The 55483-nt window shown below is 64.3% G+C and carries 56 protein-coding genes, 3 tRNA genes and 2 pseudogenes (1 of these 61 cut by a window edge); 35 read left to right on the top strand and 26 right to left on the bottom strand.

What is annotated here, in order from left to right:
* The 5 genes from rsmG to C6Y53_RS09190 all read right to left on the bottom strand — a co-directional run.
* Positions 1-386, bottom strand: partial view of a 16S rRNA (guanine(527)-N(7))-methyltransferase RsmG gene (gene rsmG, locus C6Y53_RS09210; protein WP_244614981.1) — the 5' portion only. The gene continues 232 nt to the left of window position 1, outside the view; 386 of the gene's 618 nt are visible here — the first part of the coding sequence; the start codon lies at positions 384-386; the stop codon falls past the left edge of the window.
* The gene (gene mnmG / locus C6Y53_RS09205) at positions 379-2247 is read right to left on the bottom strand and encodes a tRNA uridine-5-carboxymethylaminomethyl(34) synthesis enzyme MnmG (RefSeq protein WP_106474026.1); all 1869 of its coding nucleotides are present in this window, start codon (positions 2245-2247) and stop codon (positions 379-381) included. Before mnmG ends, rsmG begins: the two co-directional genes overlap by 8 nt.
* Positions 2248-2259: 12 nt before the next feature.
* Positions 2260-3546 carry a tRNA uridine-5-carboxymethylaminomethyl(34) synthesis GTPase MnmE gene (mnmE, locus tag C6Y53_RS09200; protein WP_106472163.1) on the bottom strand — a complete coding sequence of 429 codons (1287 nt, stop codon included), beginning with the start codon at positions 3544-3546 and terminating at the stop codon, positions 2260-2262.
* A 24-nt stretch (positions 3547-3570) separates the two neighbouring features.
* Positions 3571-4842: a transcription termination factor Rho gene (gene rho / locus C6Y53_RS09195; protein WP_106474025.1), complete on the bottom strand. Its 1272-nt coding sequence runs from the start codon at positions 4840-4842 to the stop codon at positions 3571-3573.
* 125 nt (positions 4843-4967) lie between these two features.
* Positions 4968-5417, bottom strand: a complete 450-nt coding sequence (locus C6Y53_RS09190) for a CopD family protein (protein ID WP_106472162.1) — start codon at positions 5415-5417, stop codon at positions 4968-4970.
* Positions 5418-5823: 406 nt separating this feature from the next.
* On the opposite strand from C6Y53_RS09190, the gene C6Y53_RS09185 reads away from it, so the two are divergent.
* Genes C6Y53_RS09185 through dnaQ form a run of 4 tightly spaced genes read left to right on the top strand, consistent with a single transcriptional unit; the run spans position 5824 to position 8519 of the window.
* Positions 5824-6423: a Maf family protein gene (locus tag C6Y53_RS09185; protein WP_106472161.1), complete on the top strand. Its 600-nt coding sequence runs from the start codon at positions 5824-5826 to the stop codon at positions 6421-6423.
* The gene (locus C6Y53_RS09180; protein ID WP_106472160.1) at positions 6420-7250 is read left to right on the top strand and encodes a shikimate dehydrogenase; all 831 of its coding nucleotides are present in this window, start codon (positions 6420-6422) and stop codon (positions 7248-7250) included. The genes C6Y53_RS09185 and C6Y53_RS09180 overlap by 4 nt, the downstream gene beginning before the upstream one ends.
* Positions 7247-7840, top strand: a complete 594-nt coding sequence (coaE, locus tag C6Y53_RS09175) for a dephospho-CoA kinase (RefSeq protein WP_106472159.1) — start codon at positions 7247-7249, stop codon at positions 7838-7840. Before C6Y53_RS09180 ends, coaE begins: the two co-directional genes overlap by 4 nt.
* The gene (gene dnaQ, locus C6Y53_RS09170) at positions 7833-8519 is read left to right on the top strand and encodes a DNA polymerase III subunit epsilon (RefSeq protein WP_106472158.1); all 687 of its coding nucleotides are present in this window, start codon (positions 7833-7835) and stop codon (positions 8517-8519) included. The genes coaE and dnaQ overlap by 8 nt, the downstream gene beginning before the upstream one ends.
* A 50-nt stretch (positions 8520-8569) precedes the next feature.
* Here dnaQ and secB read toward each other — a convergent pair whose 3' ends face one another.
* The gene (secB, locus tag C6Y53_RS09165) at positions 8570-9070 is read right to left on the bottom strand and encodes a protein-export chaperone SecB (RefSeq protein ID WP_106472157.1); all 501 of its coding nucleotides are present in this window, start codon (positions 9068-9070) and stop codon (positions 8570-8572) included.
* A gap of 67 nt (positions 9071-9137) precedes the next feature.
* Complete coding sequence (locus C6Y53_RS09160; protein WP_106472156.1) at positions 9138-9641, bottom strand: FxsA family protein; 504 nt, start codon at positions 9639-9641, stop codon at positions 9138-9140.
* Between the two features lie 109 nt (positions 9642-9750).
* Between C6Y53_RS09160 and C6Y53_RS09155 the strand changes: the two genes are divergently transcribed.
* The gene (locus C6Y53_RS09155; RefSeq protein ID WP_106472155.1) at positions 9751-10407 is read left to right on the top strand and encodes a Tim44/TimA family putative adaptor protein; all 657 of its coding nucleotides are present in this window, start codon (positions 9751-9753) and stop codon (positions 10405-10407) included.
* Positions 10408-10444: 37 nt separating this feature from the next.
* Positions 10445-11056, top strand: coding sequence for a Smr/MutS family protein (locus C6Y53_RS09150; RefSeq protein ID WP_106472154.1), 612 nt, complete (start codon positions 10445-10447; stop codon positions 11054-11056).
* A gap of 21 nt (positions 11057-11077) precedes the next feature.
* Here C6Y53_RS09150 and leuB read toward each other — a convergent pair whose 3' ends face one another.
* From leuB to leuC, 5 genes are all read right to left on the bottom strand, one after another.
* Entirely contained in the window at positions 11078-12187 is a 1110-nt protein-coding gene (gene leuB / locus C6Y53_RS09145) for a 3-isopropylmalate dehydrogenase (protein ID WP_106474024.1), read from the bottom strand.
* 105 nt (positions 12188-12292) lie between these two features.
* Positions 12293-13360 carry an endonuclease/exonuclease/phosphatase family protein gene (locus C6Y53_RS09140; RefSeq protein ID WP_244614980.1) on the bottom strand — a complete coding sequence of 356 codons (1068 nt, stop codon included), beginning with the start codon at positions 13358-13360 and terminating at the stop codon, positions 12293-12295.
* A gap of 1 nt (position 13361) precedes the next feature.
* Complete coding sequence (gene leuD / locus C6Y53_RS09135) at positions 13362-13967, bottom strand: 3-isopropylmalate dehydratase small subunit (RefSeq protein ID WP_106472153.1); 606 nt, start codon at positions 13965-13967, stop codon at positions 13362-13364.
* Positions 13968-14000: 33 nt separating this feature from the next.
* Positions 14001-14534 carry an HdeD family acid-resistance protein gene (locus C6Y53_RS09130; protein WP_106472152.1) on the bottom strand — a complete coding sequence of 178 codons (534 nt, stop codon included), beginning with the start codon at positions 14532-14534 and terminating at the stop codon, positions 14001-14003.
* Between the two features lie 40 nt (positions 14535-14574).
* Entirely contained in the window at positions 14575-15978 is a 1404-nt protein-coding gene (leuC, locus tag C6Y53_RS09125) for a 3-isopropylmalate dehydratase large subunit (protein ID WP_106472151.1), read from the bottom strand.
* A gap of 271 nt (positions 15979-16249) precedes the next feature.
* On the opposite strand from leuC, the gene C6Y53_RS09115 reads away from it, so the two are divergent.
* The 3 genes from C6Y53_RS09115 to rlmH all read left to right on the top strand — a co-directional run bounded on the left by C6Y53_RS09115 (position 16250) and on the right by rlmH (position 18574).
* Positions 16250-17575, top strand: a complete 1326-nt coding sequence (locus C6Y53_RS09115; RefSeq protein WP_106472149.1) for a mechanosensitive ion channel family protein — start codon at positions 16250-16252, stop codon at positions 17573-17575.
* Positions 17576-17731: 156 nt separating this feature from the next.
* Positions 17732-18094: a ribosome silencing factor gene (gene rsfS / locus C6Y53_RS09110; protein WP_106472148.1), complete on the top strand. Its 363-nt coding sequence runs from the start codon at positions 17732-17734 to the stop codon at positions 18092-18094.
* Between the two features lie 9 nt (positions 18095-18103).
* The gene (gene rlmH, locus C6Y53_RS09105) at positions 18104-18574 is read left to right on the top strand and encodes a 23S rRNA (pseudouridine(1915)-N(3))-methyltransferase RlmH (RefSeq protein ID WP_106472147.1); all 471 of its coding nucleotides are present in this window, start codon (positions 18104-18106) and stop codon (positions 18572-18574) included.
* A gap of 26 nt (positions 18575-18600) precedes the next feature.
* On the opposite strand, the gene C6Y53_RS09100 is transcribed toward rlmH, so the two are convergent.
* Positions 18601-18969: a hypothetical protein gene (locus C6Y53_RS09100; protein WP_106472146.1), complete on the bottom strand. Its 369-nt coding sequence runs from the start codon at positions 18967-18969 to the stop codon at positions 18601-18603.
* Positions 18970-19048: 79 nt separating this feature from the next.
* Between C6Y53_RS09100 and C6Y53_RS09095 the strand changes: the two genes are divergently transcribed.
* From C6Y53_RS09095 to C6Y53_RS09075, 5 genes are all read left to right on the top strand, one after another.
* Positions 19049-20509 carry an FAD-linked oxidase C-terminal domain-containing protein gene (locus C6Y53_RS09095; protein WP_106472145.1) on the top strand — a complete coding sequence of 487 codons (1461 nt, stop codon included), beginning with the start codon at positions 19049-19051 and terminating at the stop codon, positions 20507-20509.
* Between the two features lie 68 nt (positions 20510-20577).
* Positions 20578-21735 carry an FAD-binding protein gene (locus C6Y53_RS09090; RefSeq protein ID WP_106472144.1) on the top strand — a complete coding sequence of 386 codons (1158 nt, stop codon included), beginning with the start codon at positions 20578-20580 and terminating at the stop codon, positions 21733-21735.
* 11 nt (positions 21736-21746) lie between these two features.
* Positions 21747-23069 (top strand): glycolate oxidase subunit GlcF, encoded by a 1323-nt coding sequence (gene glcF / locus C6Y53_RS09085; RefSeq protein WP_106472143.1) that lies wholly within the window; start codon positions 21747-21749, stop codon positions 23067-23069.
* A gap of 78 nt (positions 23070-23147) precedes the next feature.
* A complete protein-coding gene (locus C6Y53_RS09080) occupies positions 23148-23957 on the top strand; it encodes a trypsin-like serine peptidase (RefSeq protein WP_106472142.1) in 810 nt (269 codons plus the stop codon).
* A gap of 132 nt (positions 23958-24089) precedes the next feature.
* Complete coding sequence (locus C6Y53_RS09075) at positions 24090-24554, top strand: Hsp20 family protein (RefSeq protein ID WP_106472141.1); 465 nt, start codon at positions 24090-24092, stop codon at positions 24552-24554.
* Between the two features lie 61 nt (positions 24555-24615).
* On the opposite strand, the gene C6Y53_RS09070 is transcribed toward C6Y53_RS09075, so the two are convergent.
* Positions 24616-25338, bottom strand: a complete 723-nt coding sequence (locus C6Y53_RS09070; RefSeq protein ID WP_106472140.1) for a sulfotransferase-like domain-containing protein — start codon at positions 25336-25338, stop codon at positions 24616-24618.
* Between the two features lie 153 nt (positions 25339-25491).
* Here C6Y53_RS09070 and msrA point away from each other — a divergent pair, with 153 nt between their 5' ends.
* Positions 25492-26154: a peptide-methionine (S)-S-oxide reductase MsrA gene (gene msrA / locus C6Y53_RS09065; protein WP_106472139.1), complete on the top strand. Its 663-nt coding sequence runs from the start codon at positions 25492-25494 to the stop codon at positions 26152-26154.
* 136 nt (positions 26155-26290) lie between these two features.
* A tRNA-Gly gene (locus C6Y53_RS09060) sits at positions 26291-26364 on the top strand.
* 38 nt (positions 26365-26402) lie between these two features.
* Here C6Y53_RS09060 and C6Y53_RS09055 read toward each other — a convergent pair.
* Positions 26403-27878: an NAD-dependent succinate-semialdehyde dehydrogenase gene (locus tag C6Y53_RS09055; protein WP_106472138.1), complete on the bottom strand. Its 1476-nt coding sequence runs from the start codon at positions 27876-27878 to the stop codon at positions 26403-26405.
* Between the two features lie 83 nt (positions 27879-27961).
* On the opposite strand from C6Y53_RS09055, the gene C6Y53_RS09050 reads away from it, so the two are divergent.
* The 4 genes from C6Y53_RS09050 (at position 27962) to C6Y53_RS09035 (ending at position 31096) form a co-directional block, all read left to right on the top strand.
* Positions 27962-28747: an alpha/beta hydrolase gene (locus C6Y53_RS09050; protein ID WP_106472137.1), complete on the top strand. Its 786-nt coding sequence runs from the start codon at positions 27962-27964 to the stop codon at positions 28745-28747.
* A gap of 116 nt (positions 28748-28863) precedes the next feature.
* On the top strand, positions 28864-30084 hold the full coding sequence (locus C6Y53_RS09045) for an aminopeptidase P family protein (protein ID WP_106472136.1): 1221 nt from the start codon (positions 28864-28866) through the stop codon (positions 30082-30084).
* A gap of 88 nt (positions 30085-30172) precedes the next feature.
* The gene (locus C6Y53_RS09040) at positions 30173-30439 is read left to right on the top strand and encodes a hypothetical protein (protein WP_106472135.1); all 267 of its coding nucleotides are present in this window, start codon (positions 30173-30175) and stop codon (positions 30437-30439) included.
* Between the two features lie 12 nt (positions 30440-30451).
* Positions 30452-31096, top strand: a complete 645-nt coding sequence (locus tag C6Y53_RS09035) for a DUF1523 family protein (protein ID WP_106472134.1) — start codon at positions 30452-30454, stop codon at positions 31094-31096.
* 5 nt (positions 31097-31101) lie between these two features.
* Here the strand turns inward: C6Y53_RS09035 and C6Y53_RS09030 are convergent, their stop codons facing one another.
* The gene (locus C6Y53_RS09030; RefSeq protein ID WP_106472133.1) at positions 31102-32679 is read right to left on the bottom strand and encodes a DUF5928 domain-containing protein; all 1578 of its coding nucleotides are present in this window, start codon (positions 32677-32679) and stop codon (positions 31102-31104) included.
* 126 nt (positions 32680-32805) lie between these two features.
* Here C6Y53_RS09030 and C6Y53_RS09025 point away from each other — a divergent pair, with 126 nt between their 5' ends.
* The 6 genes from C6Y53_RS09025 to C6Y53_RS09000 all read left to right on the top strand — a co-directional run bounded on the left by C6Y53_RS09025 (position 32806) and on the right by C6Y53_RS09000 (position 39720).
* A complete protein-coding gene (locus tag C6Y53_RS09025; RefSeq protein ID WP_106472132.1) occupies positions 32806-33624 on the top strand; it encodes a sulfotransferase family protein in 819 nt (272 codons plus the stop codon).
* Positions 33625-33825: 201 nt separating this feature from the next.
* A complete protein-coding gene (locus tag C6Y53_RS09020) occupies positions 33826-35460 on the top strand; it encodes an AMP-binding protein (protein ID WP_106472131.1) in 1635 nt (544 codons plus the stop codon).
* A gap of 21 nt (positions 35461-35481) precedes the next feature.
* Positions 35482-35949, top strand: coding sequence for a MaoC family dehydratase (locus C6Y53_RS09015; RefSeq protein WP_106472130.1), 468 nt, complete (start codon positions 35482-35484; stop codon positions 35947-35949).
* A 21-nt stretch (positions 35950-35970) separates the two neighbouring features.
* On the top strand, positions 35971-37638 hold the full coding sequence (locus tag C6Y53_RS09010) for a PHA/PHB synthase family protein (RefSeq protein WP_106472129.1): 1668 nt from the start codon (positions 35971-35973) through the stop codon (positions 37636-37638).
* A 3-nt stretch (positions 37639-37641) separates the two neighbouring features.
* Positions 37642-38451, top strand: coding sequence for a poly(3-hydroxyalkanoate) depolymerase (gene phaZ, locus C6Y53_RS09005; protein WP_106472128.1), 810 nt, complete (start codon positions 37642-37644; stop codon positions 38449-38451).
* 33 nt (positions 38452-38484) lie between these two features.
* Positions 38485-39720, top strand: coding sequence for a DUF445 domain-containing protein (locus tag C6Y53_RS09000; RefSeq protein ID WP_106472127.1), 1236 nt, complete (start codon positions 38485-38487; stop codon positions 39718-39720).
* A 128-nt stretch (positions 39721-39848) separates the two neighbouring features.
* On the opposite strand, the gene C6Y53_RS08995 is transcribed toward C6Y53_RS09000, so the two are convergent.
* The 7 genes from C6Y53_RS08995 to C6Y53_RS08965 form a co-directional block, all read right to left on the bottom strand.
* Positions 39849-40199, bottom strand: coding sequence for a phasin family protein (locus tag C6Y53_RS08995; protein ID WP_106472126.1), 351 nt, complete (start codon positions 40197-40199; stop codon positions 39849-39851).
* A gap of 131 nt (positions 40200-40330) precedes the next feature.
* Complete coding sequence (locus C6Y53_RS08990) at positions 40331-41146, bottom strand: metallophosphoesterase family protein (protein WP_211299500.1); 816 nt, start codon at positions 41144-41146, stop codon at positions 40331-40333.
* Positions 41147-41250: 104 nt separating this feature from the next.
* On the bottom strand, positions 41251-42030 hold the full coding sequence (locus C6Y53_RS08985; protein ID WP_106472124.1) for an ATP-binding cassette domain-containing protein: 780 nt from the start codon (positions 42028-42030) through the stop codon (positions 41251-41253).
* A complete protein-coding gene (locus C6Y53_RS08980; RefSeq protein ID WP_106472123.1) occupies positions 42027-42986 on the bottom strand; it encodes an ABC transporter ATP-binding protein in 960 nt (319 codons plus the stop codon). The genes C6Y53_RS08985 and C6Y53_RS08980 overlap by 4 nt, the downstream gene beginning before the upstream one ends.
* Positions 42983-43807, bottom strand: coding sequence for an ABC transporter permease (locus C6Y53_RS08975; RefSeq protein WP_106472122.1), 825 nt, complete (start codon positions 43805-43807; stop codon positions 42983-42985). Before C6Y53_RS08975 ends, C6Y53_RS08980 begins: the two co-directional genes overlap by 4 nt.
* Positions 43804-44751 carry an ABC transporter permease gene (locus C6Y53_RS08970; RefSeq protein WP_106472121.1) on the bottom strand — a complete coding sequence of 316 codons (948 nt, stop codon included), beginning with the start codon at positions 44749-44751 and terminating at the stop codon, positions 43804-43806. Before C6Y53_RS08970 ends, C6Y53_RS08975 begins: the two co-directional genes overlap by 4 nt.
* Positions 44752-44817: 66 nt before the next feature.
* Entirely contained in the window at positions 44818-46311 is a 1494-nt protein-coding gene (locus tag C6Y53_RS08965; RefSeq protein ID WP_106472120.1) for an ABC transporter substrate-binding protein, read from the bottom strand.
* A 309-nt stretch (positions 46312-46620) separates the two neighbouring features.
* Between C6Y53_RS08965 and C6Y53_RS08960 the strand changes: the two genes are divergently transcribed.
* The 4 genes from C6Y53_RS08960 to C6Y53_RS08945 all read left to right on the top strand — a co-directional run bounded on the left by C6Y53_RS08960 (position 46621) and on the right by C6Y53_RS08945 (position 50622).
* Entirely contained in the window at positions 46621-47316 is a 696-nt protein-coding gene (locus C6Y53_RS08960; protein WP_106472119.1) for a fumarylacetoacetate hydrolase family protein, read from the top strand.
* A 110-nt stretch (positions 47317-47426) separates the two neighbouring features.
* On the top strand, positions 47427-48473 hold the full coding sequence (locus tag C6Y53_RS08955; RefSeq protein ID WP_106472118.1) for a TRAP transporter substrate-binding protein: 1047 nt from the start codon (positions 47427-47429) through the stop codon (positions 48471-48473).
* Positions 48474-48541: 68 nt separating this feature from the next.
* A complete protein-coding gene (locus C6Y53_RS08950; RefSeq protein WP_106472117.1) occupies positions 48542-49126 on the top strand; it encodes a TRAP transporter small permease in 585 nt (194 codons plus the stop codon).
* Complete coding sequence (locus tag C6Y53_RS08945; protein WP_106472116.1) at positions 49123-50622, top strand: TRAP transporter large permease; 1500 nt, start codon at positions 49123-49125, stop codon at positions 50620-50622. The genes C6Y53_RS08950 and C6Y53_RS08945 overlap by 4 nt, the downstream gene beginning before the upstream one ends.
* On the opposite strand, the gene C6Y53_RS08940 is transcribed toward C6Y53_RS08945, so the two are convergent.
* Together C6Y53_RS08940 and C6Y53_RS08935 are read right to left on the bottom strand one after the other, a co-directional pair.
* Positions 50597-51826 carry a winged helix-turn-helix domain-containing protein gene (locus tag C6Y53_RS08940; RefSeq protein WP_106472115.1) on the bottom strand — a complete coding sequence of 410 codons (1230 nt, stop codon included), beginning with the start codon at positions 51824-51826 and terminating at the stop codon, positions 50597-50599. The two genes, C6Y53_RS08945 and C6Y53_RS08940, sit on opposite strands and share 26 nt — an antisense overlap.
* Positions 51823-52848, bottom strand: a complete 1026-nt coding sequence (locus tag C6Y53_RS08935) for a LacI family DNA-binding transcriptional regulator (RefSeq protein WP_106472114.1) — start codon at positions 52846-52848, stop codon at positions 51823-51825. Before C6Y53_RS08935 ends, C6Y53_RS08940 begins: the two co-directional genes overlap by 4 nt.
* Positions 52849-52975: 127 nt before the next feature.
* Between C6Y53_RS08935 and C6Y53_RS08930 the strand changes: the two genes are divergently transcribed.
* From C6Y53_RS08930 to C6Y53_RS08900, 5 genes and pseudogenes are all read left to right on the top strand, one after another.
* Positions 52976-53052, top strand: a tRNA-Arg gene (locus C6Y53_RS08930).
* A gap of 155 nt (positions 53053-53207) precedes the next feature.
* Positions 53208-53696: pseudogene (locus C6Y53_RS21215) on the top strand (transposase); the annotation flags it as partial.
* Positions 53689-54111 (top strand): hypothetical protein, encoded by a 423-nt coding sequence (locus tag C6Y53_RS08915; RefSeq protein WP_211299547.1) that lies wholly within the window; start codon positions 53689-53691, stop codon positions 54109-54111. The pseudogene C6Y53_RS21215 and the gene C6Y53_RS08915, both read left to right, overlap by 8 nt.
* 300 nt (positions 54112-54411) lie before the next feature.
* Positions 54412-54636 carry a hypothetical protein gene (locus C6Y53_RS08910; protein WP_149615503.1) on the top strand — a complete coding sequence of 75 codons (225 nt, stop codon included), beginning with the start codon at positions 54412-54414 and terminating at the stop codon, positions 54634-54636.
* Positions 54637-55046: 410 nt separating this feature from the next.
* Positions 55047-55223, top strand: a pseudogene (locus C6Y53_RS08900) (transposase); the annotation flags it as partial.
* 104 nt (positions 55224-55327) lie between these two features.
* Here C6Y53_RS08900 and C6Y53_RS08895 read toward each other — a convergent pair.
* Positions 55328-55414: transfer RNA gene (locus C6Y53_RS08895), tRNA-Leu, on the bottom strand.
* Positions 55415-55483 lie beyond the last annotated feature (69 nt).

The raw sequence follows: 55483 nt of genomic DNA, 5'->3' as shown, positions 1-55483 counted from the left end.
GGCTCCGCCGCTTCGATCCGCTGGCTGATGACAGTGCAACGTGCATCGCATTCCCGCACCACCGACCGCAGGAAGGCCGCTTTGCGTTGGTCGCTCTCGACCAGTGTTGTCCTGCCTTGATTTTCACGCAGAATGGCCACGACCATGCCAGGGAAGCCGCCGCCGCTACCCAGGTCACCCCAGTGCAAACAGTCGGCACCCATATGAAATATCTGTGCAGAATCAACGATATGCCGCATCCAGACCTGATCGAGGCTGGATTTAGAGACCAGGTTGATCTTTGGGGTCCAGCGCCGAAGCAAGTCGACATAGACCTCGAGCTTCCGGATTGTTTCACGTGAAACATCGAAGGAATACAAAAGATCCAGAGCCTCGGAATCAGGCACGTTTTCGCCTCTGTTCTTTCTTCAACCGCGACAAAATCAACACCAGGGCCGCCGGCGTCATGCCATCGATTCGCGATGCCTGCGCCAGATTTTCAGGTCGAACCCGTTCGAGCTTCTGCTTGAGCTCGTTCGAAAGACCCTCGATCGCACCGAAACTGAACCCGGCGGGGATTTTCTGCCCCTCCTCGCGCTTCAGCGCCTCGGTATCCATCTTCTGCCGACGGATATAGTTCGCATATTGCGCTTCGCGTTCGATCTGGCGCCGCGTATCACCATCGACATCCGACAGATTGTCGATCAATGGCGACAGTTCTTCGAACGACACGCCGGGAAAGGCAAGAACATCCAGACCACTCCGTTTCTTGCCGTCCTGGTTTACCTCGATACCGGCTTTGACCAGTTGCGTTGGAGAATACATGCCTTGCGTAAGCAATTCCCTCGCCTTGTCGAGCTTCTCAAGCTTTTCTTCGAAGCTCAGTCGCCGCCCTTCGCCAACACAACCCAATTCGATACCGAGCGTCGTCAATCTCTGGTCCGCATTGTCAGCGCGCAGGCTGAGCCTATACTCGGCCCGTGACGTGAACATCCGATAGGGCTCTGATACTCCGCGCGTTGTGAGATCGTCGATCATCACCCCGATATAGCTGTCGGCACGGCTGAAAATCGCCGGTTCCTTGCCCTGAACAGCCAATGCCGCATTCAGGCCAGCGACCAGGCCCTGCGCCGCCGCCTCTTCATATCCCGTTGTCCCGTTGATCTGACCCGCCAGATACAAACCCGGCACACGATCCAGAGCCAGCTGCGACGTCAACACGCGCGGATCGACAAAGTCATATTCTATCGCATAACCCGGTTGCAGAATATCCGCACTCTCCATCCCCTTGATACTGCGGACATAATCCAGCTGTATATCCTCAGGCAAAGACGTCGAAATTCCGTTCGGATAGACGGTTTCGCTGTCCATTCCTTCCGGCTCCAGAAAGACCTGATGCGAGGTCTTGTCGGAAAATCTTACGATCTTGTCCTCGATCGACGGGCAATAGCGTGGCCCGATCCCGTCGATATGGCCGCCATACATCGCGGACTTGTCGAGATTTTTCTGAATGATCTCGTGTGTTTGTTCGTTTGTGTGCGTGATCCCGCATTCAATCTGACGGCAGGCGGGTGCTTTTGTCATGAAAGAAAAGAACGTCGGATAATCGTCTCCGGGCTGCATCTCAAGAACAGCCCAGTCGATGCTGTCGCGCGCTATCCGTGGCGGCGTTCCGGTTTTCAGCCGACCCAACGGCAATTCATAACTCGTGAGCCGCTCCGCCAACCGGATCGAGGGCTTGTCCCCCATGCGGCCACCGCTCCAGCTCTTGTCGCCGATATGGATGACACCTCGAAGGAATGTACCGGTGGTCAGGATGACGGCCTTGGCGCTAATCTCGGAATCGTCGTTGAGCCTTACGCCAGAGATCCGACCATCCTTCATGATGAAATCGGTTACTTCCCCCTCGACAATCGTTAAATTGTCTCGCTTTTCAATCTCTTGCAGCATTGCCGACCGATAAATGGTGCGATCAGCCTGTGCTCTGGGGCCTTGAACAGCTGGCCCTTTACGCCTGTTGAGCAACCGAAACTGAATTCCCGAACGGTCCGCGACACGCCCCATGACGCCGTCCATTGCGTCGATTTCTCGAACCAGATGCCCTTTCCCGAGTCCCCCGATCGCCGGGTTGCAGGACATGACCCCGATCCCATCGCGTGACAGGGTCACCAGCGCCGTATCCGCACCCATTCGCGCAGCGGCATGGGCCGCCTCGCATCCCGCATGGCCGCCACCGATGACAACGACATCAAAGCCCGAATGTTTCACGTGAAACACTCCTTATTTGCCGATACAGAAACTCGAGAATATTTCATCCAGGAGGTTCTCCACGTCCACACGACCGACCAGCGACTCTAGCGCACGAATCCCTCTGCGCAATTCATCGGCAGCTATATCATAGCTGTCAGGTCCGTGCGCCAGAAGATCCCGCGTGACTACAAGCGATTCCCTTGTGTTCGTCATCGCGACCCGATGGCGTTCGCGCGTTGCAAGCCCCGAACCCGCCGCCCTGTTGCCGAGAGTGTCTGCGACACGCTGGACAAGTTCATCGACGCCCGCGCCTGTCAGCCCCGAAACCGCGTTCCTTCCGCCCTTTCGCAAATCAGCCTTGGGCAATACGCGGATATCATCGTCCAACAGGTCCAGACCGGCGGCCTGTTCATCTTCTCCAAGGAATATCCGCAGATCCGCGGACCGGGCGCGTTTGCGAGCCAGGGCAATCCCGATACCCTCGACATGATCCTCTGTTTCTCGCAATCCGGCCGTGTCGAGCAAGGTAACCGGCAATCCACCGAGATCCATACGGACCTCGATCACATCGCGTGTCGTGCCGGCATATTCGGAGGTAATAGCCGCATCACGACCAGCTAAAGCATTGAGAAGGGTAGATTTTCCTGAATTCGGCGGCCCTATGATCGCGACCTCGAACCCGGTTCGGATGCGTTCGGATACATGCAATCCGGCAATTTCTCGTTCCAGACCGGCCATGACGGCGGAAACCAGCGCGGTCACCTCGGGCGTCACGTCGACGGGCACGTCTTCGTCGGCGAAATCAATGGTTGCCTCGATCAGCGCGGCGGCACGCACCAATTGGCTACGCCATGCCGATGCCAGATCGCCGAGCTTGCCCGAAAACAGGTTGTTGGCCTGCCGTCGTTGCGATTCCGTTTCCGCATCGATCAGATCGGCCAGCCCCTCGACCTGGGCGAGGTCGAGTTTGCCGTTTTCCATCGCCCGCCGGGTAAATTCGCCGGCCTCGGCCGGTCGCAGGTTTTCCAGTTCCGAAAGTGCATTCAGGATCGCGGCAACACCGGCTGTGCTGCCATGAACCTGCAGTTCGACCACGTCCTCGCCGGTAAAGCTGCCCGGTGCCCTGAAACTCAGGACCAGCGCGTCGTCCAGACGTTCGCCTTGGCTGTCCCGCAGGACACGCAGAACCATGCCCCGCGCAGCCAGACCCGGACCGGCCAGTTTTTCTGCCGCGCGATGCGCGTCAGGCCCAGAAATGCGGATAACGGCAACGCCGGCCCGGCCCGGCGCGCTGGCAAGAGCATAGATCGTATCCATGAGGCAGCCTCCCGGCCTCCCCGATCAGGTGTTCATCGAATCGAAGAAATCGCCGTTGGACTTGGTCTGCTTGAGCTTGGACAACAGGAACTCGATCGCGTCCGTGGTCCCCATCGGATTGAGAATCCGGCGCAGAACGAAGGTCTTGGCCAGGTCGCCCTTATCGACCAGAAGGTCTTCCTTCCGGGTGCCGGATTTGAGGATGTCGATGGCCGGGAACACGCGCTTGTCCGCGATCTTGCGGTCCAGTACGATCTCCGAGTTGCCGGTTCCCTTGAATTCCTCGAAAATCACTTCGTCCATGCGGCTGCCGGTATCGATCAGCGCGGTGGCGATGATGGTCAGCGACCCGCCTTCCTCGATATTGCGCGCGGCACCAAAGAACCTTTTCGGCCGTTGCAATGCGTTGGCATCGACACCACCGGTCAGAACCTTGCCTGATGACGGGACCACGGTGTTGAATGCCCTACCAAGTCTTGTGATCGAATCCAGAAGGATCACAACATCTCGTTTGTGTTCAACCAGACGCTTGGCTTTCTCGATGACCATTTCCGACACGGCGACGTGGCGGCTGGCCGGTTCGTCGAAGGTCGAGGAAACCACTTCGCCCTTGACCGACCTCTGCATGTCGGTGACTTCCTCGGGCCGTTCGTCGATCAGCAGGACGATCAGGTAGCATTCCGGGTGATTGCGTTCGATCGAATGGGCGATGTTCTGCAGAATCACCGTCTTGCCGGTGCGCGGCGGCGCCACGATCAGAGACCGCTGGCCCTTGCCGATCGGCGCCACCAGGTCGATCACCCGCGCGGACTTGTCCTTGATCGTGGGATCCTCGATCTCCATCTTCAGCCGCTCATCGGGATAGAGCGGCGTCAGGTTGTCAAAGGCGATCTTGTGACGCGCCTTTTCCGGTTCCTCAAAATTGATCTTGGTAACATCGGTCAGCGCGAAATAGCGTTCGCTGTCATCGGGCGCCTTGATCACACCTTCGATCGTGTCGCCGGTCCGCAGCGAATGCTGGCGGATCATGTCGGGTGACACATAGATATCGTCCGGGCCGGGCAGATAGTTCGCCTCGGGTGACCGCAGGAACCCGAACCCGTCCTGCAGGACCTCGAGCACGCCATCGCCGGAGATTTCCCAGCCATCATCCGCGCGTTCACGCAGGATCTGGAACATCATCTCGCCCTTGCGCATGGTCGAGGCGTTCTCGATCTCCAGTTCTTCTGCTACCGCGAGCAGGTCCTTGGGGCTTTTGGCCTTGAGCGAAGCGAGGGTGAGGGATTCTTGGGTCATAGTCATATGGCTTTCCAATCCCGGCATCTGCCGGAGATCCATGAGTCATAACGGGAAGAGCCGGTTCCCGGACGGGATGGCCGAAAGACTACCTAGGCAAAGACCGGACCGGAGTCAAACGGCGATTAGAACTTTATCACCACCGACAATACGATCACCACCATCAGGACCGTCGGAACCTCATTCATCATCCTGTAGTGTTTTCCGGACAACGTATTGGAACTATTAATGAAATCCTTGCGCCTCCAGGCCAGCCAGTGATGGAACCAGGTCATCGTCAGAACCGCCGCGGCCTTGGTCCAGGGCCAGACCATACCCCAATCGACGATACCCGGCGTGAACACCAGCATGAGACCGAACACCCAGACCGCTGTCATGGCCGGATTCATGATCGCCCGCAGCAGCCTCCGCTCCATTGTCTGGAACACGGGATCAATTTCGCCGCCGGGCCCCGCCTTGTCGACGTGATAGACGAACAGGCGGGGAAGATAGAACAGCCCCGCCATCCAGGCGATCACGGACATGATGTGAAATGCCTTGGTCCACGGGTATAGCGAGGCGAGCAGGTCGGTCATCTTTGGTTTTCCCAGCAATCTGACCTCAAATAAGAAAAATTAAGAAAGAAAGAAATGATGATTTTGTAGTCTGCGGCGTTTCTGTGGGTCAAACCTTCATCCCGGATTCTGTCCTCATGGGGATGAGGGCATGAACAAACCTGTTGGTAAGACTGGATATCGAAAATAAGACGTTATTTATCAATATTTTAAATATTCTTAAAACCGAAACCAAATAGGGGATAACCTGTGGAAAACCACCGATATTCCCGGTTCTGAACAGCGATACGTTTATCCCCGTCCCAAGTGCGGGAATCGCTGAACCGATCGGCGGTTTCCGCGTCAAGCCGGGCGAACTTGCAACCGGGCGAAAAAACTTCCAGAACTGTCCGGTGTTTCCGGGTTGGTTCTCCAGCGGGTTGTCCACATGGTTGTTCAGATCGTGCTTGCGTCGGGATCGGCGGTCCGGGCCCGGATGCTGGAAGCGGCGGCGGTTCCCTTTGACGTGATCGTGCCCCGCGTGGACGAAGACATGATACGCCGGTCGATGATTGCCGACGGCGCGGGGCCACGCGATGTGGCCGATGGGCTGGCCGAGGCCAAGGCCCGCAAGATCAGCGCGCGTTTCCCCGGTGCGATGGTCATAGGCTGCGACCAGGTGGCTGAATTCCAAGGGGAAATCCTGTCCAAACCGGTATCGCCGGATGATGCGATCGGCCAGCTGCGCCGGATGCGCGGTGATCGGCACAGGTTGTTTTCGGCCGCGGTTGTCTATGAGGCTGGGGCGCCTGTCTGGCGGCATGTCGGGGTGGTGAGGCTGGTGATGCGTGCGTTTTCGGACGCCTATCTGCAGGGCTATGTCGACCGGAACTGGGACAGCATCCGCCACTCCGTCGGCGCCTACAAGCTCGAGGAAGAAGGCGTGCGCCTGTTTTCCCGCATCGAAGGCGACCACTTTCATGTTCTCGGCCTGCCGCTGCTCGAACTTCTGGGCTATCTGCATCTGAAAGGGGTCATCGACTCATGACCGACCGTATTCCGCTTGCCGGGGTGATCGGCTCACCCATTGCGCATTCGCGATCGCCCGTGATGCACATGCACTGGCTGGCGACGCTGGGGCTCGCCGGTCACTACATCCCGATGGATGTGGCACAGCAAGACCTGGAACGGGTTCTGCAGACCTTGCCCCGGATGGGCTTTGTCGGTGTCAACGTCACGGTGCCGCACAAGGAAACGGTCCTGCAATTTGCAGACCAGGTCACCGACCGGGCCGGGCTGATCGGTGCCGCCAACACGCTGACCTTCCGGGCCGGCGGCGGGATCGTGGCCGACAACACGGATGGCTATGGGTTCATCGAGAACCTGCGGCGCGGCGCCCCGAACTGGGATGCCGCCGCCGGTCCCGCCGTCGTGGTCGGGGCCGGCGGCGCATCGCGGGCGGTTGTCGCATCCCTGATCGAAGCGGGCGTGCCCGAAATCATGGTGTCGAACCGGACCCGGATCCGGGCCGAGCGGCTGCGCGAGGATCTCGGTCGCCGGGTGCGCGTCGTTGACTGGTCCCAGGTCCGAAACGTGCTGGGCGATGCCGGGCTTCTGGTGAATACGACCTCGCTGGGCATGACCGGAAATCCGCCGCTTCGCCTGTCGCTCGACGGGTTGCGGCCGGATGCGGTGGTCACGGATCTCGTCTATGCGCCGCTGCGGACCGAACTGTTGCAGGTCGCCGAGGCAAGGGGCTGCGTGACCGTGGACGGGCTGGGGATGCTGCTCTACCAGGGCGTGCCGGGTTTTGAACGTTGGTTCGGCCAGCGCCCGACGGTGGACGAGGCAACGCGCCGGGCGGTGCTGGGATGAGCTTTGCGCTGGGTTTGACCGGGTCCATCGGCATGGGCAAGAGCACCACCGCGCGGCTTTTCGCCGAAGAAGGCTGCGCGGTCTGGGATGCGGATGCCGCCGTCCACCGGCTCTATGCGCCGGGCGGCGCGGCCGTGGAGCCGATGCGGGCGGCGTTTCCGCAGGCCATTGCCGATGGCGCCGTCAGCCGCGACCGGCTCAAGGCGATCATCGCCGCGGACCCGGCGGCGCTGGACGCCATCGAGGCCATTGTCCATCCGCTGGTCGCAGCCGACCGCGAATTGTTCCGGCAGCAGGCGACGGCGGATATCATCGTGTTCGACATCCCGCTGCTGTTCGAAACCGGTGGCGACAGCCGGATGGACGCGGTGGCCTGCGTGTCGGTATCTCCGCAGCTGCAGGAAGACCGGGTCATGGCCCGCGGCACGATGAGCCGCGAGCAGTTTCACCGGATACGGGACAAGCAGATGCCCGATGCCGAGAAACGCGCGCGGTCCGATTATGTCATCATCACCGACACGTTGGAAAATGCCCGCGCCCAGGTCCGGGATGTGCTAGGCAGGATCAGGACAGGGCTGGCAGATGCGTGAAATCGTTCTCGATACGGAAACGACGGGGCTCGACCCTGAAACCGGCGACCGGATCGTCGAGATCGGCGGCGTCGAACTGCTGAACCATGTCGCCACCGGGCGAACCTACCACCAGTATATCAACCCGGAACGCACCATGCCGCAGGAGGCCTTCGAGGTGCATGGCCTGGGCGATGATTTCCTGCGCGACAAGCCGAAATTTGCACAGATCGGAAAGGGTTTCGTCGATTTCATCGGCGATGCGGTGCTGGTCATTCACAATGCCAGTTTCGACATGAAATTCCTGAATGCAGAACTGCGCTGGATGGGTCTGGCGCAACTGCCGATGGATCGCGCGATCGACACGCTGGCGATTGCCCGCACCAAGTTTCCCGGTGCCCAGAATTCGCTGGATGCCCTGTGCCGCCGCTTTGGCATCGACAATTCCGCGCGCACCCTTCACGGCGCGTTGCTCGACAGTGAAATCCTGGCCGAGGTCTATCTCGAGCTGATCGGTGGCCGGCAGCCGGATTTCGGCCTGGGCGTTGCCAGTTCCGATACCGGAGACAGCGCGGGTGACACCTGGCGTCCCGGTCCCCGCCCGGTCGCGCTGCCATCGCGGCTGACGGATGACGAACGCGCCGCTCATGCCGAATTCATCGCGAAACTGGGCGATGCGTCGCTCTGGCCCGACCCGTGAACGAAAAGGGCCGCGCATTGGCGCGGCCCCTGACGGCATGAACCCGGATCTTACTGCGTCGGCTGGGCCGCGGCCTGACGCCGGGCCAGTTCGTTGCGATAGATCTGGACGAAATCCATGTTGTCGAGATTGAGCGCCGGGAAACCGCCATCGCGCGTCACGTCGCTGACGATACGGCGCAGGAACGGGAACAGCATCCGCGGGCACTCGATCATCAGGAACGGGTGCATCTGGTCCTCGGGAACGCCCTGGACATGGAAGATCCCGACATATTCAAGCTCGAGGGCGAACAGCGCGTCGCCGCTGTCCTTGGACTTGTTGTCGATGTTCAGCTTGATCAGCACCTCGTATTGATGGTCCTGCGCGCGCTTCTTGGCGTCCAGGCTGACCTGAACGCTGATATTCGGCGTCACTTCGCCGGTGACACCGCGCTGGGCCATCAGGTTTTCAAAGGACAGGTCGCGGACGAACTGGCCGAGGACATTCATCTGAACCTGTGGCGCTTGTTGCGGCGCGGCCTGTTCGTCGGTGCCGGAACCGTTTTCGGACATGGGAAAACTCCTGAATTCACGTTGACCCGCACTTAGCAGGTGGCAGGAGGCTTCTCAATGGCGCGTCTCAGTCGCGGGTCCAGCCCGATGGGGGCCGGTTCGGATCGCGCTGTGTCTGCACCTCCTCGAACTCGCCGTCGATCACATCTCCACGCGGCGGCATCCCGGTATCATGCCGGGACATCCCCGCCCCGCGCGGCGCGGTCCCTATCTGGAACGTGGTCGCGGTCATGCGGGTGCGGGCGTGGCGCATCACCGCCAGCCGGACCGGCGGCATCAGCAGGGCGAACCCGAGCGCATCGGTGAAAAACCCGGGCGTCAACAGCAGGACACCGGCGACAAGGATCATGGCTCCGTGGGCCAGCGGCTCGGTCGGATCGTCAAGCTCGTTGAACGACCGGCGCAGGTCGAACATGGTCTGCCGTCCCTGCCCGCGCACCAGCGCGGTGCCCAGCACGGCGGTCAGGATCACGACCGCGAGCGTCGGCCAGAGCCCGATCAGCCCGCCGACCTGTATGAACAGCGCAATCTCGACAAGCGGCACCAGCAGGAAGGCCAGGAAAAGATACATCGCAAGAACGGGTCCTGTTTGGGGTTGAGCGGTGGACTTGCCCCCGCGCGTCACCTACATAGTGCCTTGGGCCCGATATACAAAGACCGCAGCCTGAAACGAGGTAGGAATGAACTCTCCCCTGATCCAGCTTCTGGTGCTGGCCGGTATCGCCGTGTTCCTGATCCTGCGCCTGAAAAGCGTGCTCGGAACGCGCGAGGGATTCGAAAAGCCGCCGGCCCCGAGCCAGCCGGAGAAATCCGACCGCAAGGGGTTCGAGGTGATCGAGGGCGGGCCCGACCGCGACATCACCGATCATGTCGACGCCGACAGCGACCAGGCGGGGGAACTGGCCGCGATGAAACGGGTCGAGCCGGCCTTTTCCGTTTCCGATTTTCTGCAGGGTGCCCGCGGCGCCTATGAAATGATCGTGATGGGGTTCGAGCGCGGGGACCTGGACGCGATCCAGCCCTACCTGTCCGAAGACGTGTTCGAAACCTTCGTCAGCGTCGTTTCCGCGCGCGAGGACCAGGGATTGCAGATCGAAGCCGAGTTCATCGGCGTGCGGGAAACCACGATCCAGGACGTTCAGTTCGACAAGGACACCAACCGCGCCGAGCTGACGATGCGTTTCGTGGGCGAACTGACCTCGGTCGTGCGCGACCGTGACGGGCAGGTCATCGAAGGCAGCCCGACCCAGGTGAAGCGTCAGAAGGATGTCTGGACATTCGCGCGGGAAATGGGCGCGGACGATCCGAACTGGATCCTGGTCGCGACCGAATCCTGATCCGGGCGCCCGCCGATCCGACCGCAAAGGCCGAGCCATGACCCGGCGCCGCCGACTGACCCCGGAAGAACATGACCTGTGGCGCAAGGTGGCGCGGCAGGCCGAACCGCTGGCAAAACCCGCGCGCACCGCGTCACCGGCCCCTCCTCCGCGAAAGCCCGACCCGTCCCCGGAACCGGTTACGCCCGCGCCGCCCGCGATCCCGGACGGTTTCACGCTGGGGGCGCGGGCCGGCAGCCAGCCATTTTCCAACGATCTTGACCGTGAACTGTCCGACCGGCTACGCGTTGCCCCGCTGCGCATGGATGCCAAGACCCATCGCCGGATGAAACGCGGAGCGATGAAGCCCGAGGCCCGCATCGACCTGCACGGAATGACGCTGGCGCAGGCCCATCCGGCGCTGATCTGGTTTATCACCTCGTCCCGCGCGGCCGGCAAGCGGCTGGTGCTGGTCATTACCGGCAAGGGCAAACCGGCGCGCCACGATGACGATCCGATCCCGTCGCCGCGCGGCGTGTTGCGTCGGCAGGTGCCGCACTGGCTGACCGCCGCGCCGCTGTCGCAGGCCGTGCAGCAGGTGCGCCCCGCCCATGTCAGCCACGGCGGTGACGGCGCGTTCTATGTCTACCTGCGCAAACCGGGGCGCTGAGACGCCGCCGGTTTCCGATGCTCAGGCGAGGCTCGCGTCGAGCGCGGCGACGATGGCATCGCCCATTCCCGAGGTCGAAACCGGCGTCGCGCCCTCTTCGCCCAGCAGGTCGGCGGTGCGCAGCCCGTCGGCCAGCACCTGTTCGACCGCGGCTTCCAGCCGGTCGGCCTCTGCGCCCTGATCGAAGCTGTAGCGCAGCGCCATCGCAAAACTCAGGATGCAGGCGATCGGGTTGGCCTTGCCCTGTCCCGCGATGTCCGGCGCGGACCCGTGCACCGGTTCATAGAGCGCCTTGGGCCGGCCGTTCGCCATCGGTGCGCCGAGGCTGGCCGAGGGCAGCATCCCCAGTGACCCGGTCAGCATCGCGGCGCAGTCCGACAGGATGTCGCCAAAGAGGTTGTCGGTCACGATCACGTCGAACTGTTTGGGCGCGCGCACCAGCTGCATCGCCCCGTTGTCGGCATACATGTGGCTCAGCTCGACATCCGGATAGTCCTCGTCATGGACCTTCTGCACGATCTCGCGCCACAGGATGCCCGATTCCATCACATTGGCCTTTTCCATCGAGCAGACCTTGTTGCGGCGCTTGCGGGCCAGTTCGAATGCCGAACGCGCGGCACGGTCGATCTCGGATTCGGTGTAGCGCTGGGTGTTGATGCCGACCCGCTCGTTGCCGTCCTCGATGATCCCACGCGGTTCGCCGAAATAGATGCCGCTGGTCAATTCGCGCACGATCATGATGTCGAGCCCGGCCACCACGTCGCGTTTCAGCGACGAGAAATCGGCCAGCGCGTCGAAACACTGCGCCGGGCGCAGGTTGGCGAACAGGTCCATTTCCTTGCGCAGCCGCAGCAGGCCGCGTTCCGGTTTCACGCTGAAATCGAGATCGTCGTATTTCGGGCCGCCCACGGCGCCCAGCAGGACGGCGTCCACCTCCTGCGCGCGGGTCATGGTGTCGTCATGCAGCGGCGTGCCATGCGCGTCATAGGCGGCACCGCCCACCAGATCCTCGCTGACGTCAAAGACCAGGTCGCGCTTGGCGCCGTACCAGCCGATCACCTTGCGAACCTCGGCCATGACCTCCGGGCCGATCCCGTCGCCGGACAGGATGAGAAGCGAGGGGTTGGGCATGACGATCTCCTTGCATTGCTTGGCCACCGCCCTAGCGCGGCCCAACCAGAGGGTCAAGAACGCCCCGGCGCGGCCCGCCGGGCCACCCGTGGCGCTCGCCGGTCATCATGGCGCGAGATCGACCCAGACCAGCCGGTGACGGCTGGCGGTGATCGCGTCGTCATGGCCGGGTTCGCCCACGGCGGGCCAGAATATACCCGACCCGACCACCTCCCAGTCGGTCGATGGCAGGACATAATCCACCCGCAGCCGGCCCGGTCCCGGCGCGGGCCAGTCCACCGTATCCCCGGCACCGGGTCCGGCCGCGCCGGTCCTGCGCGGCTGCGGGTCGGTCAGCTGCGGATCGCTCAGCAGCGCGCGGATCGCCTCGCGCCGGCCATCGCTGTCTTGGGAGTCCAGATTGGCATCGCCGGCGATGACGAACCTTGCCTTCGGGGCGGGCCCGAAGGCGCCGTCCAGATACAGGCGCCAGAACGCGATTTCATCGTGGTTGCGCCGCCCGTTCCGGTCTTCGGGCCCGTCGAAAACGGGTGGCGATGCGTGAAAGGTCATCAGGTGAACCCGCCCGGCGCCGGGCGTGTCGATCGGCACCACCCAATGCGCGTTCGTGGACAGCCGCTGCACGTCCAACGCCCCGGCGGAGGGAAAGGGACCGCCCTCTGCGTTTTCGGGCAAGATCGCGCCGGGCAGATCGCGCCACAGCAGGGCGGTGAAATCCCGTATCCCGTCGCTGGCTATGGGAAACCGCGACAGAACGGCCATGCCGCCCTGCCCGGCAAACTCGCCATATCCCTGCGCGTCGCCCGCGCCGCCCCGCCGTCCGTCCCCATCCAGGTCCATATCCGTGGCCAGCCCGCTATTGGGCCGTTCGGCGAACCGGTGCGGATAGTCGGCGCCCTCCTCCGCCAGGAGCCCGGCAAAGGCCGCCAAGGCCACCCCGTCATGGTCCCAGTCGAAACCCTGCAGCGCCAGGATATCGGGATTCGTTGCCGCGATGACGCGTGCGGCCGCCATCACCTGATCGTCCCTGCGCTCGATATCGCGCAGAAGCAATCCGGGCCCGGTCCGGGACAGTTCGGCGTTGAAGGTGGCAATCCGCAGGTTTTCCGCCCCCGCGGCGCAGGCGTGAACCGCGGCCCAGACAAGGGCCGCGATCAGGACATATGGGCGCAAGTCAGACCCAGGGCCGCTGGGTGGCCGCCTGTGCCTCGAAGGCCTCGATGGCCGGGGCCTTTTCCATCGTCAGGCCGATATCGTCGAGCCCTTCCAGCAGGCAGTGTTTCTTGAACGCGTCCACCTCGAAGCTGAACACCTCGCCATCCGACGTGGTGATGGTCTGCGCCTCGAGATCGACGGTCATGCGGGCGTTGGCGCCCTTTTCGGCGTCCTTCATCAGCACGTCAACCACCTCTTGCGGCAGCGCGATCGGCAGGATCCCGTTCTTGAAACAGTTGTTGAAGAAGATATCGGCAAAGCTGGGCGCGATCACGCAGCGGATGCCGAAATCCTTGATCGCCCAGGGCGCGTGTTCACGCGACGATCCGCAGCCGAAATTGTCACCGGCAACGAGGATCTCCGCATCGCGGTATTGCGGCTTGTTCAGAACGAAATCCGCGATCTCCTGTCCGTCATCGTCATAGCGCATCTCGTCGAACAGGTTGACCCCCAGCCCCGACCGCTTGATCGTCTTGAGGAACTGTTTGGGTATGATCATGTCGGTATCGACATTGATCTGGGGCATCGGTGCCGCGATGCCCTGAACGGTGGTGAATTTGTCCATGTCAGTCTCCGGCGGGGCAGGTCCCCGCGATTGTCAGGTGTCGGTTTTTTCCCCGCCGCCACGGCGGAGAAAGAAGGCCAGCACGATCAGGCCCGATCCGTTGAACAGGAGCTCGATGCCCAGAAGGACGCCCAGGAGCTGCGGCGCGGCCGTGGCGAAATTGGCCCAGATATAGCCCGCGAGCAGGATCGACAGCGCGCCCGAGATCAGCATCGGCCAGAAGAACGGGGTTTCCCGCATCCGCCATGCCAGCACCACGCGCACGATCCCGCCGGCCGCGAGCAGGATCAGCACCAGCATCGCCAGCGAAATCGCCCCCTGCAACGGGTGGAACATGAAAGAGATGCCGAGGAAGATCATCAGGATGCCCAGCAATATGCCGAACAGCTTGCTGCCGATGCCTTCGGCGGTGAACCCGGCATAGGCCTGCAACCCGCCCGAGATCAGGAACATTGCCCCGGTCACGGTGGCCACGGCCAGCGAGAAAAGCACCGAATTGCCCAGCGCGATGATCCCGAAGATCAGCGAGGCAACGCCGAGCAGCAACCACTTCTGCCATTCCTTCATCAGTCCGGTCCTTCCAATATGATGTTGCGATTACCAGAGCTTACATCAGGTCGCGCACATCTGTCAGCTTTCCCGTGACCGCAGCGGCCGCCGCCATTGCCGGGCTCAGCAGATGCGTGCGCCCGCCGCGTCCCTGGCGGCCTTCGAAGTTGCGGTTCGACGTGGCCGCGCAGCGTTCGCCGGGCGACAGCTGGTCGGGGTTCATCGCAAGGCACATCGAACATCCGGCAAGGCGCCATTCGAAACCGGCCTGGGTGAAGATCTCGGCAAGGCCTTCTTCCTCGGCCTGGGCACGGACCAGCCCCGAGCCGGGCACGACCATCGCGCGCAGCCCGTCCTTGATCTTCTTGCCCTTCAGCACTTCGGCGGCGGCGCGCAAATCCTCGATCCGGCCATTGGTGCAGGACCCGATGAAAACGGTGTCGATCTCGATCTCCGACAGCGGCGTGCCAGGTTCGAGCCCCATGTATTCCAGCGACCGCGCGGCCGCGTCCACCTTGCCGCCTTCGAAATCCGACGGGCTCGGCACGGATGCGGTGATCGGCAGCACGTCCTCGGGCGAGGTGCCCCAGGTGACGACCGGCGCGATGTCTTCGCCCTTGATGGTCACGATCTTGTCCCAATGGGCATCGTCATCGGAATAGAGTGTTTTCCACCAGGTCAGGGCGGCCTCCCACTGGGCACCCTTGGGGGCGTGCGGGCGACCCATGACATAGTCGTATGTCTTTTCGTCGGGCGCGATCAGGCCGGCGCGCGCGCCACCCTCGATCGCCATGTTGCAGACGGTCATCCGGCCTTCCATCGACAGGTCGCGGATCGCTTCGCCGCAATATTCGATCACATAGCCGGTGCCGCCGGCGGTGCCGGTCTTGCCGATCACCGACAGGGTGATGTCCTTGGCGGTCACGCCCGGGCGCAGCTTGCCGGTGATCTCGACCTTCATGTTCCTGGATTTCTTCTGGATCAGGGTCTGGGTGGCCAGCACATGTTCGACCTCTGACGTGCCGATCCCGTGCGCCAGCGCGCCAAAGGCGCCGTGGGTCGCGGTGTGGCTGTCGCCGCAGACCACGGTCATGCCGGGCAGGGTCCAGCCCTGTTCCGGTCCGACGATATGCACGATGCCCTGGCGGATATCGTTCACCGGGTAATAGTTGATGCCGAAATCGCGGGCGTTCTTGTCCAGCGCCTCGACCTGGATGCGGCTTTCCTCGTTGTCGATGCCGTTGACGCGGTCCGGCGTGGTGGGGACGTTGTGATCGGGCACCGCGATGGTCTTGTCGGGCGCGTGCACCGACCGCCCGGCCATGCGCAGCCCCTCGAAGGCCTGCGGGCTGGTCACCTCGTGCACGAGGTGGCGGTCGATATAGAGAAGGCAGGTGCCATCCTCGGCTTCGTGGGCCACATGGGCGTCCCAGATCTTGTCATAGAGTGTCTTGGGGGACATCGGTCCTCTCCCGTTCTGTATGCGAATGTGCAGGTTCGAAACTCTCAGCCGGCGAATAGCCGGGCCTGCGCCGAACGCATCGCCCCGAAGAACCGTTCGCGCAGGCGCGCGCGGTCCTGAAGATCGATCCTCGGGGCGTGTGTATGCATCATGCGTGTCAGATACAGCCGAGCGCGGCGCGGTTCAAGCGTCCCGAGCGTCCCTTATCGGCAGCACCCGTGTCGCTGGACAGGCACGCGACCGCGTGCAAGCATCGGCGAACGGAGCAGCAATGACGGAATTTCTCGACCAACTCATCGCCTTTGTGACCCTGCTCTGGGACCTGTTGCAGAGCCGGGTGTCGACATTCCTGGTGCCGGGCTGGCGGCAGAACCAGCTTTTCATCCTGCTGGCGATCCTGGCGCTGGCCTTTCTGGCGCGAACCGTCGCGCGGCCCCGCCTTCAGGTCTGGGCGCGCGCGCGGGTCGGTTGGCAGAAATGGCAGCTGCGGCTGCTGGTGCAGATCCGGCAGCGGCTGGCGCTGGTGTTCTTCGTGATCTTCGCCTGGACCGTCTACCTGGTGATGCAGCAGATCACCTGGCCATCGCGTAGCTACCTGATCGGGTTTGCGGCCACGCTGGCCTCGGTCTGGCTGGGCGTCGCGCTGGTGGCGCGGATGGTGCCGAACCGCAGCCTGCGGCTGATCCTGGCCTGGTCGGTATGGATCTACATGACGATCTATTACCTCGGGCTGGCGGACGAGTTTTCCGCGTTTCTCGAAAGCCTGGCGATCAACATAGGCAGCCTGCACCTGTCGATGCTGACCATTCTCACCGCGCTGGTGCTGTTCGCGGTGCTCCTGACCGGCGCGCGCCTGGGGTCCCAGACCGCATCGCGCATGATCCGGCGCAATTCCGACATATCGCCGTCGATGCAGGTGCTCAGCGTCAAGGTGGTGCAGGTTCTGTTGTATGGCGCCGTGTTCCTGCTGGGGTTCCGCGCCATCGGGTTCGACCTGACCGGGTTCGCGCTGCTGTCGGGCGCGGTCGGTGTCGGCATCGGTTTCGGCCTGCAAAAGGTGGTGTCGAACCTGATTTCCGGCGTCATCATCCTGCTCGACAAGTCGATCAAGCCCGGCGACGTGATCTCGCTCGGCGACACGTTCGGCTGGATCAACGAACTGGGCGCGCGCTATGTGTCGGTGGTCACCCGCGACGGGCGTGAACACCTGATCCCGAACGAAGACCTGATCACCAGCCAGGTGGTCAACTGGTCCCATTCCGACCAGTTCGTGCGTCTCGATATCTTCTTCGGGACGGCTTATGGCGATGACCCGCATCTGGTGCGCAGGGTAGCGATCGAGGCGGCGGCGGGCGTGCCGCGTGTCCTGAGCGGAACCCGGGCGCCGGTCTGCCACATCACCGGTTTCGGGGACAGTTCGGTCGACTATGTCCTGCGGTTCTGGATCACCGATCCGACCGGGGGGCTGACCAATATCAAGGGCCGGGTCTACCTGGCGCTGTGGGACGCGTTCCATGCGCAGGGCATCTCGTTCCCGTTCCCGCAACGCGAGGTGCGCCTGCTCGGCGGCGAAGGTGCCACAATGGCGGACGACTGAACGCCCGGTGTTCGCGATTTCATTGAAAAGTTACGTTGGCGTTGCTAGATTTGAGACATCCCCAGCGCCGGGGGACCGGCGGCGCGTCAAAAGGAGGACGATGTCCTGTTACTCCACGCAGAGTCGGCGGTTGCCGCCGATGCCCGGGCAGATGCCATGACCGCCCGGACCCAGCCTGACAGCGAAACGCTGCTGGCGCGCATTCTTTCCTCGCTGACCGATGACAAGGCCGAAGACATCGTGCAGATCGATCTGCGCGGCAAGACCTCGTTCGGGGATTACATGGTGATCGCGTCGGGGCGTTCGACACGCCAGGTCGCGGCCATTTCGGAAAAGCTCACCGACCGGCTCAAGCAGGAGTTTGGCCTGGTCTGCAAGGTCGAGGGCAAGGACGCCGGCGACTGGGTCCTGATCGACACCGGCGACGTGATCGTCCACATCTTCCGCCCGGAAGTCCGGGAATTCTACCAGCTCGAAAAGATGTGGCTGCCGGCGGGCGGCGTGGCTTCGGCCAACTGATCCGCCGCGATGCGGGTGCATCTTTGCGTGGTCGGCCGCCTGCGGGCGGGGCCCGAGAAATCCCTGATCGACGACTACCTGACGCGGTTCGACCGGACCGGGCGGGCGCTGGGTCTCGGGCCCGCGCACGTGGTCGAGGTCGAGGACCGCAAGGGCGGCGGCATGGCGTCCGAGGCGTCGCTGCTGCGCAGGGCGATCCCGTCCGGTGCGGTGATCTGTGCGCTGGACGAGCGCGGCAAGACCCTGTCCTCGCCGGATTTCGCGGGCAGGCTGGCGGATTGGCGCGATGGCGGGCGCGGTGACCTGGCGCTGGTGATCGGAGGCGCCGACGGTATCGACCCGGCCTTGCGGGCCGAGGCGGACCTGTCGATCAGCTTCGGGCGCATGGTCTGGCCGCATATGCTGGTCCGCGTGATGCTGGCCGAGCAGCTCTATCGCGCCGCCACGATCCTTGCCGGGGGCCCCTATCACCGCGAATAGCCGGTTGCGGGTCCGGCCAAACCGGCTCAGCGCAGATCGACCGCCACCGGCGGTTCGGCCCAGCCATCGACGCTGCAACGGGCCTGAACCTGCACGCGGGTGACGCCCCGGGGCAGGACAACGCCATCCAGCGACCGGGTGAAGGGCTGTTCCGTTTCATGCGGGTGGTGCAGCACCCGCATCCCCAGTTCGACGCCGTTGATGTCCAGCACGCGCCAGCCGTCGGCATAGTGTTCCCAGCCGGTATCGGGGTGGCGCAGGGTCACGTCGAAACGCCAGCCGCCGCCGCGCTCGCGGACCTGTGCCTTTTCCACCACTGGCGGATCGGCGGCGGCGGAAAGGGCGGGCAGGGCGGCGGCGAGACAGGCGGGCAGCAGGTGGCGATACCGGGTCATGCGGTTACGATAGGGATCGCGTGTGCCGCTTGCCAGTCCGGAAAATTGGTAATATATTTTTACCAAAAGGAGCCAGCCGATGGAAATGCCGATACCCGATCCGGCGGTGGTCGCCCGCAAGGCGCGTCTGGTGGAGCGCCTGGCGGCGGTGTTGCCCGCCGATGCGGTGATCCATGACGACGCCGAAACGCGGGCCTATGAATGCGATGCGCTGACCGCCTATCGGTGCCCGCCGCTTGTGGTGGTGCTGCCCGCATCGACGCGCGAAGTGTCAGAGGTGCTGCGCATCTGCCATGACGAGGGCGTGCCGGTGGTGCCGCGCGGGTCGGGCACGTCGCTGGCCGGTGGTGCGCTGCCCACCGCCGATTGCGTTCTGCTCGGCGTGGCGCGGATGACCGGGGTGCTGGAGGTCGATTATCCCAACCGGTTCGTGCGGGTGCAGGCCGGTCGGACCAACCTGAGCGTTTCCGGTGCGGTCGAGGAGGAAGATTTCTTTTACGCGCCCGATCCGTCGAGCCAGCTCGCCTGTGCCATCGCGGGCAACGTGGCGATGAATTCGGGCGGCGCGCATTGCCTGAAATACGGGGTGACCACCAACAACCTGCTGGGCGTGACCATGGTGCTGATGGATGGCACGGTGGTCGAACTAGGCGGGGCGCATCTGGATGCGGGCGGGCTGGACCTGCTGGGCGTGGTCTGCGGCTCCGAGGGCCAGCTCGGCGTCGTCACCGAGGCGACGCTGCGGATCCTGCGCAAACCCGAGGGCGCCCGCCCGGTCCTGATGGGGTTCGACAGCAACGAGGTGGCCGGGGCCTGTGTCGCCGACATCATCCGCGCCGGGATCCTGCCGGTGGCGATCGAATTCATGGACCGCCCCTGCATCCGCGCCTGCGAAGCCTTTGCCGGGGCCGGGTATCCCGATTGCGAGGCGCTGCTGATTGTCGAGGTTCAGGGCAGCGATGCCGAGATCGACGCGCAGCTTGCCCGGATCATGGCGATCGCGCGGACCCATGACCCGGTCGAACTGCGCGAAAGCGAATCCGAGGAGGAAAGCGCCCGGATCTGGCTGGGGCGCAAATCGGCCTTCGGGGCGATGGGGCAGATCAACGACTACATGTGTCTCGACGGGACGATCCCGGTCTCGTCTCTGCCCTTCGTGCTGAAACGTATCGGTGAAATGTCGGCGGAATACGGCCTCGATGTGGCCAACGTGTTCCATGCCGGGGACGGCAACATGCATCCGCTGATCCTGTTCGACGCCAACCGGCCCGGCGACCTGGAAACCTGCGAAGCCTTTGGCGCGGAGATCCTCAAGCTTTGCGTCGAGGTCGGCGGCTGTCTGACCGGGGAACATGGGGTCGGGATCGAGAAACGCGATCTGATGCTGCACCAGTATGCGGGCGCGGATCTCGAGGCGCAGATGGCGGTGAAGGACGTATTCGACCCCGACTGGCTGCTGAACCCGGCCAAGGTGTTCCCGCTTTCGGTATCCGATACGCGGCGCACGGGACGGCGCACGGGACGGCAGACGGCGGCCTAGGGGGCGCTGCCCCCCCTGTCGCCCGTTCCGGGCGACACCCCCGGGATATTTCTGGCAAGAGGAAGAACATGGAACCGCGAAGCGAAGCAGAGCTGGCCGAGGCGGTGGCGGGGGCGGCGGGGCCGCTGCGGGTCGTCGGTGGCGGAACCCGGCCCATCGGCGCGCCGGTCGCGGGAGATCCGCTTCCGGTTGCCGGACTGGCCGGGGTGTCGCTCTACGAACCCGGCGCCCTGACGCTGGTGGCGGCGGCGGGAACGCCGCTGGCCGAGGTGGAACAAACACTGGCGGTCGAAGGCCAGCGGCTGGGGTTCGAGCCCATGGATCACCGACCGCTGCTGGGCCGCGCGGGCGTTCCGACCATTGGCGGGGTGGCGGCGGCGAATGTCTCGGGGCCGCGCCGGATTCAGGCCGGGGCCTGCCGTGACAGCCTGTTGGGCGTGCGGTTTGTCGATGGGCGCGGCGCGGTTCTGAAGAATGGCGGGCGGGTGATGAAGAATGTCACCGGCTATGACCTGGTGAAGCTGATGGCGGGTGCCTTCGGAACGCTGGGCGTGCTGACCGAGGTGGCGTTCAAGGTTCAGGCCATTCCCGAGACCGAGGCCACGCTGGTCGCGACGGGCCTGGATGCGGGTGAGGCGGTTGACCGGTTGTCCGCCGCGCTGGGCTCGCCCTATGACATCACCGGGGCGGCGCATCTCGGGCCCGGCTGCGGTGCGCCGGAGGCCCGAACGGTCGTGCGTATCGAGGGGCTGGCGGATTCGGTGCGGTATCGCGCCGGGGCGCTGAAATCGGCGCTGGGCGGCGACTGGCAGGTGATCGGGGACGAGGCCAGCGCGGCGCTCTGGCGCGAGGTGCGGGATGTCGCGCCCTTTGCCGCCGGCGATGCCCCGGTCTGGCGGGTGTCGGTCAAGCCTTCGGACGGGCCGGTGCTGGTGGCTGTGCTGGAACAGGCAGGGCTGGCGAAACGGGCCATTCTGGATTGGGGCGGCGGTTTGGTCTGGGTCGAGGTCGACGACGATCCCGGCGATGGCGGCGCGGCGGCGATCCGCGATGAGCTGGCCCGGCTGGGCGGGCATGCGACGCTGGTGCGGGGATCGGATGCGCTGCGCGCGCGTGTGCCGGTGTTTCAGCCCGAACCGGCGCCGCTGGCGGCGATTTCGGCCGGATTGCGGGCGAAATTCGACCCGCGCGGGATACTCAATCCGGGCCTGATGGGCCGGTGCTGAAAGGATAGCGGATGCAGACCAGTTTCACCGAGGCGCAGCTGCGCGATCCGGGAACGGCGCGGGCCAACGAGATCCTGCGATCCTGCGTGCATTGCGGTTTCTGCACCGCCACATGCCCGACCTACCAGGTGCTGGGGGATGAACTGGACAGCCCGCGCGGCCGCATCTACCTGATCAAGGACATGCTCGAGAACGAGCGGGTGCCGGATGCGCGGACGGTCAAACATGTCGATCGCTGCCTCAGCTGCCTGGCCTGCATGACCACCTGCCCCTCGGGCGTGCATTACATGCACCTGATCGATCACGCGCGCGCCTATATCGAGAACCACTATGACCGGCCATGGACGGACCGGGCCCTGCGCTGGATGCTGGCGCGTATCCTGCCCCATCCGGGCCGGTTCCGGCTGGCATTGCTGGGCGCCCGGATCGCGCGGCCCTTTGCGCGGCTGATGCCGGATGCGCGGCTGCGGGCCATGCTGGCGATGGCGCCGAAACGCATCCCGCCGGTCAGCCGCAACGACGATCCGCAGAGCTTTGCCGCCACCGGCGCCCGGCGCATGCGCGTCGCGCTGATGACCGGTTGCGCCCAGAAGGCGCTGAACACCGACATCAATGACGCCACCATCCGCCTGCTGACCCGGCTGGGCTGCGAGGTCGTGGTGGCCGACGGCGCGGGCTGTTGCGGCGCGCTGACCCATCACATGGGAAAAACGGACGAAAGCCATGCCAGCGCGGCGCGAAACATCCGTGCATGGGCGGCGGAGATGGACGGCGGCGGGCTGGATGCCATCGTGATCAACACCTCCGGTTGCGGCACGACGGTCAAGGACTACGGCCACATGTTCCGGGGCGATCAATTGGCGGCGGATGCGGCGCGGGTTTCGGGCATCGCGATGGACGTTTCCGAGTTACTGTCCCGGCTCGATCTTCCCGAAGGCGGCGACAAGGGGCTGACCGTGGCCTATCACGCGGCCTGTTCGCTGCAACATGGCCAGAAGATCAAATCCGCGCCCAAGAACCTGCTGAAACGGGTGGGGTTCCGGGTGGTGGAGCCGGCCGACAGCCATCTGTGTTGCGGGTCCGCGGGCACCTACAACCTGATGCAGCCCGAGATTTCAGCACAGCTCAGGGACCGCAAGATAGGCACGCTCGAGGCAAGGAACCCGGACCTGATCGCCGCGGGCAATATCGGGTGCATGATGCAGATCGGCTCGGGAACCGGCGTGCCGGTTGTCCACACGGTCGAATTGCTGGACTGGGCCACGGGCGGCCCGGTGCCGCCGGCGCTGGAGCGCGACACAAAAGCGACAGGCGCGGTGCCGGTGCTGCGATAATACCTTTGCCGCGCCCCGGTTTTGCCGCAATATGCCGGAACCTGCTGATCCTGGGGGCATGATCGGAAGGACTACGGCATGTGGCGCTGGATCGCGGCCCTGGCCATCTTGATGGCTGCCGGGCCGCTTGCGGCAGCGGATTCGCGGCTGGCGCGGCTCGATACGCTCGAGTCCGGGCGCGGCTGGGATGCGGTCGGTCGGCTGGATATTGGCGGCTCCGGGTTCTGCACGGCGGCGCTGATCGCACCCGACCGGGTGCTGACGGCTGCCCATTGCCTGTTCGACCGCCGGACCGGAGAGCGGATCGACCCTGCGCAGCTGGAGTTTCTAGCGGGTTGGCGCAACGGTCGTGCGGCCGCCTATCGGCAGGTGCGACGCGCGGTCGTCCATCCCGATTATGCCTTTGGCGCCGCCGATACCGCTGCACGGGTGCGCTACGATCTTGCCCTGCTCGAGTTGCAGCAGCCGATCCGCAATACCGTGATCTCGCCCTTTGCGATCGCGCGCCAGCCGCGCAAGGGCGCGCAGGTGGGCGTGGTGTCCTATGCGGTCGACCGCGCCGATGCGCCATCGCTGCAGCAGCTTTGCGATGTGAAGGCGCGCCAGCAGGGTATCCTGGTGATGTCCTGCAGCGTCGATTTCGGATCTTCGGGGGCGCCGGTGTTCCTTCATGGCGTCGACGGGCCGTCCATCGTGTCGGTGGTGTCGGCCAAGGCCGAGGCCGATGGCGGCAATGTGGCGCTGGGCACCGCGCTGGCCGGGCTGCTGCCGGTGCTGAATGCGCAGCTCGGGGCGGGCGAGGGCCATGCGCTGCCGCCGCCGCCCTCGGTCAACCGGGTCACGGCAGGGGCGCGGCGCGAAACCGGCGCGCGGTTTCTGCGCCCCTGACGGGTCTTGAAACCACCGAAATCCGCACCAAATCAGTGATGTCGGGATGCCTTGCAGGGTTCCGGCGCCAAACCGCGGCCCGTCCATGACGGAGGGCCAGATCGTGAATCGCTCGTTCAAGAGGATGACAACATGCGTAGATTCGATTTTGCACCGCTGCATCGTGCCAGCATCGGCTTTGACCAGATCGCCGACATGATGGACCGGGCCATGACGGCCGACAGCCAGCCCAGCTATCCCCCCTACAACATCGAAAAGACCGCTGGCGACGGGTATCGGATCTCGATTGCCGTGGCCGGGTTCTCGGACGATGACCTGTCGGTCGAAGTCAAGGAAAACAGCCTCGTCGTGGCGGCCCGCAAGGCCGAGGAGGACGGCGAACGCACCTGGCTGCACCGCGGGATCGCCACCCGCGCCTTCGAACGCCGTTTCACCCTGGCCGACCATATCCGCGTGACCGGCGCCAGCCATGAAAACGGCATGCTGCATATCGACCTGGTCCGCGAGGTGCCCGAGGCGCTGAAACCGCGCCGGATCGAGATTGCCGGCATGCGCTCGGGCAATCCCGAGGTTGTCGACGCCAAAGCAGTCAACTGATCCGCCGACAGGTTCCGGTTTCCGGGACGTGCCCCCGTGGTTCCGCCACGGGGGTTTTCTGTCAGCCCAATGGCAGCGCCACCGCCTGCAACCGGTCATAATGTGGCATCGCCGCATCCAGCACCGGGCGCAGCGCATCGGGGATCTCGGGCAGGTCGCCTTCGGGCTCGGCAAAGCCGGTCGACCGATGCACGGCGCCATACCAATGTTCCGCCCAGACCCCGTCGGCGGGATGGCCGCCCGCCGGCCAGAGCAGCATGTCGATGGTGAACGGCAGGCCGATGGCGTCGCATAGCCGCTCCAGCATCGTCGCGGGATCGTCGCGGATATCGTGGCTGTCGATCACCACCGGTTCGTCCCCCGACGCGGTGGCGAGATCGAACAGCTCGGCCTGCTGGCGAAACCCGATATCGTCCAGGACCGGGTTTTCCCGCTTGGCGGCGTAGCTGGCGATCACCCGCGCGGGGTGGCGGATCAGGAACACGTTGCGCATCTGTCCCTGCCAGCTCCGGTCGATCCCCGGCAGCATGTGCTGGGACATGTGTTTCTGGTAGAAATGCGGCTTGCCCCCGGGGATATCGCCCAGCAGGTCGCCGATGACCCGGTCCGGGTCGGCGGATTGCGCGGCCAGGATGGCCTCGCGCATCGGGTGGTCCAGCCCCGTCTGCGCCAGGTAGGCGGCATAGAGCGGTTCATCGACGACCGCGCAATCGCCGCGCGCGGCAAAGGCGTACATCATCGCGGTGGACAGGTTCCGTGGCCCCGACCACATGGCTATGCGCATATCGGCTGTTCCCCGGCGGTTGTTTCGAGCAGGCTAGAGCCACGGGCGGGGGCCGCCAAGCGGTAAAATCGGCTCACCTGCGCGTGACCTCGCAATTCCGTGGCTTGTCCGTGTGCCGCGTGCCGGTCAGGGTCGCGCCAAAGGAGGTCCGCGATGAAACGACTGTTCGATCTCAAACCCTTGCTCCTGGCGGTGATGCTGGGGCTCGCCCACCTGGCCACGGGTCATGGCCTCGGGGCCGGGGAAACCCGCACCCTGGTGGTGGCGGGCGGCTGTTTCTGGTGCGTCGAGGCCGATTTCGAAAAGGTCGAAGGCGTGCAGCAGGCGGTGAGCGGCTATACCGGCGGCCATGTCGCCAACCCGACCTACAAGCAGGTCACCGGCGGCAGAACCGGCCATTACGAAGCCGTCCGGATCAGTTTCGACCCGGTCGTGGTGTCGCGGGAAACCCTGCTGGGCTTGTTCCTGCGCTCGGTCGATCCCACCGATGCGGGCGGGCAGTTCTGCGACCGTGGTCCCAGCTATCGCACCGCGATCTTCGTGTCCGGCGATGCCGAAGAGACGCTGGCGATCAAGGTGCGGGATGCCGCGCAGGCCGAACTGGGTCAGCGGATCGTCACGCCGATCCTGCCCGCTGGCCCATTCTACGAGGCCGAGCCCTACCATCAGGATTACTACAAGGGAAAGAAGCTGGTCCTGACCCGCGCGGGGCCGAAACGGCAATCGGTGGCCTATGAATTCTACCGCTCGGGTTGCGGGCGCGACGCGCGGGTTCGCGAATTGTGGGGCAGCGCGGCGCCCTTTGCATCGAGCTGACCCGGCGGCAGATCTCGGCCAACCTGTTGTTTTTGAAACAGTATCGCCAGCCAAAACGGGGCCTGCATACCGATATGCGGCCCCGACTTCACGCTTGACGGAGCGCTGCGGTTGACTTAGTCAGCACAGGCCCAGAGCGGGTATAGCTTAATGGTAAAGCCCCTGCCTTCCAAGCAGGCTATGTCGGTTCGATTCCGTCTACCCGCTCCAGGATTGTCCCGATCCCGACGCCCGATCCCGCCTCCCGGTCAGACCGACAGGCAGACATATTTCATCTCCAGGTAATCCTCGATTCCGTGATGGCTGCCCTCGCGGCCCAGCCCCGATTGCTTGATGCCGCCGAACGGCCCCAGCTCGGTCGAGATGATCCCGGTATTGACGCCGACGATCCCGTATTCCAGCATTTCGGCCACCTTGTAGACGCGGGACAGGTCCTTGGCGTAGAAATAGGCGGCGAGACCGAAAATGGTATCGTTGGCCATCGCGATTACCTCGTCCACATCGTCGAAACGGAACAGCGGCGCCAGCGGGCCAAAGGTTTCTTCCGTCGCGACCTTCATTTCCTGCGTGACGCCGGTGACGATCGTCGGCTGGAAGAACGTGCCACCCAGATCATGCGGCAGCCCGCCAGTCAGGATCGCGCCGCCCTTGGCGGTGACATCCGCCAGGTGTTCCTGCACCTTGTCCACCGCGTCGCGGTTGATCAGCGGGCCGGTGGTGACACCCTCGGCGAGACCGTCGCCCACGTTCAGCTTGTCCACCGCGGCCTTCAGTTTCGCGGCAAAGGCGTCATAGACGCCCGCCTGCACATAGATGCGGTTGGCGCAGACGCAGGTCTGGCCGTTGTTGCGGAACTTGCACATCATCGCGCCCTCGACCGCCGCGTCCAGGTCGGCGTCGTCGAACACGATGAACGGCGCGTTGCCGCCCAGTTCCATCGAACATTTCATCACCTGGTCGGCCGCCTGCCGCAGCAGGATGCGGCCCACCTCGGTCGACCCGGTAAAGGTCAGCTTGCGCACGGCGGGGTTTTCGCAGAATTCCTTGCCGATTTCCGAGGCGCGCGACGACGGCACCACGTTGAACACGCCGGCGGGGATGCCCGCGCGCTCGGCCAGCACGCCCAGCACCAGCGCCGACAGCGGCGTTTCCGCGGCGGGCCGCGCGACAAAGCTGCACCCGGCGGCCAGGGCCGGGCCCGCCTTGCGGGTGATCATCGCGTTGGGAAAGTTCCACGGCGTGATCGACGCGGCGACGCCGATGGGCTGTTTCAGCACCATGATCCGCTTGTCGCGCTGGTGTCCGGGAATGGTTTCGCCATAGACCCGTTTGGCCTGTTCGCCGAAAAACTCGATGAACGATGCGCCATAGGCGATCTCGCCGACCGCTTCGGCCAGCGGTTTGCCCTGTTCGGCGGTCAGGATGGTGCCGAGATCCTCGGCGTTTTCCATCATCAGGTCGAACCAGCGCCGCAGGACGGCGGCGCGTTCCTTGCCGGTCCAGCCGGCCCAGTCCTTCTGGGCCTGTTCCGCCTGCGCAATGGCGCCCGCGACCTGGGCACGGCTCAGGTCCGCCACCTCGGCGATGACATCGCCACGCGCGGGGTTGGTGACAGGGAATGTGCCGCCTTCCCCCTTGATCCACTTGCCGCCGACATACCCGTCTGTGGCCAGCAGCGTGGGATCTTTCAGAAGCGATTTGAGGTCGGTCGTTGCATCCAGCATGATCGGGCTCCCTGAATAAAGTCTCGCGAAGGGAAACCATTTGGGGCAGTGTTTGTCCATATCGAGTTCCGAAGGGAGAGAACATGGACTGGGACGATGCCTATGCCAACGGGGCCCATATCGAGGGTGCGGCCGACTACCCGCCGCGCTGGGCCAAGGCTGCCGAGGCGTTTCGCGCCGCGCTGGGAGACAATGCGAGGCTCGACCTTCGGTATGGCGATGGCGATCGCGCGCGGTATGACCTGTTCCTGCCCCAATCCGTGCCGGCCGGAACGGTGGTGTTCGTGCATGGCGGTTACTGGCGTGCCTTCGGGCGGCGCGACTGGTCGCATCTGGCGGCGGGTCCGCTGGCGCGCGGCTGGGCGGTGGCGATGCCGTCCTATGATCTGTGTCCCGCGGTGAAGATATCCGACATCACCAACCAGATCGCCACCGCGGTGCAGGCGATCTGCGCGCAGACCCGGGGACCGGTCTCGCTGGCGGGCCATTCCGCCGGGGGGCACCTGGTCGCCCGGATGCTCGACCCGCTGCTGGTTCCGGAAAAGATGGCCGGCCGGTTGCGGGCGGTGATGCCGATCTCGCCGCTGTCGGACCTGCGGCCGCTGATGAAAACGCAGATGAACGATGATTTCCGCCTGACCCCGGCCGAGGCCGAGGCGGAAAGCCCGTTGTTCATGACCATCCGGCACCCGGCGCAGGTGACGGTGTGGGTGGGTGCCGGGGAACGCCCTGCCTTTGTCGACCAGGCGCGGTGGCTGGCCGGGGAATGGAAGGTGGATCTGGTGATCGCGCCCGGACGGCACCATTTCGACGTGATCGATGATCTGCAGGATGCCGAAAGCGACATGGTGCGCCGCTTGACGACTTGATTCGCGGTGGGGCGGGCGTCAGGATGATCGCGGGCACCGGCGATGGCGTCGCCACCTGAACCCGCCCCCTTTCCCTGTCCTGAACGCCGGGACCTTTCTGCAAAGGAGGGTCTGCGATGACCACCCGCGACACGTCCCGCCCCGAGTTCTACCGCTTTCACAACGGCGACAAGGCAGTTCTGCCCTTTGCCACCGCCGAATACGAAACCCGCATTGCCGGTTTGCGCGCATCTATGGAAGAGCGGGGCGTGACCGCCGCCGTCCTCACCTCGATGCACAACATCGCCTATTACTCGGGCTTTCTCTATTGCTCGTTCGGGCGGCCCTACGGGTTGGTGGTGACGGAAACCGAAACGGTCACCATCAGCGCCGGGATCGACGCGGGCCAGCCCTGGCGGCGCTGTTTCTGCGACAACCTCACCTATACCGACTGGCAACGCGACAATTTCTGGCGCGCGGTGGCGCATGTGGCCGGAACCGGCGGGGTCGTCGGCTGTGAAGGCGATCACCTGACCCTGGCCCAGCGGGACCTGCTCGAGGATTTCCTGTCACCGGCCGCGGTGCTGGATATCGCCCCGGCCACCATGCGGCAGCGGATGATGAAATCTCCGGCCGAGATCGCCCTGATCCGCGAAGGGGCGCGGGTGGCCGATGTCGGCGGCTACGCGATCCGCAACGCCGTGCAGATCGGCGCGCGCGAAATCGACGTGGCGATGGCCGGCCGCGATGCGATGGAAGCCGAGATTGCCCGTGCCTTTCCCGACGCCGAATACCGCGACACCTGGGTCTGGTTCCAGTCCGGGCTGAACACCGATGGCGCCCATAACCCGGTCACCGGTCGCGTGGTCGCGCGGGGCGACATCCTGTCCCTGAACACGTTCCCGATGATCTCGGGCTATTACACCGCGCTGGAACGGACGATGTTTGCCGGTGACGTGGACGAGGCCAGCCTGAAGATCTGGCAGGCCAATGTCGCCACGCATGAATATGGCATGTCGCTGCTGAAACCCGGCGTTTCCTGTGCCGAGGTCACGCAGGCGATAAACCGGTTCCTCGCCGATCGCGACCTGCTGCAATACCGGACCTTCGGATATGGCCACTCGTTCGGGGTGCTGTCGCATTACTATGGCCGCGAGGCCGGGCTGGAACTGCGCGAGGATATCGACACCGTGCTGCAACCGGGCATGGTGATCTCGATGGAGCCGATGCTGACGATCCCGGCGGGGCAACCTGGGGCAGGCGGCTATCGCGAACACGATATCCTGGTGATCACCGGGGACGGCGCCGAGAACATCACCGGCTATCCCTACGGGCCGGCGTTCAACGTGGTTGGCTGACCGGTCATCGGCGCGGCGCGTCCGCGCTGTGGACAACGCGGGGCGGCAACGGCAGTCTTGGTCCCGGATCCCCTGAGGAGGCCGGGCCATGCTGGCGTTGCTGCGACTGCTCTTGCTTCTGATGATCGTGCTTTCGGTCATCTATGTTGCGCTGTCGCTCTATTCCCGGGCGATGCGGCGTCGCAAGCTTGAAACGCGATGGCGGGACAAGGGTATGGCCGGCGACCGCGAGGCCTTTGTCCGGCGCGGGTTGCAGCGGTATGACAGGTCGTTTCGCCGCAAACTGATTCTCGGCGTCTATGTGGTTCCGCTGGTGACGATCGCGGTGCTGGTCTATGTGATGAACTTCATGTGAAAGGCGGTGGCGATGGTCTATGTGAAATGGGTTCTGATCCTGGTCTTGTGGCTGCTGGCGGGGTCTTTCCTGCATTACACGCTGCCGCATCAGGACGTGGTTCGGGTCGTCAACACCGAGGTGCGGCGCGTCGATTTCGGTGAGAATTCGATCTTCTGGGCGCAGAACGATACCGGGCAGGAAGCCACGGGCTCGATCAACCGCGATGTGCGCTTCATCGAGGCGTTCAATGCCCGGGGCCGCCCGATGGTCTATCGGAACGAGGATACCGGCTGGGGCTGGCCGCCCTATTTCAAGCTCGACAGTTCCAACCTCCAGACCGAGGTGCATGACCTGATCTCGACCAAGGACAATCCGAAATGGGTGGTGCTGCGCCATTATGGCTGGCGCAACGAATTCCTGTCGATCTATCCCAACGCGGTGGCGGTGCGGCCGGTCGAGGGGCCGGACGTGCGGCTGATCCCGTGGTTCAACATCATCGTGCTGACGCTGCTGGCCGCGATCTGCTGGGCGATCTGGGTGCGCTGGCGCCGGTTCCGGCAGGCGCGGATCGACCCGGTGCTGGAAAAATGGGGCGACGATCTGGACGAGGCGGGCGTGGCCATGGCCGAGAAACGCAGCCGGTTCCGGCGCTGGTTGTCGAACTGGCGGTCGTGACCGGCTCAGCCGCCGAACAGGTCATCGATATCGGCGATGCGCGCGGCGGTATCCGCGGGCACTGACAGGAACCGCCCGACCGCCGCCGCCAGCTCTGCCCGGTCCGCACCCTCGCGCACGCGGGTGAAATGGGCAAAACCGCCGTCGCGGATGGTATCGGATTGCTGGCGGATTTCCCGGCGCAGCGCGGGCAGCAGCCGGTCCAGCGCCGACGCCGGCGTATCGTCGGCCGCCAGCCCGATCCGGTTGGCGTGACCGGCGAGGTCGTCGTCCGAAAAGTCGCAATCCAGTTCCAGGATGCGCGTGGTGCAGGTGTCGGCGTCGAAATCGCGCAACAGGTCCATGTGGCCGGGATCGAGGCAGATCACCATGCGGTCGGTTTGCCACGCGTCGAACAGGATGCGCATCAGCGACCGCCGGTGCCGTGTCCGTTTCTTCAGCGAGGTTTCGAGCCCGCCCAGATCGGGAAGATCGGCCTGTTCCTCGTCGAACAGGTATTCGGCGGCCGGGATCCCGGTTTCCCGGCGAATACGGTCCAGCAGACGCCGGGCGACGTGCCATTTCTTGCACACGATGATCATCAGGTCGCGGTCGCGGCCCAGCGACGCCTCGGTTTCCCAGAACCTCTGGGCATAGGCGTTTCCGATCCGGCCGCGCGAGGTCAGGAACCGGTGCAGTTCGCGGCCTTCGTTCGAGATGTGAAAGGTGACGCCGGTTCGGGCATAGAGATCGCCGAGCCGGTTCTTCAGTTCCAGCGCGGCGGGGCTGATCTTGCGCGCAAACAGGTAATCCTGCGCCAGCAGGAGATCGTAATGATCGTTGTGGAAGGTGACCGGCATCCCGTAATCGGTGAACATCAGAAAGGTCAGCGTGCGGGCCCGGATCTCGGGTGCGGGGACGAGGTGGCGCACCAATGTCTGGAAAAAGGTCTCATCGGGGATCCAGGTCGTGCGGAAGAACCGCAGCACGTCGCGGCGTTTCCCGAGAAACTCGAAAATGGCTTCGACCGTGGTTCGCCGCAGGCACCACCATTGCGATCCGATCATGATCCGCAGGTCTGCCGGGATCGCCCGTTGCAGGCCCAGCCGCCGCTGCACATCCTGCATCGCATAGAACAGGCGTTTGTGTTTGCGTTCGTTCAGGTAGTGGCGATAGATCAGCCGTTCTTCCTTCATCCCGGTCTTGATCCAGTCGCTTTCGAAGAAATCGAAGCATTCGATGTAATCCGCGTCTTCCCGGTCCAGCAGGCCGCGGGCATATTCGGCGGTCTTGATCGCCATGCAGTCGCCCGAGACCATGTAGAAATGGGTCGCGTCGGGAAAGGCGTCGAGCGCGGTTTCCAGCGCAGTCAGCGTGGCCTGTACCAGCGACCATTCACCCCAGCCGCAACGCACCCGGCGGCGCGCCATCATCACGCCGGGTTCATCCGCCAGCGCATCGCAGATGTGGCGAAAATCGCCCGCATCGGAATTGGCGTCGAAGTGGATAACCATGCAGTCGCCGGCGGCCGTCAGGCTGCGCGCCTGTTCGATCACCGCGTCCGGGTCCTTGTGGCACAGCAGGAGATACGCAATTTTTGCCATTTCGCCCGATAACACCCCTGTGTCGCTGCTCATGACCAGTGATAGACCCGATGAACGATTGAAGAAACCGCGCTAATTTGGTCTTGTCGCCGAAAATGGCGTGATGTTGCGGCGACCGGAGGGGAAATGGGCTATCCCGGCATCTGGATGACAGAGAGCGAAAGCGTGATTTACCGCGTGGTGCCGAAATGCGCCTGCTCGACCATTGGCCAGATCATGTTCTACTCGGATCATGGCCGGTTCTTCGACGGTGACATCCACGACGCAAAGGATGGGCTGCACAAATGGGCCCGCCCCGAGAGCCAGGACCCGATCACCCGCAACGTGCAGGAACACGGCTCTTATGCCTTTACCTGCGTGCGCAACCCCTACAGCCGTATCCTGTCGTCCTTCTTCGACAAGATCTGCGGTATCCAGCGCAACGGCAAACGCTATCGTGGCAACCTGGTGCCGCTGCTGACCTACAAATACGGGGTCGAGGTCGGTGGCGACGACGGCAAGGGCGAGTTCGACCAGATCAGGTCGTTCCGGCGGTTTCTGCTGTTCGCGCGCGACACCATCCGCTGGCGGCGGCCGATGGATCCCGACATTCACTGGTCGGCGATGTCGGGCCATATCTCGACCTTCGTTGCCAATGGCGGCACCTATGACCGGATCATCTGGACCGAGAGATTCAACGAAGGCATGGCGCAGGTGCTCGATGCCATCGAAACGCCGCACGCGGTCGTTCTGGACGACATCCCCCGGTTCAACGAATCCGAGGGCCACGGGCCGAAACGGGCGCATCCGGTCGAGGCGTATTTCGACGATCTGTCGATGCATCTGGTCTATGAGATCTACAAGCGCGACTTCGACCTGTTCGGGTATGATTTCGAGGATCCGTCGAACCGGCAGCCGGTCGGCGAAATTGACCTGGACGAAGTTCACGCACAATTGACGGGCTGAGCGGGACCGATTCCCCTTGAAACTGCTCGCTCGGATGCAGGCCTGACGCGGGCCGGCGGCCGGAAAACCCCGCTTTTCCGCAACGTCCCGGTTGTGTGACGCTGCGGCAGACCTCCCGAAGGGGCTGGCGGCCCGCGATTTCACGCTACATGCGACGCAAGGCAACCCGCCCGGTTCACACATTCAGTTTTGGAGGAAGCAATGTCGAAATTCTGGCTCAAGTCCTATTCCGAAGGCACCCCGCACGAGATCACCCAGGATCCGAACCGTTCGGTCGCGGACCTGATCACCGATGCGGTCGCGCGTTACGGCGACCATACCGCGTTCGTCAATCGCGGCGCATCGCTCAGCTTTGCCCAGTTCGGCAAGCTGGCCGAGGATCTCGCGGCCTATCTGCAGCACGAGATGGGTGTGAAGAAGGGTGACCGGATCGCGGTGATGATGCCGAACATGATGGCGTTCCCGGTGGCGATGGCGGGGATCGTCCTGGCCGGCGGGGTCCAGGTGAACGTCAACCCGATGTACACCCCCGACGAACTGCGTCACCAGCTGAACGATGCCGGCGTCAAGACCATCGTGATCTTTACCGGGTCGACCCCGACCCTGGCGAAGGTGATCGCCGATACCCCGGTCGAGCATGTGATCACCGCCGAGCTGTCCGATGCCGGCGGCCCCGCCCTGCCCAGCCCGGCCCCGGCCACCATGCCTACCGACATTCACCGCCTGTCCGAGGCGCTGAGCGCCGGCGCGGACCTGACCCGCGACCCGGTGGCGCTGACCGGCGAGGACATGCTGTTCCTGCAATATACCGGCGGCACCACCGGCCTGTCGAAAGGCGCGGTGCTGAGCCACGGCAATCTCGTCGCGAACACGCTGCAATACCGGGCCTTTGCGGGCGACGCGATTTCGCCGGGCAAGGAGGTGGTGCTGACGGTGCTGCCGCTCTACCACATCTTCGCGCTGATGGCGAACCTGATCACCTATATCGACCAGGGCGGCACCAACCACCTGGTTACCGATCCGCGCGACGTGGATCACCTTCTCGACCTGTTCGAAACCGCCAGGCCGACCATGCTGACCGGGGTGAACACCCTCTTTGCCGGGCTGGTGATGCATCCGCGTTTTGCGACGATCGACCATTCGGCGCTGCGCATTTCCATCGGCGGCGGCGCCCCGGTGCTCGAGGCGACATCGAACAAGTGGCAGGAAATCACCGGGCGGCCGATCTGCCAGGGCTACGGCCTGTCGGAAACCTCGCCGGTGCTGGCGTTGAACCCGCTGGATACGATGAGCTTCTCGGGCGCGGCAGGGCTGCCGGTGCCGTCGACGGATATCCGGCTGCTCAACGACAAGGACGAAGATGTCGCGCTGGGCGAGGAAGGCGAGATCTGCGCCACCGGCCCGCAGGTGATGAGCGGCTACTGGCAGAACCCCGAAGCCAACAACGACGCGTTCACTGCGGATGGCTATTTCCGCACCGGCGATATCGGCGTGTTCACCGGCGATGGCTATGTCAAGATCGTGGACCGCAAGAAGGACATGGTGCTGGTATCCGGGTTCAACGTGTTCCCGAACGAGGTCGAGGCGACCATCGCCCATATCGACGGCGTCGCGGAATGTGCCTGCATCGGCGTGCCGGACGACAAGACCGGCGAGGCCCTGCGGTTGTTCGTGGTGATCGAGGCGGGCAAGAGCCTGAGCACCGAGGACATCACCGCCTATGCCCGCGAGCATCTGACCGCCTACAAGGTGCCCAAGCAGATCGCCTTTGTCGCGGCGCTGCCGAAATCGACCGTGGGCAAGATCCTGCGCCGCGAACTGCGCGACTACGACTGATCGCATAGGAGGAGAAAGCCCATGTCCGCGCCCGAGAACTACAGCGTTGCGACCCTGGCAGGCCTCACGGCCCATGATTTCGGCGAAAGCGAGCCGGTCCTGATCGATCAGGACCGCATCAACGCCTTTGCCGACTGCACCGGCGATCATCAGTGGATTCACACCGACCCCGAACGGGCGGCGTCGCATAGCCCGTTCGGGGGGACGATCGCCCATGGTATGCTGGTGCTGTCGCTGTTGGCGGGCAAGCATCTGGAACTGGGGATCTATCCCCCGGATGCCAGGCAAATCATCAACTACGGCATGAACAAGGTCCGGTTTCTGGCGCCGGTCCCGGTGGGTGCGGTGGTTCGCGTTGCGGTGTCGATCACCGGGGTCGAGGTCAAACGCCCCGGCCAGATCGCCGTCACCACGACCAACGAGGTGCGCATCGATGGCGCGGACAAGCCGGCGATCATCGCCGAGCAGATCGCCTTTGTGATGGGCTAGGACCGAGGGAGGATCCGAACGATGATGCCGAATACGAACCAGCTCGTGGCCCGGATGATGGATGACCGGAAACTGCGCGAGCAGACCGAATCGCTGATGAATTTCTACCGCACGTCCATGTCCAATCCGGCCACGCTGTTCATGGACGCGGTCAACGCCAATCTCGAAATCTGGCGTGCGCTGGCGGGATTGGGCGGCAGCGCGAAACCGCAGCCGGACGACCGCCGGTTCAGCGATCCGATCTGGGAACAGAACCCGATGTTCCGCGGCCTGCGCGACGGGTATCTGCAATGGTGCGCCGAGCTGCAAAGCTGGGTCGACGGCATGGAACTGCCGCCGCGCGACAAGGAACGGGCCAAGATCCTGCTGGCGACGCTGACCGATTCGCTGTCGCCGACCAACACGCTGAGCGGCAATCCCGCCGCGCTCAAGGCGACGCTGGAAACCGGCGGCCAGAACCTGCGCGACGGGTTGCAGAATTTCCTCGGCGACATGGCGCATAACAACGGCATGCCGTCGATGGTGGACAAATCCGGGTTCAAGGTCGGCGAAAACCTCGGCACCACGCCGGGCAAGGTGGTCTATTCCGAGCCGCACCTGGAGTTGATCCAGTACGAGCCGCAGACCGAACAGGTCTATCAGATCCCGATCTTCATCGTGCCGCCGCAGATCAACAAATTCTATGTCTGGGACCTGTCGCCGGAACGTTCGGTGGTCGAGTTTCTGCTGCAACAGGGGTTCCAGGTGTTCATCGTCAGCTGGTTCAACCCGACCAGGGATCAGGCCGACTGGGGGTTCGACAGCTATATCGAGGCGCTCGACCGGGCGTCGGCGGCGGCCTGCGACATCACGAAATCCGACAAGCTGCACATGGTCGGCGCCTGTTCCGGCGGCATCACCACCGCGGCATTGCTGGGCTATTGGAAGGCCGTGGATTGCGCCCGCGCCCATTCGCTGAGCCTGGTGGTGACGGTGCTGGATACCGATGGCGCGGCGGACACCACGATGGGGCTGATGACATCGCTCGAGGCGCTCGAGATCGCCCGGTTCGCATCGCATCACAAGGGGGTGCTCGAGGGCAAGGACCTCGCGCGGGTCTTTGCCTGGCTGCGGCCCAATGACCTGATCTGGTCCTATTGGGTGTCGAACTATCTGCTGGGCCGCAATCCGCCGGCCTTCGACATTCTGTTCTGGAATGCCGACACCACCAACATGAGCGCGAAGCTGCACGGCGATTTCATCGACATGCTCGAATCCAACGCCGCGACCCGCAAGGGGGCGCTGACCGTGCTGGGCCAGCCGATCGACCTGGCGGCGGTGGATTGCGATTCGCTGATCGTGGGCGGCACCACCGACCACATCACGCCATGGGAAGGCTGCTATCGCTCGGTGCACCTGCTGGGCGGGAAATCCGAATACCTGCTGTCCAGTTCCGGCCACATCCAGGCGATGATCAACCCGTTGACAAACAAGAAGGCCCGGTTCCGCACCAATAAGGGTGACCATACGACACCCGAGGATTTTCTGGCTGGCGCCGAGGAACATCAGGGGACATGGTGGCTCTACTGGGCGGAGTGGCTCAAGTCCCGGTCGCCGAAACAGATCAAGGCGCCGCGGAGCCTGGGCAACAAGGCCAACCCGCCCACGCTCGCGGCACCGGGCAGTTATGTGATGGCCGAGGCTGACTGAGATATGAACACCGATTTCGTGACACTAGGAGCATACCGGATCCGCTACGCGACCAGCGGCCCGGACAACGCCGAAAACGCGATGCTCCTGTTCAACGGAATCGGTGCCAATATCGAAACTGCCACGGCCTTCATGGCGCAGTTCCCGAACACGCGCTGCGTGATCTTCGACATGCCCGGCGTCGGCCAGTCACCGGCGCCGGTCTTTCCCTACCGGGCCGTCAATATGACGCGGCTGGCGGCCGACCTGCTCGATCACCTCGGGATCGGCGCGGTCGACGTGTTCGGGGTGTCCTGGGGCGGCGGGCTGGCGCAGCAATTTGCCCATGACCATCCCCACCGGACCCGGCGCCTGGTGCTGGCGGCGACCACCGCCGGCTATGTGATGGTGCCCGGCAGCATGAAGGTGCTGTCGAAGATGGCAACGCCGAAACGCTATGTGGATCCCGATTTCATGGCCCGGATCGGCCCCGAGATCTATGGCGGGCTCTTGCGCGAAAACAGCGAGCTTCTGGTCGAGCACATGGACGCCATGTCGCATTCCAGCCCGCTGGGCTATCTCTATCAGTTGATGGCGATCAGCGGCTGGACCAGCTATTTCTGGCTGCCGGCGCTGACGATGCCGACGCTGGTGCTGATGGGCAGCGACGACCCGATCGTGCCGCCGGTGAACGGCAGGATTCTGGCGGATCGGATCCCGAACGCCGAGCTGGTCGAGGTCGAATGCGGACATCTCTTCATCGTTACCATGCCCGAGGAAACGGCGGCGCTGATCCGCGATTTCCGGTCCCGCACCGAACTGCAGGTCGCCTGAGCCGGGCGGTGACCGGTGGCTAGGTTTCCCGCCATGGCCGCAACCGGCGAACCGCGGCGCCTGACCCATCTGCGCCGGACCGCGACCGGGATCCTGGCGGCGCTGGTTGCGGTGTTCCTGGCGACGCTGGCGGTTCCCGACCCGGCGGGGTGGGTGCTGTTCATCCGCGCGGTGGCCGAGGCCGGCATGGTCGGCGGTCTGGCCGACTGGTTCGCGGTCGAGGCAATCTTCCGGCATCCGCTGCGCATTCCGATCCCGCACACGGCGCTGTTGCGCCACCGCAAGGACGAGGCGGCCGAGAATATCGGCCGGTTCATCGAGGAATACATCCTTGTGCCCGAACAGATCGCCGAGAATGTGAAACGGATCGACCCGGCGGCGCGGATCGCGGACTGGCTGTCCGACCGCGATCACGCGGACCACATCGCCGGGCTGATCCTCGAAGGGCTGGACGCGGTGACGGCGCAGGGTCCGCAGGGACGGTTTGCCCGGGGCGTGCGCAAGCTGGTGCGGGCCTTGCTGCGCGAAAGCCGCGACAATACGGAACTCACGCAGCTGCTGAGCGATATCCTGCAACGCGGGGCCGGCGGGCGCGGTTTCGACCAGGTGATCGCGCAGGTGGCCGATTACGTCGATGACAGCCGCGCCCATATCGCCCATCTGGTCCGCGAGAACAGCCGCTGGTGGGTGGCGGCCCCGGTCGACAACAAGGTGGCGGACCTGATCGTCGATGCCATCGTCAACCTGCTGGGCGAGCTGTCGAAACCGGACACCGAAACGCGCGCCCAGTTCGAGGGGCTGTTCCGTGAATTCGTGGTCGACCTGGAACGCAAGGGTGCGGTGACGGCGTTTCTGCTGGGCGATGACGACGGGGCGCTGGATGCGCTGGCCGACCGGATCACCAATGCCGGTGCCGAGGTGCTGGGCGTCCTGCTGAATATGCGTGGCCCGGAGGGCGGAAACCCCGTGCACGGGGCAGTATCCGATGCGCTGGGCAGCGTCGCCGACATGCTGCGCAGCGATCCCGGCGCCGCCCGTGCGCTGAACGACCGCCTGCTGGCGCTGGTGCGGGAAATCTCGGATAGCCACCGCTCGACCATCGGAGGCTATGTGGCCGATACGCTGAAGAGCTGGGATGCCGACCTGCTGATCGCCCGGGTCGAGGCCGAGGTGGGATCGGACCTGCAATTCATCCGCATCAACGGTGCGATCCTCGGCGGCTGCATCGGCGGGCTGATCTTTGCGCTGGAACGGATACTGGGCGCCTGAGCCCGGTCACGACGAAAAAACGCGCCGGTGGGGGAGGACCACCGGCGCGCCGTCTGTACCCGAAGGAGTAATTTGGGAGGAGGAAGCTCCTCCGGGTCTCGGACCTCGTGGTGTCCGGTTTCGGCCGATCAGGCCGATTTCTTGAAGGGCTCGACGACTTCGCGGGCTTTTGCCTGTGCGAATTCCATCAGCTCCTTGGTGGTTGCAACACCATGTTCCATGCGGTCCTGCACATAGGCGGACTGCAGCTCGACCACGGTCTTGATGTCCTTGGCGGCGAGCACCGACTTGCCGTGCTGGAACGCCTCGTTGGCGCCTTCGCCCAGGCGGGTCAGCAGCAGCTTGTCGAATTCGATGGTGTTTGCGACCGACAGTTTGCCGGCTTCGAACAGGTTGCCGAAGAAGTTCTGAACCGCGGCGGTCTGTTCTTTCAGAGCGTCGCTGGCGGCGGGGGCTTTGCTTGCGGTTGCCTTGGTCATGGCGCTTTCTCCATCAGGTCTGTGTGTCTCTTGTCTTGAAACAAGACCTAATGCTGCGTGTGCAGCATTGCAAGGTTTCTTTGCTGCATTGCAGCAATTTTGCCGCCACGTCACCTTCGGCCGTCAAATGGCTAGCGGAACCCGCGCAGCATTTCCTCGTCGATCCGCCCGAGCTTGCGCGGAACCGGGCCCAGCGGGACGAAACGCGCGTCCAGGCCCGCCGGGCCATGGTCGCACAGCGCAAATCCGCTTCCTTCCAGGATCACGAGATCGGCGGGTTCGAGAATGTCGAGCGTGTTGTGCAGGCCGGTCGAGATCACCACCGGAAACCCCTGCCAGTGCAGCACCCGGTTGATATGGATATGGCCCGACAGCATCCCGGCGATCGGGTGTCCGCGCAGGATCCTGGCCAGCGCGGCGGTGTCCCCGGCATTCAGGCTCTCCCAGTCGAGCGCGCCGGGACGATCGAAATGCGGCGGGTGATGACAGACCAGCAGTTTCGGCAAATCGGCATGTTCGGCCAGCGCCCGGTCGAGCAGCGCCAGTTGTTCCGCGTCCAGCCCGCCGGCGATCCGGCCGGGGATCGAACTGTCGAGCACGATCACATGCAGCGCGCCCTGAACCGAGTGGTGAAACAGCGGCGCCTCGGGGCAGCCACCGGTTTCGGGAAAGGCGGCGCGATAGCCCGGTCGGGTGTCGTGGTTTCCCAGCGCGTGCAGCACCGGCATCTGCAGCGGCGCGATCAGATCCCGCACCAGGCCATAGCTGGCCGCGTCGCCGCAATTCGTCAGGTCGCCCGACAGCACCACGAAATCCGGCGCCGGGGTGATGGTGTTGATCATCTGCACCGCGCGGGCCAGCGTCGCCGCCGTGTCCGAGCTCAGATGCGGGTCGTCGAGATCCGGGTGCGAGATATGCAGATCGGTGAGATGAACAAAGCGGGTCATGCGGTCAGCCTGGGGCAAGAGGGGTTTCCCAACCATAGCAGCCTCGGGAAAGACGTGAATCCGGGAAAAACCGGTGTTTTGGCCCCCGCATCCCGGATTTCGGCCTAACCGACCCGCGCCGCGTCCAGCAAGGTGCGGGTATACTCCTGCGCGGGCCGGTCCAGGACCTGTTCCGTCGGACCGTGTTCGATCACCGTTCCGCCGCGCATCACCATCACGCTGGTGCAGATGCTGGCCACCACCGCGAGGTCATGGCTGATGAACAGCATCGCCAGCCCGAGGTCATCCTGAAGATCCATCAGCAGGTTGAGGATCTGCGCCTGAACCGACACGTCGAGCGCCGATACCGCCTCGTCCGCGACCACCAGCGCGGGGCGGGTGATGATCGCGCGGGCAATCGCGATGCGCTGGCGCTGGCCGCCCGAAAACTCGTGCGGGAACCGGTTCGCGTGATCGGCGTGCAGACCCACCTGTTGCAGCGCCTCGGCGACGGCCGCGCCGGTGTCGTGCTGGCCGCGTGCCCGCAGCGGCTCGGCAATCGACCAGCCCACCGCCCGGCGCGGGTCGAGCGACCCGAACGGATCCTGGAACACCATCTGGAATTGCTGTCGCAGCGCCCGCAGGCCAGCGGCATCCAGCGCGTTGATGTCCTGGCCCCTGAACAGCACGCGCCCGGCATCGGGGCGTTCGAACCCCATCACCATCCGCGCCAGCGTGGATTTTCCCGACCCGCTTTCGCCGACGATGCCCAGCGTCTCGCCGGGGTTCAGGGTCAGGGACAGGTCGTTCACGGCCACCAGTTCGGGCGCGGGCCGGAACAACGACCGGCGCGGCAGCGCATAGCGGCGGGTGGCGTGTTCGATCTGCAGCAGGGGCGCGGTCATGTCGTTGCCCTCTGCGTCAGCAGGTGGCAGGCGGCGCTGGCTCCGGGGCCGGTATCGGCGCTGGTCGGCCGGGTTTCGCCGCAAACCGCCAGTTCCTGCGCGCAGCGCCCGGCGAACCGGCAGCCCTTGCCCATGTCGCCCAGCGCGGGAACCGAGCCGCGGATCGTCGCCAGCCGCCGCCGTCCGCCCGCCGCCGCCAGCGCCGGCCGCGCGGCGGTCAGCCCCTGCGTATAGGGATGCGACGGGTCGCGCAGAACCCGCGCGGTCGGCCCGCGCTCGACGATGTCGCCGCAATACATCACCAGCAACCGCTCGGTGGTGCGGCTGACCGCCGCGAGGTCGTGGCTGATGAACATCAGCGCCATGTTCCGGTCCCGCGCCAGCCGCACCAGCAATTCGGTGATCCGCAGCGCCACATGGGCATCGAGCGCGGTGGTGGGTTCATCGGCGATCAGCAGGCCGGGATCGCAGGCCAGCGCCAGCGCGATCAGCACCCGCTGGCGCTGGCCTCCCGAAAGCTCGTGCGGATATTGCGACAGGCGGCGTTCGGGATCGGGGATCCCGGTTTCCTCGAACAGGTCCAGCACCCGCCGCCGGGCCTGCGCCCTGCTTGCGCCGTCATGCAGCCGCATGGGTTCGGCCACGGTGTCGCCCACGGTGCGCAGCGGGTTCAGCGCGGCCATGGGTTCCTGGAAGATCATCGCCACCCGGCGCGCGCGCAACCGGCGCCACGCCGCGTCGCCTGCCGCGGCCATGTCGTGGCCATCGACGCGGATCGTGCCGGACACGTCCATGCCCTCGGGGGCCATGCCCATCAGGGTCAGGGCCAGCAGGGTCTTGCCCGATCCGCTTTCGCCCACCACGCCCAGCCGCTCGCCGGCGGCGATGGACAGCGACGCGTCGCGGATCGCCTCGGCGCCGAGCCAGCGCACCGACAGGTTCTCGACCTCGATCATGCCCGCCGCCCCCTGCCCAGGCGCGGGTCGGTGATGTCGCGCAGGCCGTCACCGAGCAGCCCGAACCCCAGCACGGCGGCGACGATGCACAGCCCCGGCCAGACCGCCAGTTGCGGCGCGATATACATCAGCGTCTGTGCCTCGGCCAGCATCCGCCCCCAGGACGGGCTGGGCGGCTGCGCGCCGAGACCGAGATAGGACAGCGCCGCCTCGACGAGGATCGCCACAGCGAATTCGATCGTCGCCTGCACGATCACGGGCGCCGCGATGTTGGGCAGGATGTGGTCGCGGGTGATGGTCAGGCTTCCCATTCCGGCGGCGCGGGCGGCAAAGACGTATTCCCGCCGCCAGACCTGGTTGGCGGCGGCGCGCGACACCCGCGCAAAGGTCGGAATGTTGATGAACGCGATGGCCGCGACCACGTTGGGCAGCGACGGGCCGAACGCGGCGGCCAGCATGATCGCGAACAGCAGCGCCGGAAAGGCAAAACCGAGATCGCAGACCCGCATGATCGCCTCTTCGGTCCAGCTGCCGCGCGCCGCCGCCAGCAGCCCCAGCGCGGTGCCGCAGGAACAGCCGATGCCCACGGCCAGCACCGCCACGGACATCGAATTGCCCGCCGCGGCCATGAGCTGTGACAGCAGATCCCGGCCCAGATGGTCGGTGCCCAGCCAGTGCCCGGCGCCGGGCGCCGCGAATTTCGCGGTCACGTCGATGGCCGCATGGGGATAGGGCGTCCAGACCATGCCGACTGCGGCCGCGCCCAGCACGAGGGCGACCAGAACGCCACCGATCAGGATGTTGGCGGGCGGGCGGCTCATGCCTTCTGGCTCCGCAACCGGGGGTCGATGGCGAGATAGGCCAGGTCGACCAGGAAATTCGCTGCCACGACGATGGTGGCAAACAGCATCACCAGCGCCTGGACCGTGATCAGGTCGCGGTTGGCGATGGACTGGAACAGCAGCCGCCCGAGGCCGGGCAGGTAGAACACGTTCTCGATCACGATGGTGCCGGTGACCAGCCCGGCGAATTGCAGCCCGACGATGGTGACCACGGGGATCAGCGCGTTGGGCAGGACGTGCCGCCACAGGATCCGGCGCCGGCTCAGCCCGCTGGCCCGTGCCGTGCGCACGAAATCGAGCCGCATCACCTCGAGCGCCGAGGACCGCGTGACCCGCGCCAGGACCGCCGACTGGACCAGCGCCAGCGCCACCGTGGGCAGCACCAGCGATTTTAGCGCGGCGGCGGGTTCGCCCCAGCCGGGAAACCCGCCCGGCGGCAGCCAGCGCAGTTTGACCGCGAACAGCAGCACCAGCAGCATCGACAGCCAGAAGGCGGGGATCGCGATGCCGAGCTGCGAAAACAGCATGATAGCCCAGTCGCCCACCCGCCCGTGACGGGACGCCGCCGCGATGCCCAGGGTCAGCGCCAGCAGTACCGTCAGCGCCATGCCCGACGCGGCCAGCGACAGGGTCAGCGGCAGCCGTTCGGAAATCAGCTCCGACACCGGCACGCCAAAGGAATAGCTCTGCCCGAAATCGCCGCGCAGCGCACCGGCGACCCAGTCGAGATATCGCTGCGCCAGCGGCGCATCCAGCCCCAGGCGTTCGCGCAGGGCGGCGCGGGCATCCTCGGTCGATTCGATGCCCAGGATGGTCAGCGCCGGATCGCCCGGCAGCACGTTCATCACCGCGAACACGATCACCGACACCGCCAGCAGCGTCAGAAGGAAACCGCCCAGCCGCCGGGCGAGGAAATAGCTCATGTCATCAGAATGCACGTCCGGGGCGGGCGCGCAAAGCCCCGCCCGCCACCGGTGGTCATTAGTGCATCACTCGGCCCAGCTGAGATCGGCCAGCGGTTCGTAGAGAACTGGCGCCGATGTCCAGTAGCCCTGCAGCCTGGCGTCATAGACCCCCAGCGCGGGCAGCTGGAACAGGAACCCGTGCACGGCGGCATCGGTCAGGAACTCCTGGCCCTGTTTCAGCAGCGCATTGCGCTTGTCGGGGTCGGTTTCGGTGCTGATCGCATCCCAGAGCGCGGTGAACTCCGGATCCTCGAAGCCGTAGAAATACGATTTGCCGCGCGCGAAGTTGCCCATGTCGTTGGGGCTTGTATGCGCGATGATGGTCATGTCGTAATTCTGTTTCTTGTAGATCTCGTCGATCCAGAATCCCCATTCGACATTTTCCACCTTGGCGTCGATACCGGCCTCGGCCAGCTGTGCCTGGATGATCTCGGCGGACCGGGTGGCATAGGGAAATGGCGGCACCCGCAGGGTCATGGTGGTTCCGGCCACGCCGGCTGCCTCGAACATCTCGCGGGCCTTGGCCGGGTCGTGCGGATACTTGTCCAGCAGGTCGACATAAGCCGGACCGTGCGGCGGGTAGAAGCTGCCGATGGGGGTGGCGCGGCCATACATGGCGCCGTCGATGATCGCGGCGCGGTCGATGGCGAGGTTCACGGCGCGGCGCACCTCGATATTGTCGAACGGGGCCTTGGCGTTGTTCATCGCCAGGATCACCTCGCCCTCGGTGCTGCCGACGGTCACCGCGAAACGGGGATCGGCCTCGAACTGGGGCAGCATCTCGGGGGCGGGAAAGCCCGGAAAGGCATCCAGCTCACCCGCCAGCAGCGCGGCGCTGGCCGCCGCCGGGTCCGAGATGAAACGGAACACCACCTTGTCCATCGCGACGCTGTCGGCGGCCCGGTAATCGGGGTTCTTGACCAGGGTCAGCCGGTCGCCCCGGGTCCAGCTGTCAAACCTGAACGGGCCGGTGCCCACGGGCGCGGTCTTGTTCGCCTCGACGCTTTCGGGCGCGACGATCGACGCATCCCCGCGAGACAGGTTGAACAGGAAGAACGCGTCCTTGTCCGACAGCTTGATCTCGACCGTATGCGGGTCGATGACCATGACCGATGCGATCGGTTTGAAGATGCTCTTGGTGGGGTTCACGCTGTCCTCGGCCATGGCCCGGTCGAACGAGAATTTCACATCCTCGGCGTCGAAACCGGTGCCATCGTGATAGGTCACGCCCTGAACCAGCCTGAACGTGTAGGTCAGCCCGTCGTCCGAGATTTCCCAGCTTTCGGCGAGATCGGGCAGAACCTCGCCCGCTTCGTTTACGGTTGTCAGCGATTCCAGAACGTTATGCGTCACGATCCCGTCGATGGCGGCAGTGGCATCGCTGGTTGGGTCCAGCGTGGTCGGTTCCTGCTGGAGCCCGAGCGACACGCTGGTTTCCGCGGCCGCGGGGACCGCCAGGAACGCAACCAGCGCGGCACTGCCGGCGAGGTGTGTCAGGGAAAGAGATCGTGAAAACATAAGTGTTACTCCGTGCGATTCGGCGCAGTTCTGAACCTTCAGTGTAGCGGTTTTATGATGAGGTGCAGATTTTCCTTCATGCAATCCCGATCGTTGCCGGCAATTCTCCGGCAAGGGGCCGGGTTGTGCTTTGGCTACGGGTCTGAACAGGACGCAGGAGGAGCCGGGCCATGCAGTTGGGCGCGGCACAGATGTATACGGATGGATATCGCCTGACCCGGTCCGTCTGGCGTGGCGTGACGGGGCGGCGCAGGCTGGCGTGGCGCGGTGGGCTGTGCCATGGATCGCGCATCAGCAAGAGGACGCGCGATGACCGGAACCCTGTTCGATCTGCCTGAAATCCCCGCCATACCCCTGAAGGGTGCATCCGCCTATCCCATCGGGCGCATTTTCTGCGTCGGGCGCAACTATGCCGCCCATGCCGCCGAAATGGGCAACGAAGTCGATCGCGAGGCGCCGTTCTATTTCACCAAATCGCCCGCCTCGGCGGTGCTGTCCGGTGCGGTGGTGCCCTTTCCGCCGGGAACGCGGGACTATCACCACGAAATGGAACTGGTGATGGCGATCGGGCAGCCGGCGTTCCGGGCCGATATCGAAACCGCCGCGGCGGCCATCTATGCCTATGGCTGCGGCCTCGACATGACCCGGCGCGACCTGCAGGGCGCGGCCAAGGAGAAACGCAGGCCGTGGAGCCTAGGCAAGGACGTGGAAAACTCGGCGGTGTTCGCGCCGCTGACCCGGGCAGAGGATCTCGGCCCGCTGGGCGGGCGGCGGATCCATCTGTCGGTGAACGGCGAAGTCCGGCAGGATGCCACGCTGGACGACATGGTCTGGTCGGCGCCCGAGATCGTCAGCCACCTGTCGGGCTATTATCATCTGCGCCCCGGCGACCTGATCATGACCGGTACGCCGGCCGGCGTCGGTCCGGTGAACCCCGGCGACATCATCTCCGGCGGCATCGACGGGCTGGATCCGGTGGCGCTGACGCTGGCCGATCCCGAATGAGGCGATGAAAATTCGCCCCTTGCCTTGAACACGCCTTCGGTTGCAGTCTGCCGGGGCCAATAATCAACGGTCATGCGAAAAAGACATGGCCAACCCCAGGGAGGAGAAACATGACAGATCGCAGAAAGCTGCTTGGCTTTGTGGGGGCGGCCGCGCTGGCGGCGCTGGCCACCGGGCTGACCGCACCGGCGGCGCTGGCGCAGGAGGTGACGCTGAAGCTGCACCAGTTCCTGCCCGCACAGGCCAACGTGCCGAAACAGGTTCTGGATGTCTGGGCCGACAATGTCGAACAGGACAGCGGCGGGCGCATCAAGGTGGAGCGCTATCCGTCGATGCAGCTCGGCGGCAAGCCGCCCGAACTGATGGACCAGGTCGTCGATGGTGTCGCCGACGTGATCTGGACGGTGGTCGGCTATACGCCGGGGCGTTTCCCGGGCACCGAGGTGTTCGAACTGCCGTTCATGATGACGAACGCCCGCGCCGTCAGCCGCGCCTATTGGGAGATGTTCGAGGAGCACTGGAAGGACACCGATTTCAAGGACGTGCATATCCTGGGGACCTGGGTGCACGGTCCGGGCATGTTCCACACCAAGGACCCGGTCGAAAAACCGTCGGACCTGCAGGGCATGAAGATCCGCGGCGGCGGCCGGTCGGTGAACACGCTGCTGGAAAAACTGGGCGCGACCCCGGTCGGGATGCCGGTTCCGGCGGTGCCCGAAGGCCTGTCCAAGGGCGTGATCGACGGCACCACCATCCCGTGGGAGGTGACGCCGGCGCTGAAGATCCCGGAACTGGTGCAGAACCACACCGAGTTCACCGGCCGCGCGCTCTATGTGCTGACATTCGTGCTGGCGATGAACAAGGACAAGTATGAAAGCCTGCCGGACGATCTGAAAAAGGTGATCGACGACAATTCGGGGCTCGAATTCTCGGTCTTTGCCGGCGGAACCCAGGCCGATGCGGACGGTCCCGCGCGCGAAACGGCGCTGGACATGGGCAACAACATCATCACCATCGACGAGGCGGGCACCGCCGAGTGGCGCGAACTGGCGCAGCCAATCTATGACGAATGGATCGCCGAGATGGATGCCAAGGGCATCGACGGTCAGGCCCTGATCGACGAAGCCCGGATGTTGATCGACAAGTACACCGAGTAATCGGGACCGGATCGGGGGGCCGTGGCCGCCGCGCCGCGGCCCCGTCCGTATCTGACGGCGGGGGACGGATGCACAGGCTGATGTTGGCGCTGGCCAGGTTCATGGCCATAGCAGGAGGAGCCGTGCTCAGCCTGCTGATCCTGCTGACCTGCATTTCGATCACGGGCCGGTTGCTGAACGGCCTGTTTCACGGCGACTGGATGGAGAGCATCGCGCCCGGCTTCTCGGCCTGGGTCCTGGGGCTGGGCGTCGGTCCGGTGAACGGCGATTTCGAACTGGTCGAGGCCGGCGTGGCCTTTGCCATCTTTGCCTTTCTGCCGCTGTGCCAGATCACGTCGGGCCATGCGGCGGTCGATATCGTCGCCAACCATTTCCCGTCATGGCTGAGCCGGTTCCTGCGCGCGGCGACGGAAGTGGTCTTTGCGGTGGTGCTGGTGCTGATCGCCGAGCGGCTGTTCGAAGGCATGATGTCCAAGAAAGGCTATGGCGAAACCACGTTCCTGCTGCAGTTTCCGATCTGGTGGGCCTACGCGGCCAGTCTCGCGGGCGCGGTGGTCGCGGCGGTCGTCGCGGTCTACATGGCCGTGGTGCGCTGCTACGAGAGCCTGACCGGGCGCGTCCTGATCCATGACGGCGTGGAGACCGGCACATGACCGCGCTGGAAATCGGTATCGGGTCGTTTCCCGCGCTGATGGTGCTGATCTTCCTGCGCGTGCCGATCGGGCTGGCGATGTTCCTGGTCGGTTTCGTCGGGCTCTACCTCGTCACCGGCGACAACAACGTGGCGCTGTCGCGGCTGAAGAACGAAACCTACAGCACCTTTTCCAGCTATTCACTGACCATTGTCCCGATGTTCCTGCTGATGGGCCATTTTGCCACGCTGGGCGGCATGTCCAACGCGCTGTTCCGCGCGGCCGAAGGCTGGCTTGGCCACCGGCGCGGCGGCGTCGCGATGGCGGCAATCGGGGCCTGCGCGGGGTTCGGCGCGATCTGCGGATCGTCGCTGGCGACCGCCGCCACGATGGGGCGTGTCGCGCTGCCCGAACTGAAACGCTATGGCTATGACGGAGGGTTCTCGACCGCGACGCTGGCGGCGGGCGGAACGCTGGGCATCCTGATCCCGCCCTCGGTGGTGCTGGTGATCTACGCGATCCTGACCGAACAGAATATCGCGAAACTGTTCCTCGCCGCCTTTGTCCCCGGCATCCTGGCCGCGGTGGGCTATGTCATCGCGATCTCGGTCTATGTCCGGCTCTATCCCGAAAGCGCCGGCACCCGGCCGCCGGTTCCCTATTCTGAACGCTTTGCCGCGCTGGTCCGGGTCTGGCCGGTGCTGCTGGTATTCGCGCTGGTCGTGGGCGGCATCTACCTGGGGTGGTTCACCCCGACCGAGGGCGCGGCGGTCGGCGCCTTCGGCACCGGGCTGATCGCCTTTGTCAATGGCGGGCTGAACCGGGCGACGCTGGCGGACAGTTTCATGGTCACCGCGCGATCGACGGCGATGATCTTCTTCATCGTGCTGGGGGCGGGGTTCTACAACGGGTTCCTCGCGCTGACGCAGGTGCCGCAGGAACTGTCGAACCTGGTGGTCAGCCAGGGCTATTCGCCCTGGGTGGTGCTGGCGCTGATCCTGGTCTTTTACCTCGTGTTCGGCTGCCTGATGGACAGCCTGTCGATGATCCTGCTGACAGTGCCGATCTTCTTTCCGGTGATCTCGGCGATGGATTTCAACCTGATCTCGCTGCCGGCGATGCAGGCCGACGCGGCGATGGAGGTGCTCAAGGCGGGCGTGCCCGAGGAGCTGGGCGCCGGGATGCTGGACGAGATCCGAACCGCCATCGCGGCGGGCGCCGAACTGACCCGCGACCAGATGCAGGCGTTGGGCATCCGCGTGACCGAAGGCATGGCGAACCGGATCGAGGCCGAGCATGTGGCGATCTGGTTCGGTATTCTGGTGCTGATCGTGGTCGAGGTCGGGTTGATCACCCCGCCGGTCGGGATGAACCTGTTCATCATCAATGCGATGGATCGCAGCACGCGGATGGCTGACACCTACAAGGCGGTGATGTTCTTTGTCGGCTCCGACATCGTGCGGGTGATCATCCTGGTGATGTTCCCGGCGATCACCCTGTTCCTGCTGCCGGGATAGGATCGCGCAGCCAGCCATCGTCGAACCCTACCGTTTCCAGCCCGGCAAAGCGGGCGACCCGGTCCAGTTCCGCCTCGAGCCGGGCGGCGCGGCCCCGGCCCCACCGGATGCCCGGTTCGGGCCAGAGCGCCCGCACCTGCAACCGCGCCCCGTCGCGCCGGGCCTTCATGTCGATACGGCCGACCAGCCGGTCGCCTTCGAGCAGCGGGAACACATAATAGCCGTATTTTCGCTTTGCCGCCGGGACGAACACCTCGATCCGATAATGAAAGCCGAACAACCGCTCCGCCCGGGCCCGGTCGCGCAGGGCGGGATCGAAGGGTGACAACACGCGCAGCCGCCCGGTTGGTTCGGGCGCGGCGGTTGCCTGATCGGCGATGTCGGGCCGGGCGAATACGCGCCGCACCCTACCGTCCGCGCAGGCGATCCGGGCGTCGATCAGGGCGTCTTTGGCCAGTTGCCGGTGGCACCAGTCGCGCGCCTCGGCCGGGGTCGCGGTATCCCAGAACGCGGCGATTTCGCCGGGCGTGGCGAACCCCAGCCGGTCGAGCGCCGCGCCGCAGAGCCAGTTGACACACTCTTGCGGCTCGGGGCCGGGGCCGGTCAGCATCGCGCTGTCGATCACCCGTTCGCTGAGATCATAGCGTTTCTGGAAACCGCTGCGCCCGACCACGGCCAGCGCGCCCGATCGCCACAGATATTCCAGCGCGGTCTTGGACGGGTGCCAGTCCCACCAGCCGCCGCTGCCTTTCTTTTCATCGGTGCCCACCTCCGAAGACGACACCGGCCCGTGATCGCGGATATGGGCCAGGACCGCGGCGAACCGGTCCTCGAACCCGTCGCGCCGCCAGTTGCGCCAGCGGGCCTTGAGCATTTCGGCATCACGGGCAAAGCGCAGCCGCCACTGCGGATAGAACGCGATCGGTATCATCGCCGCGTCGTGGGTCCAGTGTTCGAACAGCGCCCGGTCGCGTTCGTAGAGCCGGCCGAGATGCGCGGGCCGAAAGGCCGGTCGCCGCGCGCGCAGGATCATGTCATGGGCGCGGCCCACGGTGTTGATGCTGTCGAGCTGAACGAATCCGAGCCGGTGGATCAGTGCCGCCAGGTCGTCGCCCCGGCCCGGCCCGGCCGGCGGTTCCGCCAGCGCGTGCCGGTGCAGGAACAGCCGCCGCGCGGCCGGGTTGTCCAGCTGAACGTGGCTCACCAGCGTTTCAGCGTATCGCCATAGGAGATGGTCGGCGACAGGGTCAACTGCCGCTCGACCGGGTCCGCGGTTTCGTCCAGGCTGGCGATAATGATCTCGGCGGCCTTGCGCCCGATCTCGGCCCGGCACGCATCCATGGTGGCGAGCTGGCGGGGCAGGCCCTGCAACAGCTCGACGCCGTTGAACCCGGCCAGCCCGATCTGTCCCGGCACGTCGATCCCCTTGTCGATCAGGTAGAGCAGCCCACCCGCCCCGATCATATCGTTGGAATAATAGAGAAAATCCAGATCCGGCGAGCGTTCGAGCATGGCCTGTGTCATCTCGCGCCCCTTGGCCAGCGCCGAACCGCCGGAATAGAAATCGCGATCCTCGATCTCGACACCGTTCTTGCCCAGCACCTCGGTAAAGCCCTCGAAGCGTTTGCGCGCCCGATGATCCAGCGGCATCTTGGTGCCCATGAACCCGATGTGGCGATAACCGGCTTTCAGGATCGCCTGCGCCATCTCGCGCCCGGCGCGACGATGGGAGATTCCGACCATGGCATCGACCGGGCGCCCGTCCGTATCCATGATTTCGACCACCGGGATGCTGGCCGCCCGCAACATGGCCCGCGCCGCGTCGGAATGTTCGAGACCCGCGATGATGACCCCGGACGGCCGCCAGGACAGCATCTCGTAGAGCACCTTTTCCTCTTTTTCCGGCAGGTAATCGGTGACGCCGACCACGGGTTGCAGGTCGGTTTCCTCGAGCACCGAGTTGATGCCGGTCAGAACCTCGGGAAACACCATGTTCGACAGCGACGGGATGATGACGGCCACCAGGTTCACCCGGTTCGACGCCAGCGCGCCGGCGATCTTGTTGGGCACATAGCCCAGTTCCTTGGCGGCGGCGAGCACCTTGGCGCGGGTCCGGTCGGACACGTCACCGCGATTGCGCAGCACACGGCTGACCGTCATTTCGGACACGCCGGATGCGTCCGAAACATCGCGCAGGGTCAGCGGGCGTTTGGGCTCGAGCGTCACGGCGTTCCTTTCCTGCGGGGATAGTAGTTCTGCAATGACCCGATGTTACCGCGAACGCGCAATTGCGATCAACTCCGCTCATTCGGCGATGACAATCCCAGGAGAGCGGGCTAAGACAGCCCTGCGCGGCCCCGTGGCTCAACTGGATAGAGCAGCCCCCTCCTAAGGGGCAGGTTGCAGGTTCGAATCCTGCCGGGGTCGCCAAAACTGCCTGAAAAATATGGCTTATTTGCAACGGGTTCTGCAGAAGCTTGCAGAAACGCCCGTTTCGATTTCCGCCGATTTCTCCGAAAACGACCGAATTCTCGTACAAAACCTGTACAAAATTCGCACGTCCGTGGAGCTTTTGGGGCCGTCCGATGAGTTGGCGGGTGGCGAATGTGTGTGCCGAACGGAAGTTCGGGAGTGCGACGCGCAAGCAGATCATCATGTTTCTGGCAGACAAGGCGTCGGATGATGGCTCGGGCATCTGGTGTTCGAAGGGGACGATCCAGCGACACACGGAGCTGGGCGAGACTACAGTCAAGCGGACGATCCGAGACTTCTTGAAGGAAGGCATCTTGGTCGAGACCTGCGCGCGCCTCGCGGCAGGACGCGATGTGCAGCCAACAGCCGGCGTGATCGACAGCCAGAGCGTGAAAACCTCGGAAAACACCTCATTGTCCGGCTATGACGCTGGGAGGCGGATCAAGGGACGCAAGCGCCACATCATCACGGATACCTGCGGCAACCTGATCGCATGCGAGGTCCACACCGCCAATATCCAGGATCGGGATGGTGCGCCTCTGGTCATCGCAAGACTCCGCCGCGACGCTCCGAGACTACGCCATATGTTTGCGGATGGCGGCGATCATTGTTGCGACCATCGGCAGAGGGACGTTCCCGACACGTTGGCCACGGTCCTTCAACGACAGATTCATCTTGAAGCATGGCTACCACCCACGGGACCGCTTCACGCTGAAAGCTGTGATCAAGCAGATCGCCTCAAAACACCCGATCCTGTATTGCCTCGAACCGGACGAACTCGATTGGGCTAATCTTCAGTTCGAAGAAGCAGAGTGTTTCCGGATCGCAATGAAGACCTTGAACGAAGAGTATTCTGTACCTTCACTTCCCGTTCACGACAGCCTCATCGTTCGGCGGAGGGATTACGAGTTGGCCGCCTTCGAGTTGCAACGTGTCTACCGTGAACGGTTCGGATACGCCCCGACAATGACGATGGACGACAGTATCCTTGATGTAGAGGACCCCTACGATTTCTGAGGCTTAGCAAGGTAGGCACCCTCTATAGGGGAGATAATCCTCTCGGCACGAAGCTATCCCACATGGATACTTTGGGAAGTACTTAGGCATTACCAGGAAGCGTAAGAGGCCACCGACAGCCGCACGACAGGCTGCCAACTTCTTCAGCCGTGAGTGATCTGACCATCCTCTGCTTGCGGTCCAGAACCGTCGTTGACCTCCATCACAGGCGATGCGCCACAGCAACACAAAAGCAGGCGTTGCGTGCCGCAAGCAATGTACATATCTGAACTTCAATCACTTAGTACTTGGGAGACGATGATGAGTGAATTGACACAATATATTCAATGCGATGTTGAGCTGAACGTTTCTGGGCCGAGTCAAAAGACTGTCGCAAGCTGGACTGCAGCCGCTTTACGCCGAATTGCAGATCGACTGGAGCAAGATGGCTTTGACGATGGCCACCATGATGTTAGCGACAACACAGGTCGGCCAATTGGGTCTGTCTACTTTGATTTTTCAGAAGGTTACCATGTTGAGGAATAATGAAACCAGCAAACAGCCCATACCTGCCTAGAATCGCATCTGCCGCTTCTTGTCGGGCCAAGCGCTCGTTTGTCGACAGGCCCGAAGAATACGGGTCCATTCCTTGATCTAGGAGTTGTTCTTGTATGCTGACTTTGGCGGCGACTAGTTCGGAGGTGCTGCTTGCCTCAATTGGAGATTGCAGTATCCGCTCGACGTGTTCGTGATAGGGGCCATAGTTTCGAATCGCTTCACTCTCGGTTCGACCAAGAACTTTCGAAAACTCCGTTTTGCCAAGTACTTCCTGAAGCCGCTCCGGTACTCGTCGCCTGTACTTGAACTTTCCGTTGCTGTCTTTTTTGAGATTGACCTGCTCCCCTGAAAAGTCCTCGATTTGAGGTTAGCCTGTTCTCCAATGAAGGAGACAGACGATGAAGAGAAGCCGTTTCAGCGAAGCGCAGATTATTGGCATCCTGAAGGAGCACCAGGCGGGCATGATCGCGCCGGACCTCTGCCGCAAGCATGGGATCAGCGATGCGACCTTTTACAACTGGCGCCGGAAGTATGGGGGCATGGAGGTCGCTGAGGGGAGCAGGTCAAGATGCTTGATCACGAGGGGTCTTGTCATTGGCATTGTGGACCTAAATGTGGACCTATCGAGTCCACCAATCCAAAATTAATCCAATGATATCAGATGGTTAACTTGTCTGATTGGTGCCCAGGAGAGGACTCGAACCTCCACGTCCTTAAGGACACTGGCACCTGAAGCCAGCGCGTCTACCAATTCCGCCACCTGGGCAGGTGTCGTGAGCCGTGCGTTTAAGCCCAGCCGCGCAGGGTGTCAAACGGATTCTGCCACAATTTTTCC

The sequence above is a fragment of the Pukyongiella litopenaei genome (assembly GCF_003008555.2).
GTDB lineage: Bacteria > Pseudomonadota > Alphaproteobacteria > Rhodobacterales > Rhodobacteraceae > Pukyongiella > Pukyongiella litopenaei.
This window is presented reverse-complemented; position numbering and strand designations above follow the sequence as displayed.

Bases quoted from the DNA above. Each gene is read 5' to 3' on its own strand.
- mnmE (WP_106472163.1), bottom strand. From the start codon at position 3,546: ATGGATACGATCTATGCTCTTGCCAGCGCGCCGGGCCGGGCCGGCGTT.
- rho (WP_106474025.1), bottom strand. From the start codon at position 4,842: ATGACCCAAGAATCCCTCACCCTCGCTTCGCTCAAGGCCAAAAGCCCC.
- C6Y53_RS09190 (WP_106472162.1), bottom strand. From the start codon at position 5,417: ATGACCGACCTGCTCGCCTCGCTATACCCGTGGACCAAGGCATTTCAC.
- C6Y53_RS09185 (WP_106472161.1), top strand. From the start codon at position 5,824: ATGGTTGTTCAGATCGTGCTTGCGTCGGGATCGGCGGTCCGGGCCCGG.
- C6Y53_RS09180 (WP_106472160.1), top strand. From the start codon at position 6,420: ATGACCGACCGTATTCCGCTTGCCGGGGTGATCGGCTCACCCATTGCG.
- coaE (WP_106472159.1), top strand. From the start codon at position 7,247: ATGAGCTTTGCGCTGGGTTTGACCGGGTCCATCGGCATGGGCAAGAGC.
- dnaQ (WP_106472158.1), top strand. From the start codon at position 7,833: ATGCGTGAAATCGTTCTCGATACGGAAACGACGGGGCTCGACCCTGAA.
- secB (WP_106472157.1), bottom strand. From the start codon at position 9,070: ATGTCCGAAAACGGTTCCGGCACCGACGAACAGGCCGCGCCGCAACAA.
- C6Y53_RS09160 (WP_106472156.1), bottom strand. From the start codon at position 9,641: ATGTATCTTTTCCTGGCCTTCCTGCTGGTGCCGCTTGTCGAGATTGCG.
- C6Y53_RS09155 (WP_106472155.1), top strand. From the start codon at position 9,751: ATGAACTCTCCCCTGATCCAGCTTCTGGTGCTGGCCGGTATCGCCGTG.
- C6Y53_RS09150 (WP_106472154.1), top strand. From the start codon at position 10,445: ATGACCCGGCGCCGCCGACTGACCCCGGAAGAACATGACCTGTGGCGC.
- leuB (WP_106474024.1), bottom strand. From the start codon at position 12,187: ATGCCCAACCCCTCGCTTCTCATCCTGTCCGGCGACGGGATCGGCCCG.
- leuD (WP_106472153.1), bottom strand. From the start codon at position 13,967: ATGGACAAATTCACCACCGTTCAGGGCATCGCGGCACCGATGCCCCAG.
- C6Y53_RS09130 (WP_106472152.1), bottom strand. From the start codon at position 14,534: ATGAAGGAATGGCAGAAGTGGTTGCTGCTCGGCGTTGCCTCGCTGATC.
- leuC (WP_106472151.1), bottom strand. From the start codon at position 15,978: ATGTCCCCCAAGACACTCTATGACAAGATCTGGGACGCCCATGTGGCC.
- C6Y53_RS09115 (WP_106472149.1), top strand. From the start codon at position 16,250: ATGACGGAATTTCTCGACCAACTCATCGCCTTTGTGACCCTGCTCTGG.
- rsfS (WP_106472148.1), top strand. From the start codon at position 17,732: ATGACCGCCCGGACCCAGCCTGACAGCGAAACGCTGCTGGCGCGCATT.
- rlmH (WP_106472147.1), top strand. From the start codon at position 18,104: ATGCGGGTGCATCTTTGCGTGGTCGGCCGCCTGCGGGCGGGGCCCGAG.
- C6Y53_RS09100 (WP_106472146.1), bottom strand. From the start codon at position 18,969: ATGACCCGGTATCGCCACCTGCTGCCCGCCTGTCTCGCCGCCGCCCTG.
- C6Y53_RS09095 (WP_106472145.1), top strand. From the start codon at position 19,049: ATGGAAATGCCGATACCCGATCCGGCGGTGGTCGCCCGCAAGGCGCGT.
- C6Y53_RS09090 (WP_106472144.1), top strand. From the start codon at position 20,578: ATGGAACCGCGAAGCGAAGCAGAGCTGGCCGAGGCGGTGGCGGGGGCG.
- glcF (WP_106472143.1), top strand. From the start codon at position 21,747: ATGCAGACCAGTTTCACCGAGGCGCAGCTGCGCGATCCGGGAACGGCG.
- C6Y53_RS09080 (WP_106472142.1), top strand. From the start codon at position 23,148: ATGTGGCGCTGGATCGCGGCCCTGGCCATCTTGATGGCTGCCGGGCCG.
- C6Y53_RS09075 (WP_106472141.1), top strand. From the start codon at position 24,090: ATGCGTAGATTCGATTTTGCACCGCTGCATCGTGCCAGCATCGGCTTT.
- C6Y53_RS09070 (WP_106472140.1), bottom strand. From the start codon at position 25,338: ATGCGCATAGCCATGTGGTCGGGGCCACGGAACCTGTCCACCGCGATG.
- msrA (WP_106472139.1), top strand. From the start codon at position 25,492: ATGAAACGACTGTTCGATCTCAAACCCTTGCTCCTGGCGGTGATGCTG.
- C6Y53_RS09055 (WP_106472138.1), bottom strand. From the start codon at position 27,878: ATGCTGGATGCAACGACCGACCTCAAATCGCTTCTGAAAGATCCCACG.
- C6Y53_RS09050 (WP_106472137.1), top strand. From the start codon at position 27,962: ATGGACTGGGACGATGCCTATGCCAACGGGGCCCATATCGAGGGTGCG.
- C6Y53_RS09045 (WP_106472136.1), top strand. From the start codon at position 28,864: ATGACCACCCGCGACACGTCCCGCCCCGAGTTCTACCGCTTTCACAAC.
- C6Y53_RS09040 (WP_106472135.1), top strand. From the start codon at position 30,173: ATGCTGGCGTTGCTGCGACTGCTCTTGCTTCTGATGATCGTGCTTTCG.
- C6Y53_RS09035 (WP_106472134.1), top strand. From the start codon at position 30,452: ATGGTCTATGTGAAATGGGTTCTGATCCTGGTCTTGTGGCTGCTGGCG.
- C6Y53_RS09030 (WP_106472133.1), bottom strand. From the start codon at position 32,679: ATGGCAAAAATTGCGTATCTCCTGCTGTGCCACAAGGACCCGGACGCG.
- C6Y53_RS09025 (WP_106472132.1), top strand. From the start codon at position 32,806: ATGGGCTATCCCGGCATCTGGATGACAGAGAGCGAAAGCGTGATTTAC.
- C6Y53_RS09020 (WP_106472131.1), top strand. From the start codon at position 33,826: ATGTCGAAATTCTGGCTCAAGTCCTATTCCGAAGGCACCCCGCACGAG.
- C6Y53_RS09015 (WP_106472130.1), top strand. From the start codon at position 35,482: ATGTCCGCGCCCGAGAACTACAGCGTTGCGACCCTGGCAGGCCTCACG.
- C6Y53_RS09010 (WP_106472129.1), top strand. From the start codon at position 35,971: ATGATGCCGAATACGAACCAGCTCGTGGCCCGGATGATGGATGACCGG.
- phaZ (WP_106472128.1), top strand. From the start codon at position 37,642: ATGAACACCGATTTCGTGACACTAGGAGCATACCGGATCCGCTACGCG.
- C6Y53_RS09000 (WP_106472127.1), top strand. From the start codon at position 38,485: ATGGCCGCAACCGGCGAACCGCGGCGCCTGACCCATCTGCGCCGGACC.
- C6Y53_RS08995 (WP_106472126.1), bottom strand. From the start codon at position 40,199: ATGACCAAGGCAACCGCAAGCAAAGCCCCCGCCGCCAGCGACGCTCTG.
- C6Y53_RS08990 (WP_211299500.1), bottom strand. From the start codon at position 41,146: ATGACCCGCTTTGTTCATCTCACCGATCTGCATATCTCGCACCCGGAT.
- C6Y53_RS08985 (WP_106472124.1), bottom strand. From the start codon at position 42,030: ATGACCGCGCCCCTGCTGCAGATCGAACACGCCACCCGCCGCTATGCG.
- C6Y53_RS08980 (WP_106472123.1), bottom strand. From the start codon at position 42,986: ATGATCGAGGTCGAGAACCTGTCGGTGCGCTGGCTCGGCGCCGAGGCG.
- C6Y53_RS08975 (WP_106472122.1), bottom strand. From the start codon at position 43,807: ATGAGCCGCCCGCCCGCCAACATCCTGATCGGTGGCGTTCTGGTCGCC.
- C6Y53_RS08970 (WP_106472121.1), bottom strand. From the start codon at position 44,751: ATGAGCTATTTCCTCGCCCGGCGGCTGGGCGGTTTCCTTCTGACGCTG.
- C6Y53_RS08965 (WP_106472120.1), bottom strand. From the start codon at position 46,311: ATGTTTTCACGATCTCTTTCCCTGACACACCTCGCCGGCAGTGCCGCG.
- C6Y53_RS08960 (WP_106472119.1), top strand. From the start codon at position 46,621: ATGACCGGAACCCTGTTCGATCTGCCTGAAATCCCCGCCATACCCCTG.
- C6Y53_RS08955 (WP_106472118.1), top strand. From the start codon at position 47,427: ATGACAGATCGCAGAAAGCTGCTTGGCTTTGTGGGGGCGGCCGCGCTG.
- C6Y53_RS08950 (WP_106472117.1), top strand. From the start codon at position 48,542: ATGCACAGGCTGATGTTGGCGCTGGCCAGGTTCATGGCCATAGCAGGA.
- C6Y53_RS08945 (WP_106472116.1), top strand. From the start codon at position 49,123: ATGACCGCGCTGGAAATCGGTATCGGGTCGTTTCCCGCGCTGATGGTG.
- C6Y53_RS08915 (WP_211299547.1), top strand. From the start codon at position 53,689: ATGGCGGCGATCATTGTTGCGACCATCGGCAGAGGGACGTTCCCGACA.
- C6Y53_RS08910 (WP_149615503.1), top strand. From the start codon at position 54,412: ATGAGTGAATTGACACAATATATTCAATGCGATGTTGAGCTGAACGTT.